Origin of the sequence: Legionella sp. 227 (assembly GCF_043161935.1) — a bacterium.
Classification (GTDB): Bacteria; Pseudomonadota; Gammaproteobacteria; order Legionellales; family Legionellaceae; genus Legionella; species Legionella sheltonii.
This window is the reverse complement of the sequence record NZ_CP171154.1, coordinates 346029-403699: the sequence shown is the minus strand read 5'-3', so window position 1 is coordinate 403699 and position 57671 is coordinate 346029. Positions and strand designations below refer to the sequence as shown.

Genomic DNA, 57671 nt, shown 5'->3' with positions numbered 1-57671 from the left:
TTAATTATTTCCCTTTTTCCCCAAGCAGGAGAGGGAGTTTTTTCTCTTCTCCCATGGAGAAAAAATGATAAAAGAATTCAGAAGAGGTTAATCATGAGTAGAGAATTAAATATAGCTATTGTTGGTGCTACTGGGGCAGTCGGTGAAACTTTTCTAACCGTATTGGAAGAACGAAATTTTCCTATAAAAAATCTTTATCCATTAGCAAGTTCTCGTTCTGTGGGTAAAACAGTAGAATTTAGAAATGAACAATTTGATGTTTTAGATCTGGCTGAGTTTGATTTCAGTAAAGCGGATATCGCTTTATTCTCAGCGGGTGGTTCTGTATCTAAAGAATATGCACCCAAAGCTGCTGCAAGTGGATGTGTGGTGGTCGATAATAGTTCTTGCTTTCGTTATGAAGAGGACATTCCTTTAGTCGTTCCCGAGGTCAATCCTCACCGTATTATTGACTATAAAAATAGAGGTATTATTGCCAACCCCAATTGCTCTACGATTCAGATGGTAGTTGCCCTAAAGCCTATATATGATGCGGTAGGAATTGCTCGAATTAATGTGGCGACGTATCAATCCGTTTCTGGTACGGGAAAGAAAGCGATTAGTGAGCTTGTTTCGCAAGTAGGGGATCTTTTGAATGGTCGGCCTGCCAATATCAATGTGTACCCACAACAAATCGCTTTTAATGCGATTCCGCATATTGATCAGTTTGAAGAGAATGGATATACCCGCGAAGAAATGAAAATGGTGTGGGAAACACGTAAAATTATGGAAGATGACCGCATTATGGTCAATCCTACTGCAGTTAGAGTACCTGTTATTTATGGCCATTCTGAAGCCATTCATTTGGAATTAAAAAAGCCTTTAACTGCTGACGAGGCGCGTAAGATTCTTTCTAAAGCTCCAGGAGTGAAGGTCGTTGATAATGTCGGTAAGGCAAGTTATCCCACTGTTCTTAAAAACGCTATAGGGCATGATGAGGTGTTTGTTGGGCGAATTCGGCAGGATATTTCTCATCCTAATGGATTAAATATGTGGGTTGTTGCGGATAATATTCGCAAAGGTGCGGCATCCAATGCAGTACAAATTGCTGAAATTTTGCAAAGAGAATTTTTGTAAGATATTTTGTGCGGTATTGTAGCCTCGATGATGGGCCCGTCTTCCCGAACGCTAGTTAGGGATCTCCGCAGTACTCTGTATGATGACGAGAGGTCCCTGGTGCTACTCGGGATGACGTCAAAAGAACCCGGATTACGCTGCGCTAATCCGGGCTAAAAAACATCCAGGCTTCAAGAATCACAGTTTTTGTACAATAAGCAGAACTTTAAAAAAATCCTCCTACTTTTTGCAACCTAAGTTATACTTTGATTAACATGATTGGATTTTAAACTATGCTAAATGAATATTATTTAACCGATGATATTGAAGAGCCTGTTCTTGCGAGTAGTATTTTAGCTTATGTTACACCCAATGTTTCTGGTAAGCGGTTTAATGAATTAAAAACTGCGCAAATTCCTTGGGAAGCAAAACTGGATCTTTCAAATTTAAAGCCAGAGGATGCGCGTCAGGCTTTGCTGGAATTTATTCAAAAACAAGTGAAGAAGAATAAACAATCCATACTTATTGTTCATGGTACACAAAGCACTAGAAATGCTCCTCCGCTGCTAAAGAATTTAGTGAATCACTGGTTACCGCAAATCCAAGAGGTCATTGCGTTTCATAGCGCGAAGCCTAGTGATGGTGGTGTTGGAGCGGTGTATGTCTTACTTAAAAGAGTATCGGATCTTCCCGTATTCACTCGTACGGAAAGCTCTTCCTTTTTAGTTGTGGAAACTAAAGCTATGGAGCGACAGAGACGTTTGGCTGAACAGCAAGGCGAGCGACGAATGGCATCGGTGAAAGCTCGTGAACACTCCAATAATGAGGCTCAACCGGGTCTTGAAGGAGAGTTGCAAAATAATATTTTGCAACATCCAGCCCTAGACAGTCAGCGTTTTGATGGCATTGATGCACCTTTAAATCCTGAACCTCCGTTAAATACGGATGCGCGACGCGAATACGATAATGAACGACGCAATCAGGAGCAAGAAAAACAACTGCGTTTAGGTAATATGCCTCGATTCACTAATACGCCTAAACCTAGAGGTCCTTAATGACAATTGCAAGTGACATAATCAGCCATCGAATGCCTGATTTTGAAGCTTATCTTCGAGCAGGGGAATCGTTGGATGACATTGATGAATATGGTTTTACACCCTTAATTGAGTGCGCTATTACACGCCAAACTCACATTGCTGAGCAATTAATTGTTCGTAAAGTCAATGTGAATAAAGCCGACGTGACCGGGCGTACTCCTTTACATTGGGCGGTGGATAATAATGATGTCGAAATGGCGCAATTGTTATTAAACAGTGGTGCAGATCCCAATGCATATACGCGCAATGGACTTTCTGTATTGGTTTATCCCGTATTGCGCAGCCAAGAGACGCTCAAACGTTTACTCTATCAATATGGGGCTAAACTTGATTTTGCCCTTGATTTCATTAACGGCAAACTTATTGGGCATCGTTTTGAGTTGCAAGGGGATGTTGATATAGTAAATGCCAAGGGTGAATTTATTGAACTGGATTATGAAGGTTTTATCCTTGAATTTACTGTTGCCGTGATAAGGGATGCTTTAAGACGTTTTATCAGCAGCTATTCAACACGCCATTTACGCGACTATTTTCCATTGGCCTACGTTATTATCGATGGCTTTACGCTTGCAGAGGAGCTTTTACAATATCAGCACTTGCCTTATTTGAACGAACAACAAATGCGACGGGTGCAGGAATTTTTAAAAGCACCGATGTTGATTCTTCCCGCAGCCAGTCGTGGACATGCCATGGGATTTATTCGTTTTGGTCAATGGTGGGCTAAAATTGATCGCGGTGAAAACAGCTTACAGGAGGGGAGTGTTAATATCTATAAAATGAGTAATCCCGAAGCCTTGAATGTTCGTTTTCTGCAGGATTTTCTTTATAAAAAACAACCGAGACGTTATTTCCATCAAGTAATTAACCAACAATTAGGGTTGATTCCCATCGCCAAAATGCCAATTAGTTCGCAAATTAGTGGCAATTGTTCTTGGGCCAATATACAGGCGATTGTTGCCGTTGCTTATGCCATTCAAGAATTACAAAAAAATGATTTTATTAATTTCGAACCTGCTATGACCTTTTATAATGAGTGGGTATCTTGGGATAAGGAACGAGCTATAGATGAATGCATCCAACGTTTTTATCTGGCTAATCCTCTGCGTAAAGCCAGTATTGCCGCAATGCTAGGTGGCGTTTTATTTCAAGCCTGTAATTATAACAATGCGCGCCATTTGGAAATGGCAGAAAAAATACTCAAGATTCTCACCTTGCCTGATTATGAATACATTTTAAAAAGTTATCTTGAAGAGTATTGCATCAAACGGTTAACCAAAAAAGGGAATAATTTACTCAAAATTCTTGATGATTGCGGTATCAATCCCAATATTGGTGTTAATCCCATTGCCACCGATTTATGATTTGAATTGGACGTACCGAAAGCTACCCCTCGTCATCCAGGGCATATGTAGCACAAACTATACAATAGAAGATGCTTCGCTAAGCTTGGCATGACAGTTTCGCTATAACCAGCCTACATCCTACAGTCTTTTCATTATCCCCGCTTTTTCGACTATACTCAAAATGTAAGAATTATCGCTTAAGATAAGGAGATCATCATGTTAAAGTGGGCGCTCATTTTTTTGGTAGTCGCCATTGTTGCAGGTTTATTTGGTTTTCGCGGCATTGCGTCCACGGCAACCAGTATTGCCAAAGTACTCTTCTTTTTATTTATCGTTATTTTCCTGGCATTTTTAATTTTGAGCTTATTTGGAACTGCCTCGCTTAATGCGGTACCGTAGCTTGGGTGCGGTACAGTGGCTCCCGTCATTCCGAATCTTAGTGAGGGATGACGGGGCACTTCAGGTTACAAATTCAGAGAGTGGCAATATCAATGACAAAACGATAGCGGACATCGCTTTTTAGGACACGTGCATACGCTTCGTTGACTTGTTGTATGGGAATTAATTCAATATCCGACACGATGTTGTGCTTGCCACAAAAATCGAGCATTTCCTGAGTTTCTTTAATCCCTCCGATGATTGACCCAGACAGGCTTCTACGTTTGGCTATCAGGGAAAATGCATTGATTGGGATAGATTCTTCCGGAATCCCAACAACAACCATAGTTCCATCGCGTTTGAGTAATTGGATGTATTCATTCCAATCAATTTTGGCGGAAACAGTACAGATAATGAGATCAAAATAGTTGTTTAACTTTTGGAAGGTTTGAGGATCTGATGTAGCAAAAAAATGATCGGCTCCCATGCGTTTACCATCGGCTTCTTTACTCAGCGAATGACTCAAAACGGTAACTTCAGCTCCCATTGCATGGGCTAGTTTGACTCCCATATGTCCAAGTCCACCCAAGCCTAAAATACCTACACGCTTCCCGGGACCAATATGCCAATGCCTCAAGGGTGAGTAGAGGGTTATTCCAGCACACAGTAAAGGTGCTGCTGCATCCATAGGTAAGTTCTGGGGAATTTTTAGTACATAGTTCTCGTCAACAACAATTTTGGTAGAGTAGCCGCCTTGAGCCAAATTGCCACTGCGCTTTTCCAGATTGTTATAGGTTAAAGTCATTCCTTCTTCGCAAAACTGTTCCACTCCTTCATGACAGCTTTCGCAGTGTCGGCAGGAATCAACAAAGCAACCTACACCAACGTGGTCGCCGACCTTAAACTTATTCACCGATGGACCTACTTGACTGACTACACCAACAATTTCATGACCTGGAACCATTGGAAATAAGGAGCCTCCCCATTCATCTTTTACCTGATGAATATCGGAGTGGCAGATGCCACAATAATGGATGTCAATCAGCACGTCATTTTTTCCAACATCACGACGCTCAAATGAATACGGTTTAAGAGGGGCTTTTGCACTTTGAGCCGCATAACCTTTTACGGGTATCATCTAAAACTCTCCTTGTTATGTCGAATAATTTTACTTTTTACTATTGAAGGTGAGTCCTTTATTCGTGGAGTATCCCTTCCTGGAATGGCACCTGAGTTGTAGCCAGGGTGAGGACAAGGCCGTAAAACAGGGGACTTTTGGCCGTCATCCCGAGTGCAACGAGGGATCTCCCGTCATAACATTGTGCTATCGCGTGAGATCTCTTGTGTCCTCGGGCTGATGGGGCAGCTTTATTCTTTTACTGCAGACTCTCTTTTTTTCTGGCCATCTCCTTTAGCAGCCGGTTTGATATTTCCTTGTTGCTGTTGGCCTGTTCTTCTACGATTCTGGTTAGAAGCAGTTGGATTATTACCTGCACTGGCTCTTTGTTGTTGGTTACCACTGGGCCGACGTCTTCTATTTTGCGATCTGCGGTCACCGCCAGAACCTTTAGGCGTTTTTGCCTGAGCTTGATGACGACCTGGTATTCTTTTAGCCTGACTTTGTGGCACTGAAACCGAAGCATCTGCATGTCCACCAAATAAACTGGACCATAAGCGCTTGATAAAGCTGGTTTGCGCGCTTTTTACCGGTTGATGTTCAGTTAATGGTTTGACTGCAGGTTCATCTCGTAAAGAACTATCTGCCTCACTACCGGGAACATGTAATTCAGGCTGTTGGATTAGAGAATAACTAGGCTTTTTCGATTTACCTACATTATCTTCTTTTAGACGAGTGATTGAGTACTGAGGTAAGTGCATGTAAGGATTGGCGATAATCATTACTGAAACACTATGCCTTTTCTCAATGTCTTTAATGAAATTACGCTTCTCATTCATAATGAACGTCGCCATTTCTGCGGGAAGCTGTACTTGGATTTCAGCGGTCTTTTCCTTTAATGCTTCTTCTTCAATAAGACGTGTAATTGCCAATCCGTGAGACTGAATGTTACGAACAGTTCCTCGTCCTTCACAACGTGGACACACTTCCTGAGCACTTTCCCCTAGTGATAATCTCAGACGTTGGCGCGACATTTCCAAAAGACCAAAGCGAGAAATTCGTCCGACTTGAATACGTGCTCTATCAGCTTGTAATGCTTCCTTCAGGCGATTTTCAACATCCCGTTGATTTTTACTGGAGCTCATATCAATGAAATCGATAACAACTAAACCACCCAAATCACGTAGACGTAACTGGCGAGCGATTTCGTCGGCTGCTTCAATATTGGTATTGAATGCAGTTGCTTCGATATCTGCTCCACCCGTTGCTTTAGCTGAGTTGACATCAATTGAAACCAGAGCCTCGGTTCTGTCGATCACCAAAGCACCTCCAGACGGCAACATCACTTGACGCTGGAATGCAGTCTCTATCTGACTTTCAATTTGATAGAAGTTAAACAGAGGGATGCTGCTGTTATAGAGCTTCAAGTTAGGTAAGAATTCTGGTTTTACTCGCTCAATATATTGCTTGGCTTTAATGTAAGAAATCTGATCATCGATGATGATTTCGCTGATGGACTTACGTAGATTATCACGAATAGAACGAATGATGACATCACCTTCTTGATGAATCAACGAAGGGGCAAGTTCGGAATTATAAGCTTGTTTGATGGATTGCCATTGATTGCACAGCATATCCAGGTCATCTTGTAATTCTTCTTGGCTTTTGCCTACACCCGCTGTACGGATAATAAGTCCCATGTCTTCAGGTAAAGTCAATGCATTGAGTGTTTCTCGCAGTTCGTCACGCTCTTCACCTTCGATACGTCTGGAGATACCGCCTGAGCGAGGATTATTAGGCATCAGAACCAGGTAACAACCTGCTAAGGTAATATAGGTTGTTAGCGCCGCTCCTTTGCTGCCACGTTCTTCTTTATCAACCTGAACCAACAATTCCTGGCCTTCTCGGATTAAGGAAGTGATAGGTGGTTTTTCATCGCCAAATTCTTCAGGATTTTTGCTTAAATATTCAGGTGCGATTTCTTTAAGTGGCAAGAAGCCTTGACGTTTAGAACCATACTCTACGAAAACAGCATCGAGACTCGGCTCTCGTCTGGTGACGGTTGCTTTATAAATATTACCCTTTTTTTTCACTTCACCAGGACATTCAATATCCAGGTCAAATAAATAACGATCTTTAACAAGTGCAACACGAACTTCCTCAGTTTGTATCGCATTGATTAACATTTTTTCCATCTGTTACCCCATAATTAAGGGCGCCATCATTCAAGTTGAGATAGGGTCTCTTTACCTTTCTATTATCATGTCCAAAATGTCTTGATTTTCTGCGTTTCGATGCGCACCTACTTCGTATAGGCTACGCTTCGATACTCGAAAATCAAGCCATTTTTGGCTCAATCTAGCGAAACGTGAAAAAAACCTAATATAAGGCTCAAAATACCTTAGAGGTTCAATTGGATTTACTGATATTTCGATGCTTTTGGTTGAGGTCTGGATTTTCTGTGCTTCATGGCATACCTCAGTATGCTGTGTTGCAATATTGGAAAATCCGGGGTTTTCACCGCAAGTAGGTAATCGATCAGTAGCACCTGGGATTGAACAATAAGCGATGTGATCTTTAGGCGAACCCATGGCCCTATAAACAGACGTTACACATGTACCCTGTTCAACAGAATCCTTATGTACGTACATGTACACTGAGGTTCTGTGCTCCGTTCCTCCTAGCATTTGTCGCTCTGCAGCGAGTTTCGAAAGAGGTCTGATGAGAGGTGCATACTGTGAGATATACTGATTACAAACCAAACGGGTTGAAATAGGAAGCCAAAGGCGTGCGAAAGCCCTGAAATAATTCGTAATCGGTATAAAGCATGTCTGGCATGCGTAGGTTTCTGTCAAAAATATGGTCAATTTATCTCTGGCATTGGGTCGCTTCCTTATATCTTATGCTTAAATGGAAGCGCTATTTTTATGTAACTCTATTTAACAAATAATCACTCATTTAGATGGGCCAAAGCCCTTCTTCCTCAATGATTAGCATATACTTTAAAGTAAATAGTTACGCTTTTTTTATTTAAATGCGTTATAATTCGGTTGCATGGAAATTTTCCCACGCTACAGGCGATCATACCAAAAAAATCACGCCCAGCAAACAGGTTTATTGACAAATGAGTGAAGTAAGTTATAGAGAAATCAGTAATGAAGAAGAAGGGCAACGTCTGGATAATTATTTGATTCGTATTTTAAAAGGTGTTCCCAAAAGTCATATCTACAGAATTATTCGTGGTGGTGAGGTTCGAGTTAATAAAAAAAGAGCACAAATCAATTCACGATTACATGCCGGGGACAATGTTCGTATTCCTCCGGTTCGGGTTTCCGAATCAAAAGAGGTATTTGTGGGCGATGCTTTGGCCAAACGATTGAAAGATTGCATCATTTTTGAAGACCCTTGTTTTTTGGTTATAAACAAGCCTGCAGGTATTGCGGTTCATGGTGGAAGTGGTTTGAGTCTTGGCGTAATCGAAGCGTTGAGAAAAACCCGAAACGATTTAACTTATCTTGAATTGATCCATCGTCTTGATAAAGACACTTCGGGATGTCTTTTATTAGCTAAAAAAAGAAGTACCTTGAGGGCAATGCATGCATTACTTGAGGCACGTGAGGTGCAAAAAACATATTGGACCTTATTGACTCATCGCTGGGAAGGTAAAAAACAAGTCACCGTGCGTGCTGCACTTGAAAAAAATACTTTAAAATCAGGTGAGCGCATTGTGTCCGTTAAAGAAGAAGGAAAAGCTTCTGAAACGGTATTTAAACTTCTTGAAAATTATCAACAGGCATGTTGGGTCGAGGCCAGTCCTAAAACCGGGCGTACGCATCAAATTCGTGTACATAGCGCCCATTTAGGACATGTTATAGTCGGGGATAAAAAATATGGGGCACTTGCAGGAGATGTAGAAGGGATAGATAATCAACATCATCGTCTTTTTTTACACGCACGATCGATTCAATTTGAATTAAATGGCACAAAGCATTTGTTTCAAGCTGATGCAGATAATCATTTTTCTACCGCACTAAAACAATTACGTGCGAGGAGCGTAGTGAGCAATGAGCAATCCATATGATTTGGTAGTATTTGACTGGGAAGGTACTATTGCGGATACTTTGGGAATAGTTTTACATGTTGTTGCTACAGAAGCGAATTTGCTAGGATTTGGCGATTTTGACCCCAATCAGGCGAGAAAATTTGTTGATTTAGGTTTGGTACAGGCTTTAAAAAAGACTTATCCGCACTTGACTGCACCACAACATCAACAATTATTACAGGCAGTGCAATTGGCTATGCATTCTCGTTCCGCAGATGTCTGTTTGATGCCTGGTGTTCGTGAACTGATCTATCAATTACATGAAGCAGGGATAAATCTGGCGGTTGCAACCAATAAAGGACATCAATCCTTGTCTCGTGCTTTGCAGGCTGCAGGCCTTGATAAACTATTTAAAGTTACTCGCTCTGCGGGACAAGTACCAGCAAAACCTTGTCCCCAAATGCTAGAAGAAATTATTGAAGAATACGACGGAACTGCAGCGACGACTTTGATGATAGGTGATTCTCTTACCGATATGGAAATGGCAAAAAGTGTTAAAGTAACCGCGGTAGGAATAGATATTTATCATCAACAAGAAGAGGCTGTCCTTATGGCAGCTGGAGCAGTAGCCGTATTTGATGATTATAAACAGGTAGCGGATTTTTTAAATTTATCCAAAGAGAGTTAGCTGCATCTATAGCTATTTGTTATTGTGTGGGTATGAAAAATAAAAACTGCAGAATTCCAGGTGTACGTTTTTTGCGTCACCTAGGGTACGTTTTTATATGGACACTCATAGGACCATTGTCGTTAAGCTAAAGGATCCCTTCTCCCACTCGTGGGATAGGGGACGGGGTGAGGGTTCATCGGTCGTCATCATACCCTCATCCGCCCTTGAGGCACCTTCTCCTCATGGAGAGAAGGGAAACTCCTTAACCTAATGGCAGTGATTCATGGAAACGGGAGTTGCTTTATTTAGTCATATGTAAAGGGAGTATCAAACCTTGAGTACATTAACCAGTTTACCTAATTTATTAACTTTGCTGCGTATCGTGCTGATTCCAGTATTCGTTATCGTATTTTATATGCCGTTTTCATTTGCACATATGTTGGCAGCCAGTATTTTTGCTGCAGCAAGTTTTACAGATTGGTTAGATGGGTACTTGGCACGCAAACTGAAGATGATGTCCCCCTTTGGTGCTTTTCTTGATCCTGTTGCAGATAAACTATTGGTTTCTACGAGCTTACTGTTGCTCGTAGGCGCTAAGGAAATTAATTATATTACTATTCCCGCTATTGTAATTGTTGGACGAGAAATTGTTATTTCAGCATTAAGGGAATGGATGGCTGAAATTGGTCGACGTGCCAGTGTGACCGTCGGTTATGTCGGCAAGATAAAAACTTTTTTACAAATGGTCGCTTTATTTTTATTGTTGGCTTTTAATTCGTTAGATACTTGGGGTGGTATTTTTGGTTTTGTCTTACTGTATGTGGCCGCAATTTTAACGATTTGGTCGATGATTATTTACTTGGCGATTGCTTGGCCAGAATTAACGAAAAAAAATTAATTTTATTATTGACAGGGTGTTAAATTTCGGTAGAATCACACCCCGTAGAGACGCGGGAATAGCTCAGTTGGTAGAGCACAACCTTGCCAAGGTTGGGGTCGCGAGTTCGAGTCTCGTTTCCCGCTCCAAATTAAAGCGACACAGAAAGTCGCTTTTTTTTTAAGAGCTTTAAGAGATAGACGTATTAGAAGTATCAAATGAGGCTGTGTGGCAGAGTGGTCATGCAGCGGCCTGCAAAGCCGTGTACGCCGGTTCGATTCCGGCCTCAGCCTCCATAAAGTAATTGCCCAGGTGGCGAAACAGGTAGACGCAAGGGACTTAAAATCCCTCGGGGCTTAACCCCCGTGCCGGTTCGATTCCGGCCCTGGGCACCAATCACCAATCATTCTGTCGCAAGTAAGATTAACGCAAGAATCGCAAAAACCATTCCCAATCCATGTTTGAATGTTAATCCTTGCTTTAGAAACACGACGCATAATAATAGAGTAATCATAGGGTACATCGATGTGACGAGCACTACGGGCATCGTCGGTCCATTTTGTAGCGCCAAAATGAAAAAAATACAGGCAATACCACTCGCTAAACCGTTTAATAACCCATACGTTCCCCCGCGGGGACAAAGATCCAATTTAAAATCAAGTAATACCAAGGCGATGATGCCTGAAATTAATACGCCGATACTGGAATAAAAGGTAATGGAGAGAGGATTGATAAAACTTGATGCTCTGGTGCCCCAATAGCCCCAGGCACCATAAAGACATAAAGCAATGAGTGAAGGAAAATACCAAGAGCTAGGATTCATACAAATTACCTTACCTGTTAGCGGGTTTACAAAATGTTATATAGGATAACTGGTAGTTTATTAAAAAGACACTACTCAGTATTTTCTTCTTATTCCTTGGTGCGGTAAACCGTGGAAATGAAGTTTCCGCTCTCCCATGCATGGGAGAGGGTAAGGCTTGAAGGTTCATGTGTGGCCATTAATCCCCTCATCCGCCCTGATGGGGTAGGGTCTACACCTCTCTTAACCAGGAGTTGAGCGAGCAGCTGCTGATTGACCGGCTTCTAAATCCAATTCTCTTTGTTTTCCTAGCCATTCAATTAATCGATTACGAAATGCTTTAAAAAATAAGTTAAAACGATTAGAGGAACGAATTTGAGCTCCCTCATCGCTTTGATACATATCCATGATCTCATCGGAGCTGGTTAATTTTAAATTTAAGGCTATTTTATCTGCATGAAAGGCAATATCGGTTAAAGCAGAATTTTTTAATTTGAAATTATCTTCAATAATTTCATGCCCCTCTATTTTGAAATCAACGAGGGTAAATTGGTGTTTTGCGAAATAGGTGCTGCTTTTCCCATTTGCGGTTTTTATTTTTTCATTGGCGCCTGCAGCAATAAGTTCCATAGCTAAATTATCGAAATGGTATAATCTTGCCCAATGAAGCGCAGTCATCCCGTGGTGATCCGCCTGATTTACATCACAGCCTAATTCGCGCATTCGTGCCAAAATGAGCTGTGCAGATTGTTTATCAGCCAGTTTGCATGCCAATAGCAAGGCTGTATTTTCATATGAAGTGGCTAAAAGAAGTTTGGAATTCGCTAAGCCTAATGCTTGTTTTAGACTCAAAGGATTACGTTGGATAACCGCCAGGTGTAAGGGGGTGTTTTTAGTCACCACATCATCAAAATTGCCGGCATCAGGAAGAGAAAGTTGGCAATATAGGGGGAGTTTTTCTAATGCTTCTCGATATGAGCTCGCGGATTGCAGTTCTTCACTATAAATGGAGAAGAAATTCTTAAGCACATCTAAATGATGTAACCAAGGCAGTGCATTGTCTAAAATTTGAGGATGGAGCAAATCATTTTTTTGTAAAAAAAGCAGCAGGGATTGGAGCTTCTCTATGTTCCTTTTATTATTTAGCTGGGGCAGCATCACGGTTACTATTTCGTAGTGTAACAGCTTGAGTTTATCTAAATGATTTAAAAATGATCTAAGAGCTTGAAGATCCTCCGCTGAAGGATTCGTAGTGCATAAATATTTTGCAAATAAGGGAATTAATTCATGAGGTAGATTTTTACAAAGCCCAAATAAGTCAAACAGCAAATACCATTCATTGCATTCTTCCTCCACATAGGTGGGCTCCCTCTCAGTCCCGGGTTTATTTACGATCATGGCAAAACGCAGTGGGGTAACATGGGCTATGTCGGTGTAGCGTGCCAGCTTTTCATTTTGAGCTAAAATACAGATGAGCTCATAAATTTTATCATCTTCTGCTGGGGCCATTCTAATCGCTTTAACGAGGGCTTTTGCTGTTTCTGGAGTTGTATTTTTATCCGCAAATATTTGTAGCGCTCTAATAGGATCAGAAAAGTGTTTTAAACGAATGAACGTAACTAAATGAATGAAATCAGTTAATTGATCGAGTGCTTTTCCTCCTGGAACAGTATTGAGTTCTGCATCCAAAACTGCATTAATGTCATCAATGCAAACGTGAGGGGTGTTAATTAAGGTTCTAAGCTTATCACTGAGAATGATTTTTTTTACCTGGAATGGTGAAGAAGCCATTAGATACTCCTTTAATTATTTTTGATAAAACAGTTTACTGTAACTCAATATAATTAACAATTTGTAGAATTAATGGCTTAAGAGCATCCCTTAAATCGTGCCTGACTGCGTATAAATATCCACAAATTCTGTGGATAAGTATGTGGGTTATCTGATGACGAAACAATAAAACAGCAGAACTGCTTATGAGGTATATCTCTTGGATGATTTTTTCTCTACAATAAGACTTTAACTCTAACTAATAGCAATTATGTATAAACCATTAGCTCTTTTTATGGGCTTACGCTATACGCGTTCTCGAAAAAAGAATCATTTTGTCTCTTTTATTTCTCTGAGCTCCATGCTGGGTATAGGCCTAGGAGTGATGGTTCTTATTACTGTTTTATCAGTAATGAATGGTTTTGATGAGCAAATACATAACCGTTTTTTTGGTATGGCCCCTGAAATCACGGTATCTGGCCCCAATGAGCGACTCAATAATTGGCCTGAGGTAGCTAAAAAGATTCAAACGGTTCCCGAAATTAAAGCATTAGCTCCTTATGTGGGGGGGCAGGGATTAATGGTGCATGAAGGGCAAGTTTTACCCATTGTCTTAACGGGAGTATTGCCCGAAAGAGAAGAAAAGATGAGTCACTTACAAGATAAATTGCTGGCCGGGAGTCTAAGCAATTTAAAAGATTTTGGCATTATCTTGGGTAGAGGTCTCGCAGACAGTATGGGCACGATGATTGGTGATAAGGTCACTGTGATGATCCCTCAAGCAACCGTGACTCCTGCTGGAATGATTCCTCGTTTTAAGCGATTTACAGTAGTAGGTGTTTTCTCTGCGGGCTCTGGGTTTAATTTTGATACCAAGTTGGCATTTATCAATATGGGAGATGCCCAAAAGTTATTGCAAATGGGCGATGATGTCACTGGAATCAAAATGAAAATAGATAACGTGTACCAGGCACCCGAATTGACCTCTCGATTAGCTCATTTGCTGGGTGAAGAATATCAGGTCGGTAATTGGACACAGCAATACGGTGCGTTTTTTCAGGCTGTCAAAATGGAAAAGACAATGATGTTTATGATTTTATTGCTCATTATCGCCGTAGCCGCTTTTAATCTGGTCTCTTCTTTAGTGATGGTTGTTAATGACAAACAAGCAGAAATTGCCATTTTGAGAACCATTGGTGCGACCCCTTCTACTATATTATGGACATTTATCGTACAAGGAATGATGGTAGGAGTCGTGGGGACATTTTTTGGTTTGCTGGGTGGATTAGTATTGGCTAAAAATGCGACCACAATTGTGAACCATCTGCAATCCTGGTTTCATTTCAAGGTCTTGTCATCCAGTATTTATTTTGTTGATTATTTACCTTCCAAGATTATGTTAAGCGATCTATGGACCGTTTGTGTTATGGCTTTATTAATGAGCTTTCTAGCAACAATTTATCCTGCCTGGCGTGCCTCAAAAACAGTGATTGCGGAGGCTTTGCATTATGAGTGATATTATTTTAAATGCTACAAAATTATGTAAATCATACAATGATGGTGCTTCTAAAATAGAAGTGCTGCGAGGAATCGATTTAGCGATTGCTAAAGGTGAACGTGTGGCAATTATTGGTCCATCAGGATCTGGAAAAAGCACCTTATTGCATCTAATGGGCGGGTTGGATAAACCAACCACAGGTGATGTATTAATTAAGGATGTGAATTGGCAAAAAGTAAATGAAAAACAACGTTGCCGATTACGTAATCAAGGTTTGGGATTTATCTACCAGTTTCATCACTTGTTACCTGAGTTTACCGCACTTGAAAATGTTGCTATGCCTCTGCTGTTAGCGAATATCTCGGTAAAGGATGCTACTGCTGAAGCAAGTAGAATGTTGGATGATGTTGGACTTAAAGAAAGAAAAACACATAAACCGGCTCAGCTTTCAGGAGGCGAGCGGCAACGCGTTGCCATCGCTCGAGCTTTGGTACATCAACCTTACTGCGTGCTAGCCGATGAACCTACAGGCAATCTCGATCAGACAACGGCAACAAAAGTGTTTGATTTAATGTTGGAGCTGAATAGAAAAATGAATACGGCTTTGGTTATTGTGACTCATGATCAGCAGTTAGCAAAACAAATGGATCGTGTTTTAGTGCTGGGCGATGGTCTTTTATCTGAGTTTATATAAATTTTGAATTAGTGGATTGTTTTCCTGAATGAGTACTGATTCAGGTTTATCAAAAGAAAAAGGGGTAAACAAGTATGTATAAAAAAAAGGAGGGGGTTAGTAGCCTTCAACCAGCTGCAGCCAAGAAAAATTTATTCGATGGAATTAGAGAAGATAAAGTAGCTTATGATTTGGTCGATATGGGGCACTCTGTAAATCCTCATCGATTTTTAAGAAATAAAAGTTCAAAAATTAAAGCCCCTCAATTACCGATCATTATTGAGGAAATCGAAGGAGTAGAGTATAACCTGCCTGAAAATAGAGCTCCTTCAAATTTATAATCTGAGCAAGTATAGACCTTCGTATGTAGCCTGGGTGGAGCGACGCGAAACCCTGGTTTCTGAGCCAAGCGGGATTAATATTTCTAAATCAAGGAGCCTAATTAGTTCCATCCAAATCCCTTGGGTTCCGGCTAACGCCTTCACCCAGGCTATAAATCACCCAATGCAGCACGTGATTTATTTAATAGTTTGCATGTCCTGGTGTGCGTGGGAAAGGAATGACATCGCGTACGTTGGCTAAACCAGTAACATAGCTTACCAAGCGTTCAAATCCCAAACCAAATCCTGCATGGGGCACCGTACCATATCGACGTAAGTCTCTATACCATTGATAGCTTTCTTTATTTAGATTGCATTCTTCAATACGCTTATCCAGGATATCCAGGCGCTCTTCACGTTGACTGCCGCCGATGATTTCACCAATTCCAGGTGCTAAAACATCCATAGCAGCAACGGTTTTTTCATCATCATTGAGGCGCATATAAAACCCTTTAATTTCTTGAGGGTAATTAGTCAGTATAACCGGTTTTTTGCAGTGGATTTCCGCCAGATAACGTTCATGTTCTGATTGTAAGTCCAATCCCCAGCTTACAGGGAATTCAAATGATTGGCCGCATTGTTCCAAAATTCTAATGGCATCAGTATAAGTCATGATTTCAAAATTAGAATCCGCGATGTGCTCTAGCCGTTCAACACATCCTGGAGCAACAAACTGATTGAAAAAGTCCATATCATCTGCACGCTCATCCAGAACTGCTTTGCATAGGTAACGCAACATATTTTGGCTTAAAGTACAAATGTCATGCAGGGTGGCAAAAGCGATTTCAGGTTCAATCATCCAGAATTCAGCCAAATGGCGGCTTGTATTTGAGTTTTCGGCACGAAAAGTCGGTCCAAAAGTATATACTTTCGACATGGCCATGCAATACGCCTCAAGATTTAACTGTCCTGAAACGGTGAGAAAAGTCTCTTTTCCAAAGAAATCTTTACTGAAATCAATTTGACCGTATTCATTTTTAGGGATATTTAAAAGGTCTAAGGTCGATACCCGGAACATTTCACCAGCACCTTCACAATCACTGGAAGTGATAATGGGGGTATGTATCCAAAAGAAACCTTGTTCGTGGAAAAAGCGGTGTATGGCTTGTGACAAACAATGACGAATTCGCGTTACCGCGCTTATCGTATTAGTACGTGGTCGTAGATGGGCTACATCACGCAGAAATTCAAGTGTGTGCCGTTTGGCTTGAATAGGATAAGTATCTGGATTTTCTACCCAACCTACTACTTTAATCGAGTCAGCCTGAATCTCAAATGCTTGGCCTTTACCTTGAGAGGCTACCAATTTTCCTGAAGCAATGATAGAACATCCAGCTGTCAGTTTAGTGACTTCATCCAGGTAATTGTCCAAATTATCAGTTGCTACGATTTGAATGGGAGCAAAACAAGAACCATCATGTAAGCTAACAAAAGATAAACCCGTTTTGGAATCGCGGCGAGTCTTAACCCAACCTCTAACGGTAACGTGTTCATCAATGCTGATTTCACCATCTAAACACTGCTTTATGGTAAAAACTTCACTCATTTTTTTACTCCTCACTCTGAGTATACTTTGCGCACTCACAAAGGCACAGTTAGGGTGCATTTAAATTCTATCAGTCGATATACGCTATTAATACAGCGCAAGTAGTTGCGTTACACCAAGCATTTCCCGATTGAAGAATTCGTTTGGTTAGCGAGACTGGGCAATGCCAATCCCCGATTTGTGGCTTCACGAAGTATAGATACCTTTAACTAAAAATGAGATGATACACTGGGGTTATCAGCATTTCTACTATCTGAGTGCTAAAACATGTTGATTTTCTTGCTTCATTACGATAATTCCAAATCAGAATGAAAGTGCTTTGATCTCAACTGCTTTTTCTAGGTTTATCATTGAGGAAACATTATGTTGCGAAAAGTGTTGTGTATCTCATTGTTTTTTTGCTCTTTAGGGGCTGCAGCAGATGATACGATATTAAAATTATATAGACCCTTTGGTGACGTGACGAATCAAGCGATTCCGCAAGTAAAAAACACACTCATGGGTGAATGTTATTCTCAATCCCAATTAATTGTGCGGGAGGATGCTTGGCGTTGCCTGGCAGATGGCAAAACTTATGATCCTTGTTTTGTTAAGTCAGGACCAGAGCGGACAGAGGCATTATGCCCTCAATCTCCTTGGATTGGAGACAGTGTCCTGATTAAAGTGAAAGAACCTTTGCATAATGAGCAAAATAAAACATTAGATATGTCGCTTACTTATCCTTGGGGCATAGAGCTGACTAATGGTGAGCATTGTATGGCGATTAATTCTGGAAAAATTTATGACCAAATGCCTGTGCGCTATCAATGCAGCAGTAAAAATTATCTAGTTGGCCATTTACAGCGATGCAAAAATGTTTGGAGCATGCTGCAGAAAACGCCGCAAGGTGTGGTTACGGTAGAATTAAAGAAGGCTTGGTTTTGAAACAGAATCTTATTGACAAAAGACTCAGTAATCTAGGTTGGGCCTCGTCCCAACCTAGAACAACTATTGTATCTCGGGAACTGCTTTTTGAAAGGGTTCCAGTGTCAAGCAATGCGCGTTGATTTCATTGATAAGCGGGTAGTTGTCCATAGCAAAATGAAAACGATGTGCATTATAGACTTGGGGGATAAGACAAAGATCGGCCAAGGTCACTGTGTCGCCAAAACAAAAAGATGGACTGCGTTTTATCTGTTGTAACTTCATTTCAAAAGCGTCAAATCCTGCTTTAAGCCAATGGTGATACCATTCTGTGACTTGTGCTTCATCTGCTTGAAATTGTTCTTTTAAGCGGTTTAAAACCCTTAAATTATTCAGCGGATGCATGTCACAAGCAACAATTAACGCAAGGGATCTTACAATAGCCTTATCCCAAGGATCGGGAGGCAATAATGCAGGCTTAGGGTAGGTTTCATCCAAATAGTCGATTATGGCCAGTGATTGACTAAGCACTCGCTGATTGATTTCTAAGCTGGGCACTAATTCTTGGGGATTAACCTCTCGGTATTCTGGACTATGTTGTTCCCCACCATGATTCACCAGGTGAATATTTATTTTCTCATAGGCAATATTTTTTAAGTTCAGAGCAATACGGACGCGATAACACGCCGTGGAACGAAAATAATCATAGAGTTTCATCGCTTATACCTGCTTCACAACTTGATCGATTGCGCCAAACAGGCTGTTGCCTTGTTTATCGAGCATTTCAATACGAATTCTGTCGCCAAAACGCATAAAAGACGTTTTTGCTTGACCTTGCTCTATGGTTTCCAGCATACGCTTTTCAGCGATACACGATGAACCTTTGCTGCGATCCAGATTAGAGACTGTACCCGAACCAATAATGGTTCCTGCACGCAGGACTCTGGTTTTTGCAGCATGTTCAATCAGTTTTGGGAAGGAAAACGTCATGTCGATTCCCGCGTTGGGTTGGCCAAATAATTGCTCATTCAGATGACTTAATAAAGACAGATGCACTCGTTGACCATCCCATTCAGACCCTAGTTCATCAGGTGTGATAGCTACAGGAGAAAAACTGCTGGATGGTTTAGATTGGAAAAAACCAAAACCTTTTGCCAGTTCATTGGGTATTAAATTACGCAATGAAACATCATTGACCAGCATGAGTAGCTTAATATGTTGTCCTGCGTTTTCATGGTTTATGCCCATGGGAACATCATCAGTAATTACTGCAACTTCTGCTTCAAAATCGATGCCATATGCTTCATCTGCTGCCAAGATGGGATCTCTGGGGCCCAAAAAGGAATCAGAACCTCCTTGATACATCAAAGGATCAGTCCAGAAATTCTCTGGCAATTCTGCACCACGTGCCTTACGCACCAGTTCGACATGGTTAACATAAGCACTGCCATCCGCCCATTGATAAGCACGAGGGAGTGGTGATTCACAGTGTTGTGGATCAAAACTAAAGGAATTCTCCAAAAGTCCTTCATTAAGCTGTTGATACACTTTTTGTAACTGTTCTTCTACTGCATTCCAATGATCTAGGGCATATTGCAAATTGGCTGCGATTTGAGGTACCCGTATTGCACGAGTCAATGATTGATTGACCACGCATAATTCTCCATCGCGTGATGATGTTGATTTTAGACTGGCAAGTTTCATAAGTTCCTCATTTAGTTGTAGTCTGGGAAAGTTAATCCCCTCTCCCATTCATGGGAGAGGGCTATGGGTGAGGGTTCATTAGCCTAAACCAATACCCTCATCCACCCTAACGGGCACCTTCTCCCCAAAGGGAGAAGGGACTCTTTACCCCATGTGCCCAGGCCATATTTTTCTTAGGCGGATTTTTCTTTCAAAGTTCCACGTTTGATCTGATCTCTTTCAATCGCCTCAAATAAGGCTTGAAAGTTACCTTCACCAAATCCTTGATTTCCTTTGCGTTGAATGATTTCAAAAAACACCGGGCCAAAGATATTTTCAGTAAAGATTTGCAGCAATAAACCATGTTTGGGATCGCTTTCACCATCAATCAAGATTTTCTCTTCTTGAAGTTGACTCACTGACTCTTGATGCCAAGGAAGGCGTTCATGCAACATTTCATAGTAGGTATCTGGAACATCAAGAAATTTAACCCCTTGTTCTCTTAATGTATGCACCGTATGGTAAATGTTGTCAGTAGATAATGCGATATGTTGGATGCCTTCACCTTTGTAATCATGTAGAAATTCTTCAATTTGCGATAAATCATCTTTAGATTCATTCAAAGGAATTTTTATTTTTCCACAAGGACTACCTAGAGCACGGCTTAATAATCCGGTCATCTTCCCTTTAATATTAAAATAACGAATTTCCTGGAAGTTAAAAATGGCTCCATAGAACTCAGCCCATTTATCCATATTGCCACGAAAGACATTATGGGTTAAATGATCAATGAGTACTAAGCCATTACCGTTTACTTTTTTATTAGCTTGATTTTCCCAATGCGTTGAGAAGGGTTGATGTTGATCGTCAACAAAATAAATGACACTACCACCTATAGCTTGGATACCTAGTAAACCATGATGTGCGTGAGTGCAATCTTCAAATGCTTTGGCTCCATGTTTGAGTGCATATTCGAATGCTGCCTTGGCATTCGTTACTTTAAATCCCATGGCGCAAGCACCCGCTCCATGCGTTTTGGCATGTTCTTCTGCTTGGCAATTTGTTGCTGCATTGACAATAAATTGAATCTCGCCTTGTTGAAATAAGGTGATGTCCTGGTTTTTATGATGCGCGGTAGCTTGGAAACCCATATCTATGAACTGTTGATGGAGGTGTTTTTTATCGGGACCTGAAAACTCTAAGAAAGCAAAACCATCTAATCCACAGGGGTTGTTATTTGTTTGCATTGTTGATTACTCCTTTAAAATGATTCGGTACTTAAAAACTCCTTTCTCTATAGGAGATAGGTAAAGTAAGACTACCTTGCCTGGCTCGTGGCCACTGTCATTTACTTCAGGAATTTACCCTTTCCCAGCCCGTCATCCTGAGTGCAAGCAGGGCTCTCTCCAGGGTGAACACTGTTCTAAAATGGGGAGATCCTTCGCTATGCTCGGAATCACGAAGACCAAAGAGAAGGTACCCGTTAGGGCCGATGAGGGTATTGATTGGGTTCATGACTCCTCATCTCTCCCCCTCTTCCACCAGGGGGAGGGGATTCCTAGCTACATGTTGTCTCTAAGATGGTTGTACTAAAAATAATCCATCTGCTATAGGTAACAAACTAACAAACACGCGTTCATCGTTTTTAATCAGATCATTCAGTTTTCTAATTTCTCTGGTTTGTCCGCCTAGTTCATTTTCATCAATTACTTTACCATCCCAGAAAATATTATCTATTGCGATTAACCCTTTGGGTTGAATCAGTTTTAATGCCAATTCGTAGTAATGCACATAATTGGTTTTATCGGCATCAATAAAAATGAAATCGAACTTTTGTTCCCAGCCTTCATTGATGAGGTTATGTAAAGTATCTAATGCACGGCCAAGTCTTAATTCAATTTTATGGTCTTGCTGTGCTTCTTTCCAGAAAGGATGAGCTTTGCTTGTCCACTCGGAATTGATATCACAGGTAATGAGCTTTCCATCATCAGGCAAAACTAAGGACATGGCTAAGGCGCTATACCCCGTAAATGTTCCTAACTCCAAAACATTTTTGGCACGGAGCAAACGTAGGAGCAACTGCATAAATTGTGCTTGTTCCGGCGCAACTTGCATGTTCGCCAGCTCCATAGTGGAGGTCACTTTGCGTAGACCAGTTAGGGATGGATGCTCGCGCAAAGACTTGTCCAGCATGTATTCATAAAGTTCGGAAGTCAGGTTTAAATGTTTCATAGAGTCCTAAGTTCTATTATTTTGGGCCAAAATGGCAATGGAAGTGTCCAATGCTTATCTACTACTCCGTCGAGTGCAGGAATCTCCTGTCATAACACTATGCTACAGCATGGAGATTCCTCGTCGCATTCGGGATGACGTGCCCCCTAAGATAACTTCTCTTTTGCCAAATTATCTGCGATTTCACTCGTAGGTAAATTTTCATGAGCAGATCGCACAAAAATTTCTGTTAAATGGGTATAAATCGCATCGATTTGTTCGTTAACTTGTTCTTCTGGAGTATGGAGATATTTAGATGCTGCAAAAATTAATCCTCCAGCATTAATGACGTAGTCCACTGCGAATAAAATGCCTTTATCATGTAATTTATTACCATGATAGGTATGCGCCAACTGGTTATTTGCCGCACCTGCAACAATCGTTGTTTGCAATTGAGAAATGGTTATGTCATTGATAATTGCACCCAAAGCACAAGGAGCAAAAACGTCACAGGGAACTTTATGAATTTGATCAGTACTTACCGATTTAGCTCCAAATTGGGTCACTGCGCGATCGACTGCTGCTGGAGAAACATCCGCCACTGTCAATGTCGCCCCTAATTCATGTAAATGTTTAGCGAGCAAAAATCCAACATGGCCTAAACCCTGGATGGCCACATGAATTCCTTGCAGGCTTTCTTTTCCCAGTTTAAATGCAACAGCTGCTTGAATGCCACGTAGAATCCCTCTGGCAGTAGAAGGTGAAGGGTCTCCATCATATTTGGATAAACTGGCTACGTAGGGTGTGTGTTCTGCAATGATGTCCATATCAGGTAATTCAGTTCCGCTATCAAGAGCAGTAATGTAGCGACCGTTTAATTCATTAACGAATCGACCAAATTGATGCATATATTGGGCACGATCAAATGGACCTTTGGGTTTAATGATAACTGATTTACCGCCTCCCAAGGGTAAGTTGACTGATGCTGCTTTAAAGCTCATTCCTCGGGCAAGACGCATGGCATCTTGAATCGCTGCATAAGTATTTGGATATTCAATAAAACGACAACCACCTAAAGCGGGACCTAATTTGGTATTGTGGATGGCGATTATTGCTTTCATTCCAGTCTTAGGATCTACTTTAAAGTGCAAGTCACCAAAATCATGAGAGAGAGCGTAATCGAGGAAATCATCTTCGGTTGCTATTTGGTTAGTATTTGATATATTGTCGACAGAAATCATTGTTAATGCTCCTCTTGCAAATAGTTGCAGAAGTTATATTCCTATTTTTTGATTAAATCAATGGTATACCCCAAGAAACTCTAAAATGCTCTTTTTATCTTATTGCTTTTCTCGCTCCGGAAGTTTTTAACAATTCGCAATAGAAAGTGGCTCTTCCTTCTCATTAAAACGTCCAAGACAAAAAAAATAAATTGCCAACACGCCTCATTATTTTAAAGTTCCTAGGTACAGTTAATAATTTGGTATCTTAAGGCATGCTGGTATACACTAATTTGATTATTCATCAGATCGGAGAGGGTTATGCGTCAAATCGTCACCAGAATCCTGGTTTTATTGGTTATCACACCGCTTGCTTTTGCTGAAGATGTTTTACCACCGCCTCCTCCACCGCAACCTCAATTGGTTCTTGATAAAATTGATTTTCAACTTTCCGCAAAACAGTGGGTTACAACGCAAACTGCTTTATTAGGTGTGAGTATTAATGTGACATTGACCAGTGCTGATTTAGTGAAAGCACGTGCTGATATCATGGAACGATTAAATAAAATTGCGAAAGGGGATTGGCATTTAATTGAATTTGACCGTTCTCAAGATAGTTCAGGACTTGAAAAGCTCTATGTGCAAGCACAAGCGCGAGTCAATCAGGAAGCATTAACCGAGATTTATAAAAATGCCAAGGATGTCAGTTTGCCAGGTGCCAAATATGAAATATCCAGTGTAGATTTTAAACCGAGTTTTGATGAAACCCAGACTGTTTTGAGTCAAATTCGACAACGGCTTTATCAGCAGGTGAATGATGAATTGGCTCGTATTAATAAGGAATACCCAAACCAAAATTACAGTGTGAGCAATTTGGTTTTTGTTGAAGGAAGTAATCCATCGCAGCCAAGACCTTTGCAGGCGAAAGCAATGAATACCATGATGGTGGGCGAAGCATCTGCTGCGGCTCCCGCTTTAACGGTAAGTAATGAATTAATTCTAACGGCGCTCGTTGAGGTTGCTTCGAATCGTAAACCCATTACAAAGTAATTTATTCATGAAAATTCCCTCTCCCATTAATAAAAGAGGGGAAGGAATGAGGGATTTTCGACATCATCCTCATCCGCCCTGGGCGGCACCTCCTCCCTATGGGGAAGGGACATTACATTTTACAAAAAGGGGAATAAATTTTGTTGGTTGTTGAAAAAATTATTGGGCACCGAGGCGCATCCGCTTATGCCCCTGAAAATACATTAGCTTCATTCGACAAGGCGCTGACTTTAGGATGTCATTTCATTGAATTTGATGTCATGTGCAGTGTTGATGGGGAACCTTTTGTAATTCATGATGATAATTTAAAAAGAACAACAAATGGACGTGGTGACGTAGGCTTAGTGGAGTCAGCCTATTTGCACTCTTTGGATGCGGGCTCTTGGTTTTCACGCCAATTTAAAGGCGAGCATATTCCTCATTTTAAAGAGGTATTGAAGTGGTTGTCTTTTTCAGGTGTACAGGCAAATATAGAAATCAAACCTTATCCTGGTAGCGAGGAACAAACTGCAGTCGCGGTGATGAGCCACATTCAACGTTATTGGCCACAGGGAAAAGAGTTACCTTTAGTTTCCAGTTTTTCTTGGGATGCTTTAGTTTTATGTCGAAGTATTGCTCCAGAAATGCCATTAGGTTTACTCCTGCATGCTTGGGACGAACAATGGTTGCAAAAAGCAAAGCAATTAGACTGTTTTTCCATTCATTTTAACCGTAGGGTTTTAACTGAGGAACGTGTTAAAGCAATTAAAGCAGCAGGCTATGTTCTTTGTGCTTATACGGTGAATCGCAAGCGTTTGGCTCATAAGTTATTTGGCTGGGGTGTTGATGCGGTTTTTAGTGATTATCCTGACTTATTAGCATGAAAAAAATTATTCTTTTTTTATTCGTCATTTTTTTTGCTCTCTCTGCCCAGGCAAAACGGATTGAACTGGTGTTTTGGCATGCAATGGCCGGGCATTTAGGAGATGAGGTCCGATTACTTGCTGATGATTTTAATCAAAGTCAAAAAGAATACTTGATTAAGCCCGTTTATAAGGGCAATTATGTTGAGACATTAACGAGTTTTGCTGCTGCATTCAGAGCACATCATCCGCCGGCGATCGTACAAATTTTCGAAGTGGGAACGGCTATTATGGAATCCCCGAGAGGAACCATCAAGCCGGTAGATGAACTGATGCAGGAACAAGGGATAAGCTTGCCTAAAGAAGACTTTATCCAATCTGTTCGTGAGTTTTACAGTAAAGAGGGACAACTCATGGCGTTGCCTTTTAATCTCTCCGTCGCAACGCTGTATTACAATCTAGATATTCTTGCTAAAGTAGGTTACTCCCCAGCTAACTTTCCACGCACATGGGCTGAGATGGAAGTATTGGCTGAGAAATTAAAAAAAGCAGGCTATGATTGTACTTATACAACCGCTTATCCAGGCTGGGTCCTTTTTGAGTCTTTTTTAGCGATTCATGGGTTGCCGCTGACTCAAGATAATCCTGCGCGCGCTGTTTTTAATACGCCACAATTAGTGAGCCATTTCGCACGTTTGAAGCGTTGGCATTTATTGCATTATTTTCGCTATGCCGGAAGGGTCGATGATGCCACTATTTTATTTACAAGTGGTGTTTGTCCTTTGTTTAGCCAATCTTCTGGGGCTTATAATAGTTTGTCTGCTTTAGTTCCCTTCCGTTTAGGAATTGCCAGCATGCCTTTGGATACCGAGGTGAGTCAGGTAAGACATGCCAATGTTGCTGGTGGTGCGGCATTATGGGCTGTAGCGGGACAAACAAAAGAGCATTATAAAGGAATCGCCCAATTCTTTGCGTTTATCACCAAACCTGAAATACAAAAGCGTTGGCATGAGCATACAGGTTATTTTCCTATAGGTTTAAACGGTATTTATGCTGATATTTTGCACAGTAGCCACCATCCCACTTTATTGATGGCCCGTACTGATTTAGCTGGGGCGTTGCAAGAAAAACCTTTACCCCGTTTTGGTCCACAGAATCAGATTCGTGGGATTAACGATGAAATTTTGGAGGCGATGTTTGCAGGATTTTTAAGCCCAAATGAAGCATTGCGGGAATCTGCGGTACGTACCGATCATGTCTTGTCACGTTTTGTGAGGAATACTACAGGATCATGATGATAAGAACATCAAAAATAATATGTATTCTGGCAATTGCTTTTTACTGTTTTCTCGTGGTTTTGGGTAATGTTACCGATTATAAAAACAATTATGTACTGGTAGAGCGTACGTTGATGATGAACGACCTCTTTGCAGACTCTCAAATTGGTTATCGAGCTATTTCTAATCCCACAGTACATTGTGCAGCATACCTTATTATCATTGGCTTAGAAACCTTAACCATGGTGCTTTGTGCAGTAGGTGCTTGGAAGTTATTTAAAGTGAGGCATGCAAGTGCCCTGATTTTTAATGGTACTAAAAGTTGGGCAGTAGCGGGCCTCACTTTGGGGTTTTTAACCTGGCAAGTTGTTTTTATGTCCATCTGTGGTGAGTGGTTTGGCATATGGATGTCTTCCTCGTTAAGAGGATCTTTAACCATAGCGTTTCAAATATTTATTACTTTCTTAGTGCTTCTAATCTACTTAATTATTAAGGATGAGTGACGGTTGATGATGAGGCTCGAGAGTGATTCGCAATGATCGTTGGGAATTATATTTAACCCGGTTGATGATAAAAAAAAACCTCCGCTGAGGCGGAGGTTTGCATGAAGTACCTAGAATATTAAACTGTGAATTGTTTGCTGATTTCTTCCATTTTTTGGAGCATTTGCTCTTCCTCTTTTTTCAGTTTACCTAGTTCCAAGCTTCCATCTTTGATCGTTACCTGAAGTTCACGTATATCTTTTTCCAGAACCTCTATTTCGATTTCAAGTGCCTTAATAGCTTTTAGTACTTCCTTTGTTTCCGATGCGAGTGTCGCTCTTTTAAGAGTTGCTTTTACCCATGTTAAATAAAGGGATGGGTTTCGAGAATACTCAGATGGAAGTGGGATTGCTCCATCCTTATCTTTTCTTCCTGGTACAATATACAATTCTTTATCAAGAGCATCGATTTCTTTAAGAAGAGACTCCTTGCTTGACTCATGGTGTTCGGAAGTTTTAACCAGTTTATCCTTTTGAGTGTCAAGAGTTTTCTCTTTATCCCTTAATAAATTCACGGCAACATCCAGTTTTTCGATAAGTCCCTCAATCCTTTCATGTAAAGGTACACATCGTTGAAACAATGTAAACGCGTCGAATCCTTTTAGCTCAGCCTGCAGAAGATGAAGAACCTTGGCTTCTTTTTTAGCTTGTCGCTCTCTATTCAGCATCACTTCTCTTGTTTTTTCAGCCGAATTTTTAGGGTCAATGATATCGTCCACAGTAAGAATAAGGCCTTTGTCTTCATATCTATTATCAATATACTGTTGCGCACGAGCTTCCACATCTTTATTTCGTACACAACGTCCCGTTGCTTGAGGTCCTGATAGAATTCCATTAATCGCATTGATATTTGATTCAATCACTGGCGAATTAGAATTAATCACTTGTACGTTCAGGATGTCTCGAATACTTACCCCTGTGGCAATCACCTCATCTGCTACGATATGCGTTCTTAGTCCTGCTTCAATTTGCGCAAGCTGTGCGTCAATTACATCCTGTTTTGTTTTCATATCAATTGCACTGGCGTAATTCTCCGTTGCTTTTAAAACAGCTAAATCGACAGGAGCAGCCTTTGTAATCACATCAGATACAGGTTGTGATGTCTTGATTTTAGCGACCATTGCTTCTGCTCTATCCAAAATCAATTTGACCATGGCTTCCTTTTGCTCAGGAGGCAATTTAGAAATAGGCGCTCCCAATTTTGTCAACGCTTCATTTAATTTTACTCTATTTGTTTCTTCACAAACTTTGAGCTTGTTTAAAAACGGAGGAGGTATTTCTACATCTTTTGTTTTGTATTTCTTGATATGCTCATCACATTCTATTAGATATTCTTCGAGTTTATGAGTTCTGTCTTTCTCAGCAATATCGGTGAATTTTTCATTGAAGATCAATGCAAGAGCAAAACTATTTATTGTTCTTTGAATGTCTTTCTGCTGTTCTTTGCTGATATCATTTTTTAAATTCACTTCACGCAAAGGAACCTGACCACGCACCGCTACTTCATCCACAGCCCCAAATCTTTTGGCTAATTCTACCCTGGCTCGCGCTTCAGATTCTTTTCTGAGTTCTGCTATTTTTGCTTGATATTTTTCAAGAGTAGCTTCATCCCCATTCGCTAATTTCTGATAGGTCTCCGCCAATTTGTCACGTGTTGCTTTGTCATCAGAAAAGCCCATGTTGCGTTGAGCACGGATACGGTTCAATTCTAAAGCGCGATCAATGGCTTGTTGTTGGGCAACAGAGTCCTCAATGCCACTGTTTGCTTTTTTGATCTGTTCTTTTAATTCGACTGGATCAACATAACCATTCATTCCCTCTTGGAGATAATAATCATCAAAGTAATGAATTACTGCTTGATCAACCAAATCTTTTTCTTCCAAATAAGCCACTTCCGGTTTAATTGGACGAATGGTCCCTAACTGAATTGCAGCACCAAGACTTAAATCATCCAAAGGAGTACCAGAAAAGAGATCGTACAACTTGGAAGTCGGTGTAGCTGTTAATGCCAAAATGGAATTACGCCCTTTTAAGCCTTCTAAAATTTTTGTGTCTTCTTCGTTAAAGGTATGACGATGGCTTTCATCAATTAACACCATGGAATCTTTGATTTCGCTGGCAATGATCTTGAACAAGGGATGTTCCGCTTGTAAAACAATTTGATCAAAATGTTCGCTACCAGCAATTACTTTAGCAAAATATTCCTTAATTTTTAGCTTATCCTCTTGTTCCATATCACTTAAATCGTCCTTCAATCCATCCCAAAACACATCTACCTTTGATTTAATCGTTTCTAAGGTAAAAACAGTAGGAATATGCGAGATGCCATTGACTTTTCCTGCACCTAACATTTTTTGGGTTTCACCAGATTGCTGATCGACTAATGTCTTATCAGGAACAATCATTACGGTGCGTCCAACAGCTTGAGCAATACCTGCCATTACAATACTCTTGCCTGAACCGGTACCCATCACTGCCAGACGTTGTTCATTTCCTGCACTTAGGCTGTCAGTAAATTTGGCTAATATTTCATTTTGATATGCATGTGGAACAAAAGATTTCGTATCAACAGCTAACCCTTTATTAGTCACCGCACGCAGATCACCTTCTTTATCGTAGGTTAATTTAACAGTTGCTGAATGATCGTGATCGAAAAATAATTTACCTCGACTCACTTCTGCATTTAATTTGCTGGTTATATTAACAGTGTATTCTTGTTGATCTTCTTTTATGCCATTATAAGTAAAATCTACTGTATAAACCGCGCCGCCAATAGTAATGGCCGCTTCAAGATGTAATCCGTCTTCTTTTTGAATCCATTGACTTCTTTCTTCTCCGGGCTTACCTGCTTTCGCTAAAATCGCTTTTACGACATTTCCAATCTTAGGATCCTTTTTTGAGTTTTCTACAGCAATTATCTCTTTTGCTGAACCTACTGTAACCACTGCTCCATTGGTTACAACTTCTTTTAATAAATGAACTGCTGCAACGGTATCTGTGTAATCCTTAAGATCTGCAATCTGTCTTTTAACAATTTCGCTATTTGCGCCCATAAGAATCTCCCCATAGAATAATTTTTAAAAAATAAAAATATAATCCAGATCCTTATAAATTATATTTGGGTATTTAGGTGACAAGTCGCCTAAGGTTTTTGATTATACAAAATGAATATTAATTTACCATTAAGTGATTTTATTATTTAATTTGTAAATTAAGTCTCACAATGTACTTAATATTTGCGATTATACAAAAAGAATATTAAGTGGCCATTAAGTGATTTCGTTGATGTCAAATTGATCATATAAAGGGGTATATGGTATATAGTAGATATACCTACTGTATTTTAAATCCAATTATTTGATAGTATCTTGACCTTGATGAATCTTTTTTGATGATAAACTCAAAGATAACAGATAAAAATTTTTACAGCAGATAGATGACACAGGAAAGTGAGGCGGCAAATGGCATTTATGAAGTTCAATCAAACAACTGAGACAAGAAGTAAGATCATGGCACGTATCGATAAATTAGGTTTGAAGTCTGATCCACGGATGATCCAAACTCTTGAGGAAAATTTGCCCTATCTCAATCGATTGACCTCCTTATTCAATGTGTTAAAAAAATGCGACATTACATTGGACGAAAGTCGCCATCAAATCATTGCAAATAATGTTTCTAATGCCAGCTATGTGGTAAATCTATTAGAATTTATGCGCGAAGAAGGAATTGATACTGCGATTATTCCACTGGAACTTTTGTTTCAGGTTGCAGAATCAGAAACAACACTAAAACATGGAATGCGCCAGCTTATCAAACATAAATCGCTTGATGCAGCTACTTTAAAACTTATATTTTCTTATCCGGAGCAGTCTTACTTACTTGCCGATTTAATTATTAATTTTCAAGCCCATGCCTATCCTACTGAAAAAATAGTTGAAAAGTTGGGACAATTCTCGGCCCCAAACATGAATGCAGTAATCGAGATACTTACTTTGCTTTTAAATAACAACCTCTATTATTTCGACTGCCTCGACATTTTTTTAGGACAGCAAGGATATATAAGTAAAATTTGCGAGGGAGCAAAAAAACTTGCTGTAGCAAATAAACTTTCATCAAGTTATTTTGATGCCGTTGGAAAAAATCCAAAAAATGCCAATATTCTTGCAAATATCATTTTGCTGCTGCAGAACCTTTCAATTATCGATTATAAAAAAACCGAAGATCTTTTAATTGCAAGTAAATTGGGGGCTGGTGCATTTCACTTCTTGACGCATCTGCAACAATCCGGAATGTTGAATGCTGAGAACTATAAAAAAGTGTGTCAGCATAATTCCATACTGAATACGCATAAAGTCATTGAGGCTTTATGTGGTCTTCCCTTATTCGCCGCGTTCGAGAAGGGAGAATTAGAACACATGCTCAGTTTAATTACTAAAGAACCCAGCTCGGATAATGATCAAAATGAATTAATTGAACTGATTCAAAAGCATGATTTAACCAGCAAACTCCATTGGTAAAAAAAAGCAAAATTGATTTAAGACAGTCATTTATGTTATATTTATGCCCTTAGAGATCAATTAAGGGACAATTATGGCTGGAACAGACAGCAGCACCAACAGAATGATTACAAGCTTAAAGCCTAATGGAATCAATACCATATCTGAGACACCTTTAATGCCCGTGGTCCCAGTGGTATCTGTGGCGCCTGCAGTATCTGAAGCACCTACTGATCCCTTTATTAGTCGCCTGCAAAAATTAAATTTAGGAAACAATACTCGAATGGTGTCTCTGATTCAGGCACATTCTAATTTTGGTAATCGTTTGATTTCTTTATTTAAGGCACTTAAAGAATTTAAAATCGATTTGACTGATGATCTCGAGTGCACGATTAAGGAAAATATTTCTCAAGTTGGTGGGGTTGTCAGTTTATTAGAGTTAATAAAAAAAGATGTTCCTATTAACCTTGAGTCTCTGCCAATAACGCTTTTATTTAATGCTGCAAAATTTGAAGTATCCATAACACAAAGCATACGAGATTTGGCCCTTCTAGGGATGCTTGATTCAAATATTTTTAATTTATTGCTAGCCTATCCTGAGCAAGCGCTCAACATCTCACTATTGCTGATTAAGCTTCAAGAACGTGCTTATTCGCCTACAATTTTAGTGGATAAACTTAAGGATGTCTCAATTGCCGCTGAGCGTATGGATACAGTGATCGCTTTGCTTGATTTAATATTAGAAAATAATCTCTTTTACCCTGATGTGGTTGATATTCTTCTAAGACAAGAAAAACATATTGATAAAATTTACGAAGGGGCTCAAAAGCTCGCCGCAGAAAAGGCTCTATTCCCTAACTATTTTACGATCATTGAGGACAATCCTCAAAATGCCAATATCTTTGCTAAAAATATTTTGTTACTCAAGAGCGAATCACTGATAAATTGTCACAATCCTGAGTGCTTATTTGAAGTAAGTCATTTAGGGGCTGGTGCATTTCACTTTATGAAACTGTTACAACACGCCTCTATGTTAGATGAACATAATTTTAAAATAATCTGCGGACAAAAAAATAATATACTAAATCGAGATGAGGTCATTGATGCACTAAGCAATCTTCCTTTGATTGTTGAGTTCCAGAAAGAAGAATTAGAAACGATGTTGAATTTATTGAATGAAGCAGCAGTGTCTGCTCAGGATATTCAAAAGTTCAATGGAATAATAGAAGAACATTTTATTCCTGAGATTTCCTGTCAATTCTCCCGCGCATGTATTTAATAAACAAACCCATGCCATACCCACTTGCTTTCATCGATCGCTGCTCTTAAATTTGGCTAATGATCAAGGATGAATAGCCATTGTATTGAGTTGTAGTTGAATTGCTTGTTGCTGAGCGGCTTCATTTTGCTGTTGGGTAGCGGCAATAGAGTCATTCATGGCATTGATGGCATTTTCTTGTTCAACAATCGCAGGACTATCTATTGAAGTATTTGCATCTAAAGGTACATCGGGATAAGCAGCTTGCGGGGGATTATATCCAGGAGTAAAAGTGTAATTGGCTGGTGGATTTGATGTACCTACTACATAAGCAGTTGGAGCGCATCCTGCTAAAATAAGTATTGTTCCTAAAAGACTAATAGAACAGGTGGTCTTTATCATAAAAAACGCCCTTAGGAATACAAAAATAAATTGTATTACCTTTTTGTCGGTATTGTATAATTATAGGACAAATTGAGTGTAATTTTATCTGTCATGGTCGGTGTAGACGATATTTTTAGCCTTGGGGCAGTGCAGAGAACGCCGGCTCTTTGTCACCTTCTCAAGTGCAATGAGCAATCTCCTATGGTCAGAACCCTGCTACCACCTGGAGATCGCTCATTGCCCTTGGGATGATTCAGGACATGAATAAATTATAATGGCTCTAGGAAATTGCCTAAATTAGGTTTTTGGCCCAGGCGGTATTGGTAAACTACATAAAAAGCCATTACGTTTTTTAGGTAGTTGCGTGTTTCTTGCCAAGGTAGAGTCTCTATCCATACATCAATTTCCTTGGGCGGATGCGTCCTTAACCAATAAACGACTTGTTTAGGGCCTGCATTGTATGCCGCAGCAATCAGTATGGGATGATTTCCGAATCGCTTTGCAAGTTGTTTTAAATAAGCAACACCGATGTTAATGTTCTTTTGGGAAAGAAATAATTGTTTTTGATCATTATACTGAATCTTATCTGCTCTTGAGACAACTCGAGCGGTATAGGGCATGACTTGCATTAATCCTCGAGCTCCTACAGAAGAGGTTGCATCATCTCTAAACCCACTTTCCTGACGAATAATGGCATAAATAAACTCTGGGGCAACAGCATATTTTTTAGAATAGAGTGAAATACTGTCTTTATAAGCCAAAGGAAATCTTAACGAAAGTTGATTATTTAAGGTTTCGTTACTACTTAAATAAACGGATTTACCATGCCATTGCAGTTTCTGATCAATCCAATAAACTAATGCACTTGCCTCGTCTTTAGGTAACTCACTAATGAAATCATTGAGTAAGCGCGATGCTTGCAGCGTTTGTTTGGTCATGTAAAGGGTTTGAATTTGATCAATGAAGGTTTGGTAGGGTTTCAATACGTCCAGATTTGTTGTTGGTGTTTCATTGGTAAAACTGGGTGTTTTATTGAGGCGAAGACTGGCAAGAAATCCATAATATTGCCTGTTTCTGGCTAAAGGTTCGTAAATGGCTTTGGCCTCTGCTTTCTTTCCCTGTTCTTCTAAAGATCGTGCTAACCAATATTGCCAACAAGGTTCATCTTTATTCTTCGAATCATTAATTAATGTGGTTACTTGCTTCCAGTCTTTTCTTTTTAATGCAAAACGTATTTGCCAATCGAGTAACACATCGTTGTAATATTGAGGTTTGACTTTAGCGAACCATTGCAGCGCATCGTCATGATTGCGCATGGCTCTATAAAGTGCTACATGGGCTAAAAATGCTTGCTTTTGTGCTTGGGTAAGCATTTTTTGAGTTTTGCTTTGCTGCCACAACAGCAACGCTTTATTCATATTAATTGAGACCATACGCTTCAAGCCGTAAAGGTATAGGTCACTATTTAAACCACCAGGACTCAGCTTGCTAATGTTTGCTGGGTTTTGATAAACGAGGTTTAAAGTATTTAACTCAGATGTATGGGGTGTTCTGTATTGCTTCAATAAATATCGGGCCAGTTGGATATTGCGTCGATCCAAAGCCAGAATGATTCGTTGAGTAATTAAGTTTTGATCAAAGTTATTATCTTTTAAAAGCAAGTCAAATAAACTGTTGCATGAAGGGGGCCTTGAATCACCGCTTAGCCAGAGTGGAATAGATGCTTTTAATGCTTCTTCCTGCTTGCCTGTATTGTAGTTTGCGATTTGCTCATAACAAACCAGATTCAAATCATTAGACGGTTGATAGTATTGACTAAAGGCCATCCAATTCTTATTTTTTGCCAGTTCATACAACCATTTTTCGCGTAGTTTTGTGGATAAAGGGGCGGTTCCTTTAATAAAATCCAAGAAAGAAGCACTAGGTGTCGTTGTAGGAAGATTTTGGCTAAACGACAAATAAGTATTAAAGCGTTCCATGTACGCCTCTCCCGAGAGGGCAATACAGGCTTGAGAACTAATGAATCCACATAAAAATAAAATAATTTTTTTCATAACCTTTCTTACATTAAAATTTAAACAGTCCCTAATTGTTTTCGCATGGAGTCAATTGTTTCTTTATAATTCTTACTGTTGAATACAGCAGCACCGGCCACAAATTGATTCGCTCCTGCACGTGCCAAAGTTGCAATATTTTCTATGGTTACCCCACCGTCAACACAAAGATCAATTTGGGGGTAGAGCTTGCGGATTTGAGGGATTTTATCAATAATTTCAGAGATGATTTTCTGTCCTCCAAAGCCAGGATTTACCGTCATGACTAATATAAAATCGAGTTTATGAGCGCACCAAGTCAATACCTCAATGGGTGTTGCTGGATTTAATACAAGACCTGCTTCACATCCTAAATCTTTGATCAGCTTTAAGCTGCGATCCAAATGGATTGTTGCATCGGGGTGAATACTAATTCGTTTTGCACCTGCTTTTGCAAATGCTTCAATTAATGCATCAACAGGTTCTACCATGAGATGAACATCAATGGGAAGTTTAGGGAAACGTTTGAGCAAAGCCTCACAGAACGCAGGACCAAACGTTAGATTAGGAACGTAATGATTATCCATAACATCAAAATGTATAAAATCAGCTCCTGCATTCATTACGGATTCTACTTCATTGCCTAGGCAAGTGAGATCAGCAGACAAAATCGAGGGTAAAATATGATAAGTCATAGAGTATTTTTTTAATTTGAAGGAATAGGTATATCATATTCTGTCTTGAAAAAACATTCCACGTGTTATGTAACTAAAGTATGTGTCTGCACAGGTCTTGCATCTTGAAAATTTGGTCAAAATATGAGACAATATGCTCCTATTTTTGCTCTTGTAATTTGGAAGTTATCTCAATATGATAGCAAAATTACAGAGATCCTAATCATGCTTTATAGGGAGAATAATATGAATCAAAACTGGCCTACCAGAGACAAAGATTTACAAGCCGCCCGCGTGATTATGGAGGAGTATGCTAGTGATCGCGAGAGTGATACCTTAGGTCTTTTTGAAATAGTTGTGGATCAAGCCGAAAAAAAAATGAATTTTCGTTTGTCTGGTTGGGTGGTCATTTTGGCAAAGCATTTTAATTCAATGTACGGAGTGAGTCAGGGGGATTTTATAACCCGACAAATTATTACTCGTTGTTTGACGCAAGGACAAACACTCCATTAATTTCACGGTTTACGGAGCGGCAGTATTTGGTGCATCGTGCACGACCTGTGCTCAAATCCAGCCGCTCTCCAGAATTCAAGCACAGCCTCTAAACTGCTGCTTCCATCGTTTAGAATTCAAGCAAATATTTATTATAATTTTGTTTGTATTCATCTGAATTTTGAAATTTGACTAAGGCTTGGTTTACTTCGGTTAATAAATTTGGTTTAGCAGGATTAATGACTATTCCATATCCCGATCCATACATGTAGGGTGGTCCTATCAATTTAAATGCATCTGATGAGTTAGATGCCCAATAAATGGCGGTTGCATTATCAAGTAGAATTATGTCTACGTCACCCTTACTTAAGGCCGCAAGCTGATCCTCAATACCGGAATATTCTTTAATATTCGGATTATTTACACCCATCTCCCTAAGCTGATCTAAAAATACGGTACCGGTTTCTAATCCTATTTTTTTACTGTTCAAAAGATTTAGACTGAACGTTTCTTTTGAATTAGACTGTTTTTCTAAAAAACGAGAGTAACTGAGCAAATAGGGTAGGCTGAAATTTACTATTTTTGCGCGTTCATTAGTAATCGTGATGGAGCTTATCGCAATATCTAATTTATTATTAATTACTGCATCGATTAATTTATCAAAACGCATCACATGAAAGACACAGGTCTTATTCATAATTTTGCATAAACTGTTCATCATATCAACATCAAAGCCGTAGGCTTCATTACGGGTTCCTTGCATGACGAATGGGGGATCAAAACTTTCAATCCCTACATTGAGCGTTTCGCCTTGAGCGAAAAGCGAGGAGGTGAAACAAATAAATGCAATTAGAATTAATCGAGTCATTTTTTAATTATAGAATTATTTATTGATTTTTATAGATTATAACGAGAGTATTAATTTGGGAAATGAAAAATATAAATATATGACAATGGAAATCCCTAAATTATTGGAATCAAAAGCATGGTTCATTGAAAAGCACCTGTCGGATGTGCATCATCCCTTGTATGACCAGGTCGTTAAGTTGCTTCTTGTCAGTGATTATGCGTGCCGACAGATTCAAATATTAAAAACCTTAGTCAAAGAAGATGACTGCTGTTCTTTGTTGTCTCGCGAGGATTATTTTCATAGGGTGCAGGATGTGTCACTTAACTTGCCCCAGGCTGCTTATTTCCGTGCATTGCGACAATTTCGCAATACGCATTTCTTGCGGTTGCTTCTTCTTGAACTATCCGATATTGCCAGTACGGCACAGATTATGAGTTCTTGGTCTGATTGTGCTGATGCACTTATTTTGCATGCGCTCAATTATTGCAAACAGGGATTATCTTTACGTTATGGGATCCCTCGCGATGAAAAAGGGAATGAGGTCGAATTATTTGCTCTGGCCATGGGTAAATTAGGAGGCAGGGAGTTAAATTTCTCCTCAGATGTGGATCTTATTTTTGCCTATTCGGTTGTGGGAGAAACTGACGGTGAGGAGCGCATCGACAATCAGCATTATTTTAGTAGGCTAGTGCAACAACTTGTACAGACTTTACAAAATGTAACGCCTGATGGGTTTGTTTTTCGAGTCGATTTACGATTAAGACCCAATGGAGACAGCGGCCCACTGGTTTCTAGTTTGGCTGCAATGGAAACTTATTATCAAGAGCAGGGGCGCGACTGGGAACGTTATGCAATGGTTAAAGCACGGGTGATTGCTGAAACAGCGGATGAGGTGCATCCCTGGTTTGCCCGGTTGATCGTGCCTTTTGTCTACAGGAGGTATGTAGATTTTAGTGTGATTGAATCGTTACGCAGTATGAAGGCTATGATTGAACGGGAGGTGCAATTAAATCCTCGGTTGGATGATATAAAGCGTGGCAAAGGCGGAATCAGGGAAGTAGAGTTTGTCATTCAAAATTTTCAGTTAATTCGTGGTGGTCGCTTACCGCAATTGCAGGTACAGAATGCTTTGCTTGCACTGACAGTTTTAAAGCGAGAAAAACTGTTATCGCATACGGATGCTTTAAAACAGGCGTATTTGTTTTTACGCAAGCTTGAAAACACACTTCAGAGTTTAAATGATCAGCAAACTCACTCGTTACCCGATGATTTAGTGAAACAAGAGCAAATTATTTTAGCGATGGGATACATGACATGGGATGATTTGCTTAATAAATTACATAAATATCAGAGGATTATTAGCTATGCATTTCATTCCGTGCTCGGCAAGGTCAAAGATTATGAAGATGAGAAACGATTATTAGCGAATCAATTAGCCAGTCTTTGGCAAGGACATGTAGAAACCAGTATGGCAATTAATTTGCTGACTAGTTTAGGCTTTACCAATGCCTCTCATTGCTATCAAATGATTCATTCTTTTCGTCATGGCCCTCGTTGCCGACGTCTGACGCAAGGTGCACGGATGCGATTGGATCGGTTCATGGTGATGTTGCTGGCAGAGTTAACCCATGTTGAAAAAACCGATGAAGTTTTATTGCAAGTGATGCATTTACTCGAAAATATAGTAGGCCGTAGCGCTTATCTTGCTTTATTAACTGAAAATCCTCAGGTCTTAACTGAGTTATTGTTTTGGTTTGCCCAAAGTCCGTTTATTACCTCCTTACTCGTAAACCAACCATTTTTGTTGGAGGTGTTGTTGGATCAGGGGGAAGAATGGCGCCCCCTGTCGTTGCATCAATTACAAGGGCAATTAATTGAAAAACTAACCCATCATCATGATGTGGAAGCACAAGAAGAAATATTGCGTCAATTTAAGCTAACCAATTGGTTAATGGCTGCACGGGCAGAGCTTTATGGTTTATGTAATGCCGTGCGCATTGGACAATTTTTGTCGGATGTGGCTCAAGTCATCGTAAACCAAGTGTTAATCATTGCGAGTGATCAATTGTGTGTGCGATATCCGGAAATGAAGCAAGCAAAATCGCACTTTGCAATCATTGCTTATGGAAAATTGGGGAGCCGGGAAATGAATTATGCTTCTGATTTGGATTTGGTTTTTTTACATTCGGCACCCCTTTCTGAAGAAGCATTGATTACCCGTTTAACGCAAAAAATTTTGCATATGCTGACTACTCGTTCCCAGTCAGGGGTCCTCTATACTGTCGATACACGTCTTAGGCCTTCTGGTGCGGCGGGATTATTGGTAAGTCATGTGGATGCCTTTGTCGAATACCAAAAAAATCAAGCATGGACATGGGAACATCAGGCTTTATTGAAAGCACGTATCCTGAGCGGAAATACAAAGATTAGAAATACTTTTTTACAGTTGAAAAAATCGGTATTGTTAATGACGCGTGATAAACCAACGCTGCTGCAAGATGTGTTGGCGATGAGGTCCAAAATGGAGCAACATCAAGATCGAAATCCTATTTCTGGTGGGTTATTGGATTTGGAATTTTTGGTGCAGTTTTTAATACTTCATTTGGGAGCCCCTTCTTTATCACGATATACGCATACCTTAAGCCAACTCCACCATTTGTTTTTAGCGGGTGTTTTAAGCAAAGAACACTACAATTTTTTAAAGAAAGCATACAAAAAACACCATCAGTTATTGCATCAGAATATATTGCGTCCAGGGGTTGTGAATCATGAAAACAAGCAAGGTGAGATATTGAGTGTGTGTAAAGAACTTTATAATCAGGTGAAATAGTTTTTTTATCTGTAGCCCGTATTCGATTATTACAGGCTACAGATCCGGAGGTGCAACTTATCTTTTACTTGAATTCTGCATAGAGATCATAATCATCACTATCGGTAATCAGAACTTCCGCAAATGATCCCACTTTAACGCCGGGATTTGGTGGCAGAATAACAAGCCCGTCGATTTCCGGGGCATCACTTTGGCTTCGGGCAATAATTTGTTCTGCGTTGACTTCATCAATTAATACCGTTTGTATACTGCCAATTTTATTTTCTAATTTATCGCGGCTAATTTCTGCCTGTAATTGCATAAAGCGATGATAACGTTCCTCTTTAACTTCTTCCGGTACAGGGTCGCTTAATTCATTCGCTTTAGCCCCTTCAACTGGTGAATACTTGAAACAGCCTACGCGATCTAACTGAGCTTCCTCAAGAAAGTCGAGTAACTCCTCAAATTCTTCCTCTGTTTCTCCGGGAAAACCAACAATAAAGGTTGAACGTAATGTAATATCGGGGCAAATTTCTCGCCAAGAAGCGATACGCAGCAAGGTATTTTCACTACTTGCAGGACGCTTCATTGCTTTAAGTACTCGCGAATTAGCATGCTGTAATGGGATATCTAAATACGGGAGAATCAGACCATCTCTCATTAAAGGAATGATCTCATCCACATGCGGGTAAGGATAAACATAATGCAGGCGAATCCAAATGCCTAACTCCCCTAATTGTTCGCATAAATCATAAAAACGAGTATCAATGCTTTTTCCTTTCCAGGTTATAGGTTGATAGCGCGTATCTACTCCATAAGCACTTGTATCCTGGGAAATCACTAAAATTTCATTAACCCCCGCGTCTTTTAATTTTTGCGCTTCGGTTAATACTTGGGTCATTGGGTAGCTTTGCAATTTTCCCCGCATAGTAGGAATAATACAAAACGTACATTTTTGATTGCAGCCTTCAGATATTTTTAAATAGGCATAATGACGTGGTGTTAATTTAATTCCTTGGGGAGGAATCAACTGGGTAAACGGATCGGCGGGTGGAGGCAGATGCTGATGAACGGCATTCACTACTTCCTCATAGGCATGTGCACCACTAATATGCAAAACATCGGGACACGCTTCTTTGATGATCTCGGCCTTGGCACCCAGACAACCTGTAACAATAACACGTCCGTTCTCTGCCATCGCTTCTTTAATGGTATCCAAAGACTCCTTGACGGCGCTATCAATAAACCCGCAGGTATTAATCACTACAACACCTGCATCCTGATAACTGGATACCAATTCATATCCCTGCGCACGCAGTTGGGTAATGATGCGCTCGGAATCTACCAGAGCTTTGGGACAACCCAAGCTAACAAATCCTACTTTATGATTCATAAAACTCTAACTGTAAAAAAAGTGAACGAATTATACCTCTTAATGAGTATTATTGTCGACAAGATTATGGAGGTTTTAATTATTTGATTGCATTTACGTAAATGAGAAGTTCTTTCAAAATGTAGGTTGGGCCCAAGGCCCAGTCTACACGCTCTCCTGTTTCGGGAGACCCTCATCCGTTCTTAAGGCATTTCATTTCTGGCGGGGGAGGGATATTTTTTTCTGCTAGTCTATGTGCTGTAAGATTTTTAAAAATTTATTTGCAGAGACTTCGCCAACCAGCTTGAGCTTATTAAGTTCTTTGCCTTCCTCATCGAAAAATATAAAGGTTGGGGGCGCTACAACATGAAAATAATTGAGGAGGGCTTTATCTTCCGCAGAGTTTGCGGTGACATCGATTTTAATTACCGTAAAACGCGCCAAAGCTTCTTGTACACGAGGGTCTTTAAATGTGGTTGCATCCATTACCTTACAGGATGTACACCAGTCAGCATAAAAATCAAGCATCACTGGATTGCCTTTGGCTTCAATTAACGCTTTTTTTATGGAGCTCAAGGTCTGATCTTGTTGTGTTTTAATCGCAATATTAACAGGAGCCGCATTTGCTGATTGGGCTGTAGTTAGGGGTTGCAGCGGATTTGTTGCACCCATGCTTGCTCCAACCAAAATCAGGAAACCGTAGACCAGTAGAATGAGGCCTATTCCCTGATTGAATTTTTCACGATGGGTTGCTGAGTAGGTGAGGGCGCCACTGTAGATTCCTGAAAAAATAAGCAAACTTGCCCATAACATCATACTGACCAAGGGAGGAGTGATTCGCGAAATAAGCACAATGGCAACCGCAATGAAAATAATACCAAACAATGCCTTGATGGTGTTCATCCAGTTGCCGGTTTCAGGCAACCATTTGCCTGCAGAAGTACCAATAAGCAATAAAGGCGTACCCATTCCCAGGCCTAAAACAAATAAGGTCAGGCAGCCTAAAAGGATATTCCCGGTTTGCGCAATGTAGGTTAATACCCCAATTAATGGCGCTGTAACACAAGGTGAAAGAATCAGGGTGGATAAACAACCCATGATCGCAGCCCCAAGATAGTGGCCTCCTCTTTGATTGCTGGAACCGTGTATTCTTGCTTGCCAGGAATGCGGTAATTTGAATTCATAAAATCCAAACATGGATAAGGCTAACAGCATAAAAATCAGGCTAAATATACCTACGGACCAAGGTGATTGCATGCTTACTTGCAGATTGGATCCGAGTAAAGCGACAACTGCACCAATAATTGAATAGGTAATCGACATACTCAGTACATAGCTTAATGAGAGAAAAAAGGCTTTTCGCGTTGTAATTTCCTTACCGTGACCCACAATAATTCCAGACAAAACGGGCACCATGGGTAAAATGCAGGGAGTGAATGATAAAAGCAAACCAAAGCCATAAAAAGTTATCAAAATGAGCAACCAATTGTGGCTCGAAAAAACTTTTGTGATTCCCTCATTTTGGGTTTCTTCAGCAACCGCAGGTTGCATATTGTTGCCTTGATCCAGGCTTGCTTGGGTTAACGCCAAACTGTCATCTATAGTTAACTGAATTGTTTGGGTTTCTGGGGCATAGCAAAAACCATCGTCAGAGCAGCCTTGATAGTGTAAGTTCACCAAAGCTTTTCCAGGTTTATTTCCTAAGATACCTACTGGTATGGTGACGTGATTACGATAGACAGGATACACATGCCCCTGTTTATCTACTTTTTTCTCTGTGGAGGGGAACCGAAGGGTGCCTATTTGCACCGTACTGTTCGTTTTGGTGGTTAATTTAATTCGATCGCTGTAGAGAAAATAATTAGGCTTTATCTGGAAATTAATGGCAAATGTATTCGGATCGACTGGAGTTACATTGACTTGGAATACTTCTGCAGCAGGAAGAGGGGTTGCATGCAGAGCAAATGTGGTTATGCAACAAAATAACAATAAGAACCATTTTCTCATTCTGAAACCTTTATTACAATGAAGCCTGGGTGGAGCGCAGCGAAACCCGGGATTAGAAATTGATCTAAGAAATTCCCGGGTTTTGCTGCGCTCCACCCAGGCTACAGAATTTTACTGATATATAGTGTAACTATATCAGAACATCGAGTGGTGTGAAAAAAATAAAATTAAAATTTTTTTTATTTTAACCCTTGAAACTCTCTTCCTTGTCCCCATATGGCTCTCAGTAACATTGCAAATTGACTTTTAAAGATTAATTAATCAGGAGATAGAAGCATGAAAATTCGTCCTTTACACGATCGAGTTGTTGTTCGTCGTATGGAAGAAGAACGTACCACAGCGGGTGGTATTGTTATTCCAGATAGCGCTACTGAAAAACCAATGCGTGGTGAAATCATTGCTGTTGGCGCCGGTAAGGTATTAGACAACGGTGATGTTCGCGCTTTAGCTGTAAAAGTCGGTGATATTGTCCTGTTTGGCAAATACTCAGGTACTGAAGTGAAAATCGACGGTAAAGAATTAGTTGTGATGCGTGAAGACGACATCATGGGTGTAATCGAGAAGTAATCGTTTCATTTAGGAGATAGAGATAATGGCTAAAGAATTACGTTTTGGTGACGATGCGCGTCTACAAATGCTAGCTGGTGTTAATGCATTAGCTGATGCAGTACAAGTAACTATGGGCCCACGTGGTCGTAATGTTGTTTTAGAAAAAGCTTATGGTGCTCCCACTGTAACTAAAGACGGTGTATCTGTAGCGAAAGAAATCGAATTTGATCAACGCTTCATGAATATGGGCGCACAAATGGTTAAAGAAGTTGCTTCTAAAACTTCTGATACTGCTGGAGATGGTACTACTACTGCTACTGTATTGGCTCGTGCGATTGTTGTTGAAGGGTACAAGGCAATTGCTGCGGGTATGAATCCTATGGATTTGAAGCGCGGTATCGACAAAGCAGTTACTGCAATCACCAAAAAATTACAATCTATGTCTAAGCCTTGCAAAGACAATAAAGCAATTGCTCAAGTAGGTACTATTTCTGCTAACTCTGATGAAGCAATTGGTTCTATCATTGCTAGTGCAATGGATAAAGTAGGTAAAGAAGGTGTTATTACTGTTGAAGACGGTAATGGACTTGAGAATGAATTATCTGTTGTTGAAGGTATGCAGTTTGACCGTGGTTATATTTCTCCATACTTCATCAACAATCAACAAAACATGACTTGTGAGCTTGAGCATCCATTCATTCTGTTGGTTGACAAGAAAATCTCCAGTATTCGTGACATGTTGTCTGTATTGGAAGGCGTTGCCAAATCAGGTCGTCCATTATTGATTATCGCTGAAGATGTTGAAGGCGAAGCTTTAGCAACTCTAGTTGTTAACAACATGCGTGGTATTGTTAAAGTATGCGCAGTTAAAGCCCCTGGCTTTGGTGATCGTCGCAAAGCAATGTTGCAAGACATCGCAATTCTAACTCGTGGCCAAGTTATTTCCGAAGAAATTGGTAAGAGCTTAGAAGCTGCTACTTTAGAAGATTTAGGTACTGCAAAACGCATCGTGGTAACCAAAGAAAACACAACTATTATTGATGGTGAAGGTAAAGCTTCTGAAATCAATGCGCGTATTACTCAAATTCGTGCTCAAATCGAAGAAACTACTTCTGATTACGACCGTGAGAAATTACAAGAGCGTGTTGCTAAACTTTCTGGCGGTGTTGCGGTCATCAAAGTGGGTGCTGCTACTGAAGTTGAAATGAAAGAGAAGAAAGCTCGTGTTGAAGATGCATTACATGCTACTCGTGCTGCTGTAGAAGAAGGTATCGTAGCAGGTGGTGGTGTTGCTTTAATTCGTGCCCAAAAAGCTCTGGATTCTTTGAAAGGCGACAATGACGATCAAAACATGGGTATCAACATTCTTCGTCGTGCTATTGAAGCACCAATGCGTCAGATCGTATCAAACGCTGGCTATGAAGCTTCAGTAATTGTAAACAAAGTATCTGAAAACAAAGATAACTACGGTTTCAATGCTGCTACTGGCGAATTTGGTGACATGGTTGATATGGGTATTTTAGATCCAACTAAAGTAACTCGTATGGCATTACAAAATGCTGCTTCTGTAGCGAGCCTTATGCTGACTACTGAGTGCATGGTTGCTGATTTACCAAAGAAAGATGAAGCTGCTGGTGATATGGGCGGCATGGGTGGAATGGGTGGTATGGGTGGTATGGGCGGCATGATGTAAGCCTCTCTCCATTCCTATTCCTTTAAAAACCCGCCGTAATGGCGGGTTTTTTATTGGTAAAGAAGACCATCATTCCTCGCTGCGCTCAAGATGGCGTGCTATCATTCAAAATAACTGTAATTTATAAAGTCAGGAGTCATAATGGGAACAATAATTAAAAAATTGGAAGTAGTTTTGGCCGATACTTATGCTTTATATCTTAAAACGCAAAATTATCACTGGCATGTTAAAGGCGTGCATTTTAAAAGTTTGCATGAATTATTTGAAATGCAATATAAGGAATTAGCTGAAGCCGTGGATGCGATTGCCGAACGGATCTTAATTATGGGGCATAAGGCTCCTGCTACATTTACCGCACTGAATCAATTAAAAACAATTAAGGACGGTGATTCCAGTTTCGATGCAAATCGAATGGTGAGTGATTTAGCCCAGGATCATGGAACTTTGGTTAAGGATTTAAATACAACAATTAAACTGGCTCAGGAACATGGGGATGAAGGGACTGTGGCCTTACTCAGTGAACGCATTGCGGCGCATGAAAAAGCACGCTGGATGTTGAATGCTTCTTCGGTCTAGTTGTTTCAATGATATTGATAAGCACAATTCTAGCCTGTGTAGCGAAGTGGTTGTACTATTAAATTAGATTCCTCTCCCACGAGTGGGAGAGGGGTACGGGGGTACAAACCGGGTAGACTGGTAACACTTTAAACCGGGATGATAGGTAACACTATTCTAGGAGAAAAAGGTGTTACCAATGAATTGGCTGAATACAAAGGCTGAAATAGAGAAATTAAAATTTATTGGAGATTGGTTAAAAGGAGAATTTAGTTTTAGCGAGTTGTGTAAGCGTTATGGAGTGAGTCGAAAAACAGGCTATAAACTAATAAATCGCTATAAAGCAGAGGGAGAGGCTGCGTTGAAACCAAAATCCCATGCAAGGCATCACCATCCAAATGGAACACCTTATGAGAAGCAACGACGATTAATTGAGTTGAAATATCGTTATCCTAAATGGGGCCCGGACAAATTAAGAGATTGGTTATTAATTAATGAGTCCGAAGAAGTGTGGCCGGCAGTAAGTACTATAGGAGATATTTTAAAGAAGCATGGTTTAGTTAAGCCGAGGAAATACAGGAGGCGCGTATCAGCGTGTACAGAACCATTTAGGGAATGCAACGATTCAAATCATACCTGGAGTGCTGACTTTAAAGGACAATTTAAGGTAGGTGGCACCTATTGTTATCCACTGACGATAACGGACAATCACAGTCGTTTCTTATTGTTATGCAAAGGATTAGTTGGTCCTCGACAAAAAGAAACAAAAGAAGGATTTAGGCAGGCATTTATTGAGTATGGTCTTCCCGATGTAATTAGAACCGATAATGGACAACCTTTCGCTGGAATGGGGATTGGTGCCTTAACAACACTTTCAATCTGGTGGTTAAAACTCGGGATAATGCCTGAGCGCATTGAACCAGGTCATCCAGAACAAAACGGAAGACACGAAAGAATGCATAGAACTTTAAAAGAAGCGGTGGCTTCACCTCCAAAATTAAATTTTGAGGAACAACAACACTGTTTTGATGCATTTAGAAATGAATATAATCAAGAACGACCTCACCAAGCACTTGATGGAAAAAGACCTGCAGATATCTATCGCGCTTCATCAAGAAGTTTACCCAATAAACTCCCAGAAGTCAGTTACCCTTGTAATTATGAAGTGCGGAAAGTGAGAACCAACGGTGAGATAAAATGGTTTGGTAAAAAATATTATGTTTCTGAATTACTAAGAGGAGAACTTGTCGGCTTGCAAATCATTGATGATGGAAGAGCCTCTTTATTCTTCTCGAAACTAAAACTAGGGATGATTGATGTGAGACAGAATAAAATTTCTAGGCCCTAAAATTTTAATCTGTTACCTATCATCCCGGTTTAAAGTGTTACCCATCATTCCGGTTGCACACGGGTGTGGGGTGCTTGAAGTTTTTTTTCTTTTATTAGTCACAATCAGCCCCCTCATCCGCCCTAAGGGGCACCTTCTCCCCCTGGGGAGAAGGCAGCTTGAATCTAATGGGTGTATTGCGTCCACTGCAGGTTACTTCTTAATTACTTTGTTTTCCGCCCCTTTTTTTATGACAATAATGCTAATTCTTCGGTTTTCGGGACTGAAGGGATCTTTTGTATTGAGAAGCATGGTTGATGAAAAACCAGAGACACGCAAGACCCGATCAGGATCTAAGCCGGCTTTAACCAAAGCACGACGGGCGGCATTGGCCCTTTGGGTCGATAATTCCCAGTTGGTATACTCTAATTCATCTGGATTATGGTAGGGATGGGCATCAGTATGTCCTTCAATAGTGATTTTATTGGGTACTGTCTTCAGGAGTTTGGCAATCTGGGCAAACACAGGATCCATTTCCGGATTGAGTTTGTCTGATCCTACATCAAACATGGGCTTTTTCTGATTGTCAATTAATTGGATTCGCAGCCCATTGTTTACTACCTCCATGAGTAGTTGATTTTTTAATCCTGCTAATGAGGGATCTTTTTGGATGCTTAAATTAATTTGTGATTTTAATTCTTCAAGTTTTTGGGTTTCCTCTTTATCCGATTGAATGACTTGAACGTCTTGGGCTTGTTTACTTTGCGTGGATGCCTTATCAGTTGTAGAAACTTGACCATTGGTGTCCTTAAGATTTGGTCCTCCACCTTTAAGATTTAATTGTTGATTGCCTACGTTTTTACCGCCAAAAAAAGTGATTTTCATTGGCTGTTTAAAATATTCGGCAATACCATCTTTTTGCGCTTTATTCAGTGATGCAATCAGCCACATCAACAAAAAGAAGGCCATCATGGCGGTCACAAAATCGGCAAAAGCGATTTTCCATGAGCCGCCATGATGCTTGTGTTGATTTTTTTTAATTTTTCGAATTATTGGGCTTGAACCCGCTTTTCCTTTACCACCATTTTCACTCATGCTGTAACCTCATTAACTCGGGGTAGGTTCAGCAGCAGAACCCTCAGAGCTGGATGAGGATGCGGCCGGTTTGAAATTTTTAATTTCTTCATTAAGCTGAGAGAAAGAGGGACGTTGGCCCGAAAACAATACCTTCCGCCCAAATTCAACGGCAATAATAGGAGGATTATTATGTAAACTCGCTAGTATTGTTGCTTTAATGCAGTGCAGCATCAACTGGGTTTGATTGGCATGATGTTCCATTGCCGATGCAACGGGACCAATAAATCCATAACCGATTAAAATACCTAAAAAAGTACCTACCAGAGCATGGGCAATGAGTACTCCAAGTTCAGGGGGAGGCAAATTGATCGATTCCATCGTATGGACTACACCAAGAACTGCAGCAACTATCCCAAACGCAGGCATCGCATCAGCGAGTTTCGATAAGGCATTGGCAGGAATCATTTCTTCTTCATGATGTGATTCAATTTCCATGTCAATTAACGCCTCAAGTTGGAAAGGTTGCAGGTTCGAGGTGATGATCAATCTTAAGTAATCACAAATAAACTCAATAACATGATGGTTTTTCATTAACGAAGGATAATTATTGAAAATAGGGCTTTCTTCTGGTGAGTCAATGTCTGCTTCCAAAGACATCAATCCTTGCTGCCGCGCTTTATTCAGCAGATTGTATAAAAGGCCTAATAAATTAGTATTGCTCTCCTTAATGGATTTCTCACCACGAAATACTTTAGGTATGGCCTTTAACAGGGATTTTAAAACTGAGGCACTGTTTGCAACAATAAGTGAGCCTATGGCTGCCCCAGCGATAATGAGCAGTTCAATAGGTTGAAAGACTGCTGCAAGATGGCCTCCAGCCAAAGCAAATCCTCCAAAAACACAGAGTAGTATGACTATATAGCCGATGATAATTAACATTTTTATTCGCTCTCCTAACCTCTATTTAAGATAATCGTGAACAACGCGACCATAAGGCAAGGTGAGATCTGTTAATAAATGGACTCCATTTACTATGCGTCGTATAGGAAGATTCGCTACAGGAGCCAAGGCATGGTGTGTTAATTGCAGTTGAGCTGGTCCTTGCCAAGCCCCTTTAATCACAACATCTTCAAGATAATACTCAACCAATTCACAAATTCGCACACTACCGTCCACATGAGGAATTATCTTAAGTAAATAATTGGGTGTGCTCATTGATTCGGCTACCTTTTTTACATCAAGTGCTTCATATTTATAGCCCATAGTGGCTGTGGCGATACGGCAAGGTCCATATTCTAAGGTACCTAACAAAGTTTCATGGACAATTTCCAGTTTGGGTTGAGCCAGTTTTTTAGGGAATCCCCATATTTCACGGCCACCTGCTATGGGAGGGAGATCATCTAAGAACATTGCATGGGTGTAATTTCCCATTTTACCTTTGTAGCGAACAGGGATGACTTGCCCAGACTCTGTATAGTCACCAAATCCAGTGGAATCAGGCATCCGAATGAATTCGAATTTGACTAAAGGCTCTACTACCTCCAATGGGGCAGGAACTATTTCCCGCAACACATCCATGTCGGTTTCATAGGTAATTGTTAAAAATTCCCTATTAATAAAACGGTATGGGCCACGAGGATAAGATGGACTGACGAGTGGCATGGCAAATGCCTGTTTTTTTACCTCAGCTTCATTCATTTTCAAACTCCGATTTTAAATGTTTATTAGGGGACATATCGTAAACAGCAATCCCTGTTGTTTGAGAGACCTTTTGATTCCAAGGTGATTTTTTAATGGCTCTTCTTCCATCTAAGTAGCCATTATTTATGCGTTCTAAAATACTTTTTTGCGAAAATTCATAGTCTTTTGAAGAAAGTTCTGACTCATCGTGCTCATATAAAAAGCGCACCACGGAGACTGTAGATTGGTGTCCACGTGCGATACAAAGTTTTAGTTCGGGGTTTCCTCGTTCCTCTTCTGGAACATAGCGAGAGAGAATATGAATGGTATTCTTTAATGCATGGATCTGTTGATACATGTTAATCGCTTGGGAAAACCGGCTGGAGTATTCTATATCTTTTTGTCGCTTCATCACTGCATCGAGAGAGGTTGGATACAAACCATAAGAGTCAAATAAGTGAATCGCAAAGCAAAGTAAATCGCGAGGGCATCGATTTACTGCTAATACATAGGTTGCTGGTGAGTTGCTGGAAATTCCACCATCCCAATAATATTCTCCTTCAACCTCAACAGCGGGAAAACCAGGGGGTAATGCACCACTGGCCATAACATGTTCGGGTCCGATTTTGGTATCTTGTGAATCAAAATACACCATTTCCCCTCTGCAAATTTCAACAGCACCGATACTTAAACGAGTTGCTTTGGAGTTGATGCGATCAAAGTCGATAAATTGCTCCAGAGATGATTTTAAGTATTGGGTATCATAAAAACTTATGGTATCGGGTTTGTCATAATATCCCATGAGCAAAGGAGGGAAACGAGGTGTAAAAAAACCCGGTTGTCCCCAAAGTAAAGCGGATTGAGCTGATAAAAAATGTTCAAGTTTTCGACTTTCATCGTCATTAGGTAGGAGGTCAGGCTTGATGAAAGAGGGGGTGGCAATCTTTTGCCAAAATTGCTGCATTTTTTCGACACGTACCCCTGGCGGGTTACCGGCTGCGATGGCTGCATTTATTGCGCCTATTGAGGTGCCAACAAACCAATCCGGATCATAACCTGCTTCATCTAAGGCATGTAAAACACCCACTTGATAGGCGCCTAAAGCGCCTCCACCTTGAAAACAGCAGGCAACATGTCGATGCTTTTTCGATTTACTTTTTTTTGCCCGGGTCATAGGACTACTCCATGAACCATCCGTGACTCACCACCAATGATTGACCTGTCAGCGCATTGGATGCAAAAGAGGCAAAAAATAACGCGGTTTGTGCCACATCATCTGTAGTGGTAAATTCGCCGTCCACTGTATCCTTAAGCATGACGTTTTTAATGACTTGGTCTTCAGTAATTCCTAGTTCTTTAGCTTGCTCTGGAATTTGTTTGTCCACTAAAGGTGTGCGTACGAAACCTGGGCAAATGACGTTGGCTCTGACATTATGAGCAGCCCCTTCTTTGGCGACCACTTTACACAAACCAAGTAATCCATGTTTTGCAGTGACATAAGGTGCTTTCAATTTAGAGGCTTCTTTAGAATGGACTGATCCCATATAAATAATACTGCCTCCCTTACCTGAAGCATACATGTGCTTTAGTGCAGCACGGGTGGTTAGAAAAGCTCCATCCAGATGAATGGATAATAATTTTTTCCAATCAGAAAAAGCCAATTGATCTATGGGGTTAATAATTTGAATCCCAGCGTTACTGACTAACACATCCACGCCGCCAAAGTATTTTGCAACCTCATCAACACCTTTATTGACTTCATCTTCATTGACGACATTCATGGCAACTGCCATGGCTTCTCCACCCTTAGACTTTAATTCTTCCGCTGTATTTTGGGCTTGTTCGAGATTAAGATCGGCAATAGCAACCTTAGCTCCTTCCTTGGCATAAACAAGGGCGATCTCTTTACCTATTCCACTGGCCGCACCGGTAATTATTGCTACTTTATTTTTTAAGCGCATGATTACAATCCTTGTATTTTTTGGGTTAATGATCAATCGGTTAGGATTAACCTGAAATTCCTTTTAAAAAGTATAGCAATGGAAATTTGATATTGCTTTATATTATTGAGTTTTTTTATTGGTTAAAGAAAATTCCATAAAAAATGTTCTAATTTTTTGCAGAAAATAGTGTATTTCACTTTGATTATTAAAATAAAACACCCTTAACCTCAAAAAAGGTTAAGGGTGTTTGGGGTTGTATTAGTAATAGTAATAATTGTAACCAGGACGATAGTAGCGGTGATGATAATAGTATGCTCGTCGGTCTTGATCTTGGCCGATTGCATTGCCTACTAATGCGCCAGCTCCTGCACCAATCACAGTACCAACCGCACTGCCTCCAGTTACTGCATACCCTATACCAGCTCCTGCAGCACCACCAGCAGCAGTACCCACTTGAGTGTTAGTGCAACCCCCGAGCATAAAAGCGGATAACCCGACAAAACATAAGGGAGCAATAATTTTTTTCATAGCGAACTCCTTTTTATAGTTTTCAGGACTTCTGCATTGATAAGGCAGATTCACGGCAGGAAAATCCTGGTTTCTTCATCTTCACTATGATTTTAGTACAAAAAAAATATTTAATGTAAAATAAGTGATCATATTTTGCTTTTGAAGGCGGCTTTTTACGTTCAGATTTTACTCTTACCCCCATTTTCCAGTAGTATTAGAAATATAAATAATAAGAACAGAGGATTGTATGTTTAAAGGAAGCATAGTTGCTTTATTAACACCCATGAAGAATGATGAAGTTGATGTTCCACGTTTACGGGAATTGGTCGAATTTCATATCGAAATGGGCAGTCATGGTCTTGTTGCGGCGGGTTCTACCGGTGAATCAGGTACTTTATCTCATGAAGAAAAATTATTGGTCATTAAAACAGTAATAGACCAAGCAAAAGAGCGAATCCCAGTAATTGCGGGTACTGGCATGAATGCAACACGGGATTGTATTCAATTAACCCAGGAGGCGATGGAGTGTGGCGCGCATGCAGCATTAATTATGACTCCTGCATATATTAGACCTACCCAAGAAGGGTTATATTTGCATTACAGTCAAATCGCCAAAGCCGTTGCGATGCCGATTATTCTTTATAATGTGCCAACGAGAACGGCATGTGATATGTTACCAGAAACAGTAGCTCGACTTGCTAAAATTTCCAATATCGTGGGAATAAAAGATGCTACAGGACAGATGACCCGGTTACAGCAAATTTTGCGTCTTTCAGAAGGCAGCATTGATGTATTTAGTGGTGATGATTTCACCGCAGCATCCTGGATGCTGGCTGGAGCTAAAGGAAATATTTCCGCAGCAGCTAACGTGGCTGCAAAATTGATGGCCAAATTATGTGATTCTGCTTTAGACGGTGATCACGCTGCATCCTTACGCATCAATGAACAGCTTGCACCTCTATATGAATTATTGTTTATTGAAACGAATCCGATTGCGATAAAATGGGCCGCAAACAGAATGGGGTTAATGGATAACGAATTAAGGATGCCATTGACTTGTTTGTCTAAAGAGCATCATGAACCCTTAGAAAAGATTATGAAAAGTTTGGAGTTGATTTAAGTGAAAAAATTGTGTTTTATTGTTTTTGTGGCGCTCGTTCTCTCTGGATGCAGTCGTTATGCGAGTAATGGAGAGAGTCTTTATTTGAGCAGCCGTAATGGTCCTTCATTAGAAGTGCCGCCGCCGTTAACGAGAGCAAATATTAGTAATTTTTATGATTTGCCTCAACAGAACCAAGATGCACGTGTGAGCATTTCACCACCTGTATCATAGGGGATTTATTATGACACCATCAGAATCAGCTGAATTGCTTATTGTACAGGAATTATCACAGCGTATTGTGGATGCGCAACGCAAAATCAGGATTCTTGATAGTATCAAATGGGATGAATCAATAAAAAAGGAATTTTTTAAATATAAAGGTAAAAGGCTTCCCCCTGTTGATAAAGAATATTATGAAAAAAAACCTTTGCCCTTTGATGTACATGAAAAACAAGAAGAGTTTCGGATTATTTTGCGCGATACCCAGAATCAACTCGGGCAATATTCTACCTTAACTCGTTTAATACGTCGCCAGTGTGAAGAATATAGCCGTGCCACCCAAATGCTTGCTGTGCGCGGCACTCCTGCATTTTCTGAACTGGCGATGGAATTGTATGGTAGTCCCAATGATGTGTTTTACGCAGGTGGGCCACGCATGTCAGAGATGGGTACTTTACTTTTTGATGTGTTAACAGGTCTTAGTGTTCAATTACAATCTGAAGCGGATATCAAACGTTATACCCCACAGCAGGCTCAGGAAATTTTGCAAGCGCGTTTAGGGCAGTTTTTTGATAAACATCCTGGCAAAGTAACCGTAATGGTCAGCGACGAAATGATCGCAGATGCCTCTGCTGGTGCGGACAATATTAAATTAAGCCAGCAAGCGATGTTTAGTGATCGCGACCTTCGATATCTTGAAGTACATGAGGGTTGGGTTCACGTTGGGACAACCTTGAATGGTTCGATGCAGCCCAATTGTTTTTTTCTTTCTAAGGGTTCTCCTTCGAGCAGCGTCATTCAGGAAGGTTTGGCAGTGATTACCGAGGTAGTTACTTTTTCTTCTTATCCCAGCCGTATGTTAAAGATTACCAATCGTGTTATTGCGTTGGATATGGTGACGCAAGGGGCTGACTTTCTCGATATTTATAATTATTTTATGGATTGTGGTTTGAGCGAAGAGGACAGTTATAATCAATCAGTACGAGTTTTTAGAGGAAGTACACCAACAGGTGGTCCTTTTACCAAAGATTTATCTTATGCCAAAGGCTTTGTATTAATTTATAATTACATACGTTTTGCAATCAGTAAAAAGCATGTGGATTCGATTCCCTTATTATTTACTGGGAAGTTGGTTTTGGATGATTTGCCTTTACTCACTGAACTCAAAGAGCGCGGTGTTTTAACCAATCCCGTCTATCTTCCTCCTCCATTTCAGGATTTAGCGGCTTTAAGCGCATGGATGAGTTTTTCTTTATATTTAAATCAATTTGATTTGAATGAGATTCAAAAGAATTTTCGATTCTTAATTGTTTGAATTTCCCGTTATTTCAGGAGTAGCCTGGATGCTTGCAAACAGGCTACCTTTTCAAGATTAAGCGTTGCACGCTACAGTGTTTAATAGCTCCATTGGTTCTTCTTTTTCCCGTTGTGACGTGAAGAAACGATGAGCAAGTCCATAACTTAAATGAGGCTTCGCTTGCTCTTGCATTGTTTTTGCTAACTCAGAATATTCAGCTAAGAGTAATTGAGCCTGATCTTTGATGTATGGATCGCCCGATTTATTGATCATAGTCATATAATGGGCTGCTTTTTTTAGATCGCTCGCATCATTGGAGTTGCCTAAAACTTGCACCATAACCAGCATCGCGCTAGTACACCCTAAGTTAGCTGCCTGGCGCATGGTTTGTTTGTACTGAGAAGAAGTGGGCGGATAAATATGAGCTAAATGGTATAAAGCCATAGGGTTATCTTGAGCTAAAGCCATCATTTTAGGTAAATATTGAACTACAGCCTGTTTCAAAACAGGATCATTAGGTGATTGATGTAATTGCTTTACTAAAGCAGCAAATTCATTACTTGAAGTGGCCATATCCTACCCCCCCTAACTTTCATTACGTTCACTTGTAGGATAAAAGATGAAGGTTAAGACAAAATTAAGGGGGGAGGGCTTTACGATCTTTTTACATTTTCCAAGGCGGCCCATCCCAAATGAAATAACATATGGGACAAAATCGCAGCAATAAGTCCATACTGCCAAAATAGATAGCCAAAAAGCACGGATTGGTACAAACTCAGTATAATAACAGAGTAAATGAAATTGCGGCTTCTGGTACAACCGGCAGCAAGATAAATCGGAATTTGGCTCACGGCATAAATTAAGCCGCTAATAAAAATTGAAATCCAGATAAGCAAATTGGGAAATTGTTTCGTAAACAGCAAGGCAAAAAAAGTAGCAAGATTCAATAATCCCCAGCGTCCAATGACTTCCTCGACTACACCGCCATAAAGAACACAGCCATCAACACCGAGAGCGGTACGAATATTGGCCATGATTTGCATGTTTTTTTTATCGATAATACGTGCAATCAAGCCATAAAAGAGTACTAAAAACACCACTAACCCAAAAAAGGCATACAAGACGGTGGGTAATATGATAGGAAGTAATGCTTTTACCCGGGTGGTTCCTTGTAATAGCCCTTCAAGTAGGGTGTCATGTAACCCTGTCATTGGCGATAACATCGCACCGGCAAGACTGAGGATAAAGACCATCAATAAAGTTTGCAAAATGGCAAAATTGCTTATCCTTTTTTTTAACGCTTCAGAGTTATCAGGCAATAAAAAAAAGATTAACCGTTTTATTGCGATGAGCACCCCAGGAATGGATAAGCAGAACAAAACAGTAATTAAAGGCCAGTTGATAGTCATTTTTCATCCTTAAAAAGTACTGAGTAGAAAAATCCGTCCATACCTTGTTCGCCTGGCAAAATTTGTTGGCCATGACCTGTTGCATGTCCCCAAGTTCTGGGCTCTTTTAATTGGATACAGTCAGGGTGAGCAGCAACAAAATTTGCGATTTGTTGTTCATTTTCCACCGACATTACGGAACAGGTTGCATAAACCAGTAAGCCACCTTTGGCTAACAAAGGCCATAAACAATTCAGCATATCACGCTGTAGATTGGTTATAGTAACAATTTCTTGGTTATTGCGTAATAATTTAATGTCAGAATGACGGCGGATAACCCCTGTGGCGGAACAAGGGGCATCTAATAAAACGCGGTCAAAGAGCTGTCCATCCCACCACGAAGAAGGAGTTAGAGCATCTCCTTGAACTAAAGTTGCATGTAAATTAAGCCGGTTCAAGTTTTCTTGAACACGTTTTAATCGTTTGCTATCCACGTCCAAAGCAATACATGCCGCCAGGTTGGGCTCCTTTTCTAAAATATGACAAGTCTTACCTCCAGGAGCGCAACAGGCGTCAAGAAGACGTAATCCTGGTTTTAAAGACAATAAAGAAGCCGCCAATTGTGCAGCGCCATCTTGAACCGATACGCTTCCTTCTGCAAAACCGGGTAATTGATGTACATCACAGGGTGTGTTTAAAGTAATTCCTTCAGGTGCTACAGGATGGGGTTCGGCAGCAATCCCTTCACGATTTAAAATCTGCAGGTATTCTTGAACCGAATGTTTTTGGAGGTTCACTCGCAAGGCCATAGGAGGATGTGCGTCGTTTGCTTGAGCTATTGATTGCCAGTCATTGGGCCAATCGACTTGCAGGCGTTCTACCAGCCATTGGGGTTGGCCATGAACAAACAAAGGATCTTTGCTCAAACGGCTTATAATTTC

General features: G+C 40.3%; 52 protein-coding genes and 3 tRNA genes (1 of these 55 only partly in view). 29 read left to right on the top strand and 26 right to left on the bottom strand.

Annotated features, from left to right (window positions below; genetic code table 11):
• Nucleotides 1-93 precede the first annotated feature (93 nt).
• The 4 genes from ACF8MK_RS01630 (at nt 94) to ACF8MK_RS01615 (ending at nt 3934) form a co-directional block, all read left to right on the top strand.
• Nucleotides 94-1116: an aspartate-semialdehyde dehydrogenase gene (locus ACF8MK_RS01630; RefSeq protein WP_392537905.1), complete on the top strand. Its 1023-nt coding sequence runs from the start codon at nt 94-96 to the stop codon at nt 1114-1116.
• Nucleotides 1117-1388: 272 nt separating this feature from the next.
• Nucleotides 1389-2150, top strand: a complete 762-nt coding sequence (locus ACF8MK_RS01625; protein ID WP_392537904.1) for a Smr/MutS family protein — start codon at nt 1389-1391, stop codon at nt 2148-2150.
• Nucleotides 2150-3553, top strand: a complete 1404-nt coding sequence (gene ankH / locus ACF8MK_RS01620) for a Dot/Icm T4SS effector AnkH/LegA3 (protein ID WP_392537903.1) — start codon at nt 2150-2152, stop codon at nt 3551-3553. The genes ACF8MK_RS01625 and ankH overlap by 1 nt, the downstream gene beginning before the upstream one ends.
• A 198-nt stretch (nt 3554-3751) precedes the next feature.
• Nucleotides 3752-3934, top strand: a complete 183-nt coding sequence (locus tag ACF8MK_RS01615; RefSeq protein ID WP_265704238.1) for a DUF1328 domain-containing protein — start codon at nt 3752-3754, stop codon at nt 3932-3934.
• Nucleotides 3935-4007: 73 nt separating this feature from the next.
• On the opposite strand, the gene ACF8MK_RS01610 is transcribed toward ACF8MK_RS01615, so the two are convergent.
• Both ACF8MK_RS01610 and ACF8MK_RS01605 read right to left on the bottom strand, forming a co-directional pair.
• The gene (locus tag ACF8MK_RS01610; RefSeq protein WP_392537902.1) at nt 4008-5051 is read right to left on the bottom strand and encodes an NAD(P)-dependent alcohol dehydrogenase; all 1044 of its coding nucleotides are present in this window, start codon (nt 5049-5051) and stop codon (nt 4008-4010) included.
• Between the two features lie 230 nt (nt 5052-5281).
• Nucleotides 5282-7225 (bottom strand): ribonuclease E/G, encoded by a 1944-nt coding sequence (locus ACF8MK_RS01605; protein ID WP_392537901.1) that lies wholly within the window; start codon nt 7223-7225, stop codon nt 5282-5284.
• A gap of 929 nt (nt 7226-8154) precedes the next feature.
• On the opposite strand from ACF8MK_RS01605, the gene ACF8MK_RS01600 reads away from it, so the two are divergent.
• From ACF8MK_RS01600 to ACF8MK_RS01575, 6 genes are all read left to right on the top strand, one after another.
• Nucleotides 8155-9111, top strand: coding sequence for an RluA family pseudouridine synthase (locus ACF8MK_RS01600; RefSeq protein ID WP_392537900.1), 957 nt, complete (start codon nt 8155-8157; stop codon nt 9109-9111).
• On the top strand, nt 9095-9760 hold the full coding sequence (locus tag ACF8MK_RS01595) for an HAD family hydrolase (protein WP_392537899.1): 666 nt from the start codon (nt 9095-9097) through the stop codon (nt 9758-9760). The genes ACF8MK_RS01600 and ACF8MK_RS01595 overlap by 17 nt, the downstream gene beginning before the upstream one ends.
• A 316-nt stretch (nt 9761-10076) precedes the next feature.
• Complete coding sequence (gene pgsA, locus ACF8MK_RS01590; protein WP_392537898.1) at nt 10077-10640, top strand: CDP-diacylglycerol--glycerol-3-phosphate 3-phosphatidyltransferase; 564 nt, start codon at nt 10077-10079, stop codon at nt 10638-10640.
• Between the two features lie 52 nt (nt 10641-10692).
• Nucleotides 10693-10768: transfer RNA gene (locus ACF8MK_RS01585), tRNA-Gly, on the top strand.
• A 73-nt stretch (nt 10769-10841) separates the two neighbouring features.
• Nucleotides 10842-10915 (top strand) — tRNA-Cys (locus ACF8MK_RS01580).
• A gap of 10 nt (nt 10916-10925) precedes the next feature.
• Nucleotides 10926-11014, top strand: a tRNA-Leu gene (locus ACF8MK_RS01575).
• A gap of 8 nt (nt 11015-11022) precedes the next feature.
• On the opposite strand, the gene ACF8MK_RS01570 is transcribed toward ACF8MK_RS01575, so the two are convergent.
• Nucleotides 11023-11442, bottom strand: coding sequence for an EamA family transporter (locus tag ACF8MK_RS01570; RefSeq protein WP_058387253.1), 420 nt, complete (start codon nt 11440-11442; stop codon nt 11023-11025).
• Between the two features lie 222 nt (nt 11443-11664).
• Nucleotides 11665-13212, bottom strand: a complete 1548-nt coding sequence (gene ankQ, locus ACF8MK_RS01565; protein WP_392537897.1) for a Dot/Icm T4SS effector AnkQ/LegA10 — start codon at nt 13210-13212, stop codon at nt 11665-11667.
• 250 nt (nt 13213-13462) lie between these two features.
• On the opposite strand from ankQ, the gene ACF8MK_RS01560 reads away from it, so the two are divergent.
• The 3 genes from ACF8MK_RS01560 to ACF8MK_RS01550 all read left to right on the top strand — a co-directional run bounded on the left by ACF8MK_RS01560 (nt 13463) and on the right by ACF8MK_RS01550 (nt 15703).
• Nucleotides 13463-14707, top strand: coding sequence for a lipoprotein-releasing ABC transporter permease subunit (locus ACF8MK_RS01560; protein ID WP_392537896.1), 1245 nt, complete (start codon nt 13463-13465; stop codon nt 14705-14707).
• Nucleotides 14700-15383: a lipoprotein-releasing ABC transporter ATP-binding protein LolD gene (gene lolD, locus ACF8MK_RS01555; protein WP_392537895.1), complete on the top strand. Its 684-nt coding sequence runs from the start codon at nt 14700-14702 to the stop codon at nt 15381-15383. Before ACF8MK_RS01560 ends, lolD begins: the two co-directional genes overlap by 8 nt.
• A gap of 74 nt (nt 15384-15457) precedes the next feature.
• On the top strand, nt 15458-15703 hold the full coding sequence (locus tag ACF8MK_RS01550; RefSeq protein ID WP_392537894.1) for a hypothetical protein: 246 nt from the start codon (nt 15458-15460) through the stop codon (nt 15701-15703).
• 181 nt (nt 15704-15884) lie between these two features.
• Here the strand turns inward: ACF8MK_RS01550 and asnS are convergent, their stop codons facing one another.
• Nucleotides 15885-17288, bottom strand: coding sequence for an asparagine--tRNA ligase (gene asnS / locus ACF8MK_RS01545; RefSeq protein WP_392537893.1), 1404 nt, complete (start codon nt 17286-17288; stop codon nt 15885-15887).
• A 363-nt stretch (nt 17289-17651) separates the two neighbouring features.
• On the opposite strand from asnS, the gene ACF8MK_RS01540 reads away from it, so the two are divergent.
• A complete protein-coding gene (locus ACF8MK_RS01540; protein WP_392537892.1) occupies nt 17652-18212 on the top strand; it encodes a hypothetical protein in 561 nt (186 codons plus the stop codon).
• 63 nt (nt 18213-18275) lie between these two features.
• Here the strand turns inward: ACF8MK_RS01540 and maiA are convergent, their stop codons facing one another.
• The 5 genes from maiA to ACF8MK_RS01515 all read right to left on the bottom strand — a co-directional run bounded on the left by maiA (nt 18276) and on the right by ACF8MK_RS01515 (nt 23326).
• Entirely contained in the window at nt 18276-18908 is a 633-nt protein-coding gene (gene maiA / locus ACF8MK_RS01535; RefSeq protein WP_392537891.1) for a maleylacetoacetate isomerase, read from the bottom strand.
• Nucleotides 18909-18911: 3 nt separating this feature from the next.
• Nucleotides 18912-19895: a fumarylacetoacetate hydrolase family protein gene (locus tag ACF8MK_RS01530; RefSeq protein WP_392537890.1), complete on the bottom strand. Its 984-nt coding sequence runs from the start codon at nt 19893-19895 to the stop codon at nt 18912-18914.
• 173 nt (nt 19896-20068) lie between these two features.
• The gene (gene hppD, locus ACF8MK_RS01525; protein ID WP_392537889.1) at nt 20069-21121 is read right to left on the bottom strand and encodes a 4-hydroxyphenylpyruvate dioxygenase; all 1053 of its coding nucleotides are present in this window, start codon (nt 21119-21121) and stop codon (nt 20069-20071) included.
• Between the two features lie 328 nt (nt 21122-21449).
• Nucleotides 21450-22106, bottom strand: a complete 657-nt coding sequence (locus ACF8MK_RS01520; RefSeq protein WP_392537888.1) for an O-methyltransferase — start codon at nt 22104-22106, stop codon at nt 21450-21452.
• Nucleotides 22107-22252: 146 nt separating this feature from the next.
• Nucleotides 22253-23326 carry a Leu/Phe/Val dehydrogenase gene (locus ACF8MK_RS01515; protein WP_392537887.1) on the bottom strand — a complete coding sequence of 358 codons (1074 nt, stop codon included), beginning with the start codon at nt 23324-23326 and terminating at the stop codon, nt 22253-22255.
• A gap of 300 nt (nt 23327-23626) precedes the next feature.
• Here ACF8MK_RS01515 and ACF8MK_RS01510 point away from each other — a divergent pair, with 300 nt between their 5' ends.
• From ACF8MK_RS01510 to ACF8MK_RS01495, 4 genes are all read left to right on the top strand, one after another.
• Nucleotides 23627-24355 carry a hypothetical protein gene (locus ACF8MK_RS01510; protein WP_392537886.1) on the top strand — a complete coding sequence of 243 codons (729 nt, stop codon included), beginning with the start codon at nt 23627-23629 and terminating at the stop codon, nt 24353-24355.
• A 143-nt stretch (nt 24356-24498) separates the two neighbouring features.
• Nucleotides 24499-25218: a glycerophosphodiester phosphodiesterase gene (ugpQ, locus tag ACF8MK_RS01505; protein ID WP_265704348.1), complete on the top strand. Its 720-nt coding sequence runs from the start codon at nt 24499-24501 to the stop codon at nt 25216-25218.
• The gene (locus ACF8MK_RS01500) at nt 25215-26492 is read left to right on the top strand and encodes an extracellular solute-binding protein (RefSeq protein WP_265704255.1); all 1278 of its coding nucleotides are present in this window, start codon (nt 25215-25217) and stop codon (nt 26490-26492) included. The genes ugpQ and ACF8MK_RS01500 overlap by 4 nt, the downstream gene beginning before the upstream one ends.
• Nucleotides 26489-26977, top strand: coding sequence for a DUF2165 family protein (locus tag ACF8MK_RS01495; RefSeq protein ID WP_392537885.1), 489 nt, complete (start codon nt 26489-26491; stop codon nt 26975-26977). Before ACF8MK_RS01500 ends, ACF8MK_RS01495 begins: the two co-directional genes overlap by 4 nt.
• A gap of 118 nt (nt 26978-27095) precedes the next feature.
• Here ACF8MK_RS01495 and ACF8MK_RS01490 read toward each other — a convergent pair whose 3' ends face one another.
• A complete protein-coding gene (locus ACF8MK_RS01490) occupies nt 27096-30068 on the bottom strand; it encodes a DEAD/DEAH box helicase family protein (protein ID WP_392537884.1) in 2973 nt (990 codons plus the stop codon).
• Between the two features lie 408 nt (nt 30069-30476).
• Here ACF8MK_RS01490 and ACF8MK_RS01485 point away from each other — a divergent pair, with 408 nt between their 5' ends.
• Both ACF8MK_RS01485 and ACF8MK_RS01480 read left to right on the top strand, forming a co-directional pair.
• On the top strand, nt 30477-31532 hold the full coding sequence (locus ACF8MK_RS01485) for a hypothetical protein (protein WP_392537883.1): 1056 nt from the start codon (nt 30477-30479) through the stop codon (nt 31530-31532).
• Between the two features lie 73 nt (nt 31533-31605).
• Nucleotides 31606-32790: a hypothetical protein gene (locus ACF8MK_RS01480; protein WP_392537882.1), complete on the top strand. Its 1185-nt coding sequence runs from the start codon at nt 31606-31608 to the stop codon at nt 32788-32790.
• A 63-nt stretch (nt 32791-32853) separates the two neighbouring features.
• Here ACF8MK_RS01480 and ACF8MK_RS01475 read toward each other — a convergent pair whose 3' ends face one another.
• The 3 genes from ACF8MK_RS01475 to rpe all read right to left on the bottom strand — a co-directional run bounded on the left by ACF8MK_RS01475 (nt 32854) and on the right by rpe (nt 35881).
• The gene (locus ACF8MK_RS01475; protein WP_265704260.1) at nt 32854-33171 is read right to left on the bottom strand and encodes a hypothetical protein; all 318 of its coding nucleotides are present in this window, start codon (nt 33169-33171) and stop codon (nt 32854-32856) included.
• A gap of 251 nt (nt 33172-33422) precedes the next feature.
• Entirely contained in the window at nt 33423-35207 is a 1785-nt protein-coding gene (locus ACF8MK_RS01470; protein WP_392537881.1) for a transglycosylase SLT domain-containing protein, read from the bottom strand.
• 20 nt (nt 35208-35227) lie between these two features.
• Nucleotides 35228-35881 carry a ribulose-phosphate 3-epimerase gene (gene rpe / locus ACF8MK_RS01465; protein ID WP_265704262.1) on the bottom strand — a complete coding sequence of 218 codons (654 nt, stop codon included), beginning with the start codon at nt 35879-35881 and terminating at the stop codon, nt 35228-35230.
• A 225-nt stretch (nt 35882-36106) separates the two neighbouring features.
• Here rpe and ACF8MK_RS01460 point away from each other — a divergent pair, with 225 nt between their 5' ends.
• On the top strand, nt 36107-36373 hold the full coding sequence (locus tag ACF8MK_RS01460; protein WP_265704263.1) for a hypothetical protein: 267 nt from the start codon (nt 36107-36109) through the stop codon (nt 36371-36373).
• Between the two features lie 109 nt (nt 36374-36482).
• Here the strand turns inward: ACF8MK_RS01460 and ACF8MK_RS01455 are convergent, their stop codons facing one another.
• On the bottom strand, nt 36483-37220 hold the full coding sequence (locus ACF8MK_RS01455; protein WP_392537880.1) for a transporter substrate-binding domain-containing protein: 738 nt from the start codon (nt 37218-37220) through the stop codon (nt 36483-36485).
• A 79-nt stretch (nt 37221-37299) separates the two neighbouring features.
• Here ACF8MK_RS01455 and glnE point away from each other — a divergent pair, with 79 nt between their 5' ends.
• Nucleotides 37300-40032, top strand: a complete 2733-nt coding sequence (gene glnE / locus ACF8MK_RS01450; RefSeq protein WP_392537879.1) for a bifunctional [glutamate--ammonia ligase]-adenylyl-L-tyrosine phosphorylase/[glutamate--ammonia-ligase] adenylyltransferase — start codon at nt 37300-37302, stop codon at nt 40030-40032.
• A gap of 64 nt (nt 40033-40096) precedes the next feature.
• On the opposite strand, the gene rimO is transcribed toward glnE, so the two are convergent.
• On the bottom strand, nt 40097-41404 hold the full coding sequence (rimO, locus tag ACF8MK_RS01445; RefSeq protein WP_392537878.1) for a 30S ribosomal protein S12 methylthiotransferase RimO: 1308 nt from the start codon (nt 41402-41404) through the stop codon (nt 40097-40099).
• A gap of 225 nt (nt 41405-41629) precedes the next feature.
• Nucleotides 41630-43390, bottom strand: a complete 1761-nt coding sequence (gene dsbD / locus ACF8MK_RS01440) for a protein-disulfide reductase DsbD (RefSeq protein WP_392537877.1) — start codon at nt 43388-43390, stop codon at nt 41630-41632.
• Nucleotides 43391-43666: 276 nt separating this feature from the next.
• Here dsbD and groES point away from each other — a divergent pair, with 276 nt between their 5' ends.
• The 4 genes from groES to ACF8MK_RS01420 all read left to right on the top strand — a co-directional run bounded on the left by groES (nt 43667) and on the right by ACF8MK_RS01420 (nt 47535).
• A complete protein-coding gene (gene groES / locus ACF8MK_RS01435; protein WP_028381154.1) occupies nt 43667-43957 on the top strand; it encodes a co-chaperone GroES in 291 nt (96 codons plus the stop codon).
• A 25-nt stretch (nt 43958-43982) separates the two neighbouring features.
• Nucleotides 43983-45632 (top strand): chaperonin GroEL, encoded by a 1650-nt coding sequence (gene groL / locus ACF8MK_RS01430; protein WP_058478323.1) that lies wholly within the window; start codon nt 43983-43985, stop codon nt 45630-45632.
• Between the two features lie 141 nt (nt 45633-45773).
• A complete protein-coding gene (locus ACF8MK_RS01425; protein WP_392537876.1) occupies nt 45774-46208 on the top strand; it encodes a Dps family protein in 435 nt (144 codons plus the stop codon).
• A 178-nt stretch (nt 46209-46386) separates the two neighbouring features.
• The gene (locus ACF8MK_RS01420) at nt 46387-47535 is read left to right on the top strand and encodes an integrase core domain-containing protein (RefSeq protein ID WP_392536436.1); all 1149 of its coding nucleotides are present in this window, start codon (nt 46387-46389) and stop codon (nt 47533-47535) included.
• 192 nt (nt 47536-47727) lie between these two features.
• Here the strand turns inward: ACF8MK_RS01420 and motB are convergent, their stop codons facing one another.
• The 6 genes from motB to ACF8MK_RS01390 all read right to left on the bottom strand — a co-directional run bounded on the left by motB (nt 47728) and on the right by ACF8MK_RS01390 (nt 52742).
• A complete protein-coding gene (motB, locus tag ACF8MK_RS01415; protein WP_392537875.1) occupies nt 47728-48609 on the bottom strand; it encodes a flagellar motor protein MotB in 882 nt (293 codons plus the stop codon).
• Nucleotides 48610-48621: 12 nt separating this feature from the next.
• Complete coding sequence (motA, locus tag ACF8MK_RS01410; protein ID WP_392537874.1) at nt 48622-49530, bottom strand: flagellar motor stator protein MotA; 909 nt, start codon at nt 49528-49530, stop codon at nt 48622-48624.
• 21 nt (nt 49531-49551) lie between these two features.
• Nucleotides 49552-50289: an acetoacetate decarboxylase gene (locus ACF8MK_RS01405; protein WP_392537873.1), complete on the bottom strand. Its 738-nt coding sequence runs from the start codon at nt 50287-50289 to the stop codon at nt 49552-49554.
• Nucleotides 50282-51445: a patatin-like phospholipase family protein gene (locus ACF8MK_RS01400; RefSeq protein WP_392537872.1), complete on the bottom strand. Its 1164-nt coding sequence runs from the start codon at nt 51443-51445 to the stop codon at nt 50282-50284. The genes ACF8MK_RS01405 and ACF8MK_RS01400 overlap by 8 nt, the downstream gene beginning before the upstream one ends.
• A 4-nt stretch (nt 51446-51449) precedes the next feature.
• Complete coding sequence (locus tag ACF8MK_RS01395) at nt 51450-52232, bottom strand: 3-hydroxybutyrate dehydrogenase (protein ID WP_265704273.1); 783 nt, start codon at nt 52230-52232, stop codon at nt 51450-51452.
• Nucleotides 52233-52472: 240 nt separating this feature from the next.
• Entirely contained in the window at nt 52473-52742 is a 270-nt protein-coding gene (locus ACF8MK_RS01390) for a glycine zipper domain-containing protein (protein WP_392537871.1), read from the bottom strand.
• Between the two features lie 229 nt (nt 52743-52971).
• Between ACF8MK_RS01390 and dapA the strand changes: the two genes are divergently transcribed.
• The 3 genes from dapA to ACF8MK_RS01375 are packed head-to-tail and all read left to right on the top strand — an operon-like array spanning nt 52972 to nt 55360.
• The gene (dapA, locus tag ACF8MK_RS01385; protein ID WP_058387305.1) at nt 52972-53844 is read left to right on the top strand and encodes a 4-hydroxy-tetrahydrodipicolinate synthase; all 873 of its coding nucleotides are present in this window, start codon (nt 52972-52974) and stop codon (nt 53842-53844) included.
• Nucleotides 53845-54057: a hypothetical protein gene (locus ACF8MK_RS01380; protein WP_265704275.1), complete on the top strand. Its 213-nt coding sequence runs from the start codon at nt 53845-53847 to the stop codon at nt 54055-54057.
• A 10-nt stretch (nt 54058-54067) separates the two neighbouring features.
• Nucleotides 54068-55360, top strand: a complete 1293-nt coding sequence (locus tag ACF8MK_RS01375) for a flavohemoglobin expression-modulating QEGLA motif protein (protein WP_392537870.1) — start codon at nt 54068-54070, stop codon at nt 55358-55360.
• A gap of 57 nt (nt 55361-55417) precedes the next feature.
• On the opposite strand, the gene ACF8MK_RS01370 is transcribed toward ACF8MK_RS01375, so the two are convergent.
• The 3 genes from ACF8MK_RS01370 to rsmB form a co-directional block, all read right to left on the bottom strand.
• Nucleotides 55418-55915, bottom strand: coding sequence for a hypothetical protein (locus ACF8MK_RS01370; RefSeq protein ID WP_392537869.1), 498 nt, complete (start codon nt 55913-55915; stop codon nt 55418-55420).
• Nucleotides 55916-55995: 80 nt separating this feature from the next.
• Nucleotides 55996-56751, bottom strand: coding sequence for a CPBP family intramembrane glutamate endopeptidase (locus tag ACF8MK_RS01365; protein ID WP_392537868.1), 756 nt, complete (start codon nt 56749-56751; stop codon nt 55996-55998).
• Nucleotides 56748-57671, bottom strand: the 3' portion of a protein-coding gene (gene rsmB / locus ACF8MK_RS01360) for a 16S rRNA (cytosine(967)-C(5))-methyltransferase RsmB (protein WP_392537867.1). The gene runs 360 nt beyond the window's last position; only the last 924 of its 1284 coding nucleotides appear in the window; its start codon lies off the right edge, out of view; its stop codon occupies nt 56748-56750. The genes ACF8MK_RS01365 and rsmB overlap by 4 nt, the downstream gene beginning before the upstream one ends.

Bases quoted from the DNA above. Each gene is read 5' to 3' on its own strand.
- ACF8MK_RS01630 (WP_392537905.1), top strand. From the start codon at position 94: ATGAGTAGAGAATTAAATATAGCTATTGTTGGTGCTACTGGGGCAGTC.
- ACF8MK_RS01625 (WP_392537904.1), top strand. From the start codon at position 1,389: ATGCTAAATGAATATTATTTAACCGATGATATTGAAGAGCCTGTTCTT.
- ankH (WP_392537903.1), top strand. From the start codon at position 2,150: ATGACAATTGCAAGTGACATAATCAGCCATCGAATGCCTGATTTTGAA.
- ACF8MK_RS01615 (WP_265704238.1), top strand. From the start codon at position 3,752: ATGTTAAAGTGGGCGCTCATTTTTTTGGTAGTCGCCATTGTTGCAGGT.
- ACF8MK_RS01610 (WP_392537902.1), bottom strand. From the start codon at position 5,051: ATGATACCCGTAAAAGGTTATGCGGCTCAAAGTGCAAAAGCCCCTCTT.
- ACF8MK_RS01605 (WP_392537901.1), bottom strand. From the start codon at position 7,225: ATGGAAAAAATGTTAATCAATGCGATACAAACTGAGGAAGTTCGTGTT.
- ACF8MK_RS01600 (WP_392537900.1), top strand. From the start codon at position 8,155: ATGAGTGAAGTAAGTTATAGAGAAATCAGTAATGAAGAAGAAGGGCAA.
- ACF8MK_RS01595 (WP_392537899.1), top strand. From the start codon at position 9,095: ATGAGCAATCCATATGATTTGGTAGTATTTGACTGGGAAGGTACTATT.
- ACF8MK_RS01570 (WP_058387253.1), bottom strand. From the start codon at position 11,442: ATGAATCCTAGCTCTTGGTATTTTCCTTCACTCATTGCTTTATGTCTT.
- ankQ (WP_392537897.1), bottom strand. From the start codon at position 13,212: ATGGCTTCTTCACCATTCCAGGTAAAAAAAATCATTCTCAGTGATAAG.
- ACF8MK_RS01560 (WP_392537896.1), top strand. From the start codon at position 13,463: ATGTATAAACCATTAGCTCTTTTTATGGGCTTACGCTATACGCGTTCT.
- lolD (WP_392537895.1), top strand. From the start codon at position 14,700: ATGAGTGATATTATTTTAAATGCTACAAAATTATGTAAATCATACAAT.
- ACF8MK_RS01550 (WP_392537894.1), top strand. From the start codon at position 15,458: ATGTATAAAAAAAAGGAGGGGGTTAGTAGCCTTCAACCAGCTGCAGCC.
- asnS (WP_392537893.1), bottom strand. From the start codon at position 17,288: ATGAGTGAAGTTTTTACCATAAAGCAGTGTTTAGATGGTGAAATCAGC.
- ACF8MK_RS01540 (WP_392537892.1), top strand. From the start codon at position 17,652: ATGTTGCGAAAAGTGTTGTGTATCTCATTGTTTTTTTGCTCTTTAGGG.
- maiA (WP_392537891.1), bottom strand. From the start codon at position 18,908: ATGAAACTCTATGATTATTTTCGTTCCACGGCGTGTTATCGCGTCCGT.
- ACF8MK_RS01530 (WP_392537890.1), bottom strand. From the start codon at position 19,895: ATGAAACTTGCCAGTCTAAAATCAACATCATCACGCGATGGAGAATTA.
- hppD (WP_392537889.1), bottom strand. From the start codon at position 21,121: ATGCAAACAAATAACAACCCCTGTGGATTAGATGGTTTTGCTTTCTTA.
- ACF8MK_RS01520 (WP_392537888.1), bottom strand. From the start codon at position 22,106: ATGAAACATTTAAACCTGACTTCCGAACTTTATGAATACATGCTGGAC.
- ACF8MK_RS01515 (WP_392537887.1), bottom strand. From the start codon at position 23,326: ATGATTTCTGTCGACAATATATCAAATACTAACCAAATAGCAACCGAA.
- ACF8MK_RS01510 (WP_392537886.1), top strand. From the start codon at position 23,627: ATGCGTCAAATCGTCACCAGAATCCTGGTTTTATTGGTTATCACACCG.
- ACF8MK_RS01500 (WP_265704255.1), top strand. From the start codon at position 25,215: ATGAAAAAAATTATTCTTTTTTTATTCGTCATTTTTTTTGCTCTCTCT.
- ACF8MK_RS01495 (WP_392537885.1), top strand. From the start codon at position 26,489: ATGATGATAAGAACATCAAAAATAATATGTATTCTGGCAATTGCTTTT.
- ACF8MK_RS01490 (WP_392537884.1), bottom strand. From the start codon at position 30,068: ATGGGCGCAAATAGCGAAATTGTTAAAAGACAGATTGCAGATCTTAAG.
- ACF8MK_RS01485 (WP_392537883.1), top strand. From the start codon at position 30,477: ATGGCATTTATGAAGTTCAATCAAACAACTGAGACAAGAAGTAAGATC.
- ACF8MK_RS01480 (WP_392537882.1), top strand. From the start codon at position 31,606: ATGGCTGGAACAGACAGCAGCACCAACAGAATGATTACAAGCTTAAAG.
- ACF8MK_RS01475 (WP_265704260.1), bottom strand. From the start codon at position 33,171: ATGATAAAGACCACCTGTTCTATTAGTCTTTTAGGAACAATACTTATT.
- ACF8MK_RS01470 (WP_392537881.1), bottom strand. From the start codon at position 35,207: ATGAAAAAAATTATTTTATTTTTATGTGGATTCATTAGTTCTCAAGCC.
- rpe (WP_265704262.1), bottom strand. From the start codon at position 35,881: ATGACTTATCATATTTTACCCTCGATTTTGTCTGCTGATCTCACTTGC.
- ACF8MK_RS01460 (WP_265704263.1), top strand. From the start codon at position 36,107: ATGAATCAAAACTGGCCTACCAGAGACAAAGATTTACAAGCCGCCCGC.
- ACF8MK_RS01455 (WP_392537880.1), bottom strand. From the start codon at position 37,220: ATGACTCGATTAATTCTAATTGCATTTATTTGTTTCACCTCCTCGCTT.
- glnE (WP_392537879.1), top strand. From the start codon at position 37,300: ATGACAATGGAAATCCCTAAATTATTGGAATCAAAAGCATGGTTCATT.
- rimO (WP_392537878.1), bottom strand. From the start codon at position 41,404: ATGAATCATAAAGTAGGATTTGTTAGCTTGGGTTGTCCCAAAGCTCTG.
- dsbD (WP_392537877.1), bottom strand. From the start codon at position 43,390: ATGAGAAAATGGTTCTTATTGTTATTTTGTTGCATAACCACATTTGCT.
- groES (WP_028381154.1), top strand. From the start codon at position 43,667: ATGAAAATTCGTCCTTTACACGATCGAGTTGTTGTTCGTCGTATGGAA.
- groL (WP_058478323.1), top strand. From the start codon at position 43,983: ATGGCTAAAGAATTACGTTTTGGTGACGATGCGCGTCTACAAATGCTA.
- ACF8MK_RS01425 (WP_392537876.1), top strand. From the start codon at position 45,774: ATGGGAACAATAATTAAAAAATTGGAAGTAGTTTTGGCCGATACTTAT.
- ACF8MK_RS01420 (WP_392536436.1), top strand. From the start codon at position 46,387: ATGAATTGGCTGAATACAAAGGCTGAAATAGAGAAATTAAAATTTATT.
- motB (WP_392537875.1), bottom strand. From the start codon at position 48,609: ATGAGTGAAAATGGTGGTAAAGGAAAAGCGGGTTCAAGCCCAATAATT.
- motA (WP_392537874.1), bottom strand. From the start codon at position 49,530: ATGTTAATTATCATCGGCTATATAGTCATACTACTCTGTGTTTTTGGA.
- ACF8MK_RS01405 (WP_392537873.1), bottom strand. From the start codon at position 50,289: ATGAATGAAGCTGAGGTAAAAAAACAGGCATTTGCCATGCCACTCGTC.
- ACF8MK_RS01400 (WP_392537872.1), bottom strand. From the start codon at position 51,445: ATGACCCGGGCAAAAAAAAGTAAATCGAAAAAGCATCGACATGTTGCC.
- ACF8MK_RS01395 (WP_265704273.1), bottom strand. From the start codon at position 52,232: ATGCGCTTAAAAAATAAAGTAGCAATAATTACCGGTGCGGCCAGTGGA.
- ACF8MK_RS01390 (WP_392537871.1), bottom strand. From the start codon at position 52,742: ATGAAAAAAATTATTGCTCCCTTATGTTTTGTCGGGTTATCCGCTTTT.
- dapA (WP_058387305.1), top strand. From the start codon at position 52,972: ATGTTTAAAGGAAGCATAGTTGCTTTATTAACACCCATGAAGAATGAT.
- ACF8MK_RS01375 (WP_392537870.1), top strand. From the start codon at position 54,068: ATGACACCATCAGAATCAGCTGAATTGCTTATTGTACAGGAATTATCA.
- ACF8MK_RS01370 (WP_392537869.1), bottom strand. From the start codon at position 55,915: ATGGCCACTTCAAGTAATGAATTTGCTGCTTTAGTAAAGCAATTACAT.
- ACF8MK_RS01365 (WP_392537868.1), bottom strand. From the start codon at position 56,751: ATGACTATCAACTGGCCTTTAATTACTGTTTTGTTCTGCTTATCCATT.